Source organism: Janthinobacterium sp. BJB301, from assembly GCF_002735685.1.
Classification (GTDB): Bacteria; Pseudomonadota; Gammaproteobacteria; order Burkholderiales; family Burkholderiaceae_D; genus Janthinobacterium; species Janthinobacterium lividum.
Genome location: NZ_PDZJ01000001.1, coordinates 56208 through 112627, shown reverse-complemented (window position 1 = coordinate 112627; position 56420 = coordinate 56208). Strand labels below are relative to the sequence as shown.

The window sequence follows — 56420 nt, the reverse complement described above, 5'->3', positions numbered from 1 at the left end:
GCACGCACGGGGCGGGAAACGGCTGGCCACGCAAGGCCGTTTGCAGCGCGATGCCGGCCATCACCTTGCCCACGTCGCGCGCCTCGCCTTCCAGGCTGTCGCCCAATATATACGGCGTGACGCCGGCCGCGCGCGCCACGGCGGCTGCCGCTTCGAGCGCCATCTGCGGCGTGGCGATCAGGGTGGTGTGCGTGCGCGCCAGACGGGGATCGTCGGGCTTCACGGATTCGCCGCGCCCGCTTTCCAGCACTTTGCGTATGCTGTCCGGCAAGTCCATGCCATAGCGGCGCACGATGGCCAGCGCGTCCTCGCACGTGGTGGCGTCGCCCACCGTGGGGCCGGACGCGATATCGCCCAGCTTGTCGCCGGGCACGTCGGAAATCGCCAAAGTGATGACTTGCGCCGGATGGCAGGCGGCTGCCAGGCGCCCGCCCTTGATGGCGGACAAATGGCGGCGCACGCAATTCATTTCGCCGATGGTGGCGCCCGACGCCAGCAGCGCGCGGTTCAGCGCCTGCTTGTCTTCCAGGCTGATGCCCTCCAACGGCAAGGCCAGCAGGGACGAGCCGCCGCCCGAAATCAGACACAGCACCGTGTCGTCGGCCTGCAAGTTGGCAACCAGTTCGAGCATGCGCCGGGCAGCCTCCATGCCGGCCGCATCCGGCACGGGATGCGACGCTTCGACAATCTCGATGCGCTCACACGGCACGGCATAGCCATAGCGCGTGACGACGAGGCCCGACAGCGGCCCCGGCCAGTGCCGTTCCACGGCTTGCGCCATGGCGGCCGACGCCTTGCCGGCGCCAATGACGATCAGGCGGCCCTTGGGCGCGGGCGGCAGATGGGGCGGTATGCAGTGCGATGGCTGGGCCGCTTCGATGGCGGCCTGGAACATGGCTTGCAGCAAGGCGCGTGGCGCTGAGGTGGTCGTCATTTTGTTTCCTCCGGGATCCGGTCCCGATCATAGCAGGGCCGGCAGCCTGGCAGCTACAATGGCTGCTCGACGGTAAAAACAGGAATGCAATGAACGATGCAATTGAATGGACTGGACTGGCCCGCACCTTCGGGCTGTTTACCGTCACGGCCGTGGCCGAACTGCTGGGCTGCTACCTGCCCATGCTATGGCTGAGCAACAAGGGCAGCGCCTGGCTGCTATTGCCGGCCGCCATCAGCCTCTTGATCTTCGTCTGGCTGCTGACCTTGCACCCGGCCGCCAGCGGCAGGGTGTATGCCACGTATGGCGCCATCTATATCGCCACGGCGCTGGGATGGCTGTGGCTGGTGGACGGCGTCACGCCGGCCTGGACGGACATCGCCGGCGTGGGCCTGGCCCTGGCCGGCGCCGCCGTCATTGCGATGGGACACAAGACGGCTTGATGTGCATCAGGCGGCATGCGCGCGGAAGTTCGTTTCCGCTGACCATGCCGCGCTGGCGCGGGCCAGCAAGACGGCTTCGCCATCGGCCAGCCAATCGTCCGCATCGGCGATCTTCCACATGGCTTGCAACAGCTTGCGGCGCAAGTCCGGGTCATCGATTTCATCGAGCAAGCTGTCGATCACGCCATTGGCCAGCTGCACGGCGCCATGCACGGTCGACGTCAGCATGTCGTCGCACAAGTCTTGCAGCAGTTGCTGGAAGGCGGCCGGCGCCAGGTCGATATGCTCGAGGATCTTGCTGCGGTGCATGGCTTGCAGCTCGGCGCTGGCCAGGTTACCGTCGACCACCATCATCAGGGCCAGGATACGTCCCGCTGCCTGGGGACTGTTTACTTCATACGTACGCATAATCTCTTTTCCATTGTGAGTTTAAAAAGCGCGCCACCGCCGTGCGGGGCGCGCCGTACTGCTGTTTTACTGTTTGTCGCTGCGGGTGATGAACACGCTGGCCACGCAGCTCGACACGATCAGGACTGCCACCACCAGCAACGATGCTTCCACCGGCACGTGGTACCACGGCATGATCAGCATCTTTGCGCCGATGAACACCAGCACCATCGCCAGGCCATACTTGAGCATGTGGAAGCGATCAGCCACGTCCACCAGCAAGAAGTACAGGGCCCGCAATCCCATGATGGCGAACAGGTTCGACGTGAAGACGATGAACGGGTCCGTCGTGATGGCGAAAATCGCCGGGATCGAATCGACCGCGAATACCAGGTCCGTCACCTCGATCAGGATCAGCACCAGGAACAGCGGCGTGACATAACGCAAGCCACCCTTTGCCACGAAGAAACGCTCGCCATGGTCGCCATCGGCCACCCGCAAGTGGCGGCGGGCAAAGCGCAGCACCGGGTTGTTCGCCACGTCCGGTTCCGCATCGGCCGCCACCAGCATGCGCATGCCTGTAATCAACAGGAAGGCGCCGAACAGGTACAGCACCCAGCTGAACTCGCTCACCACCCATGCACCGGCCATGATCATCACGGCGCGCATGACGATCGCGCCCAGCACGCCATAGATCAGCACGCGGCGCTGGTACTGGATCGGCACCTGGAAGGCGCTGAAGATCAGCAGGAAGACGAACACGTTATCGACCGACAGCGCTTTCTCGATCAGGTAGCCGGAGAAAAATTCCAGCGCCTTCTGGTTGGCGATCTCGGGTCCGGCCGTGCCGTTCAGATACCACCACAGTCCGCCGTTGAACAGCAGGGCCAGGCTGACCCACACGAGCGACCATGTCGCCGCTTCCTTGACACTGACCTTGTGCGCCTTGTTGCCGCCAAAGACGAACAAGTCCAGCGCCAGCATCACCAGGACAAAGGCGATGAAGCCGGCCCACATGGGGGCCGTCGCAATACTTTCCAGGCCGTTCATCGGCGGCCTCCGCAATGCTCTGTTTGTATCCTGAAGTCCATGGCACTCTCCTTGCATGAATTGAGCAGCCATCATAGTCCGAATATAAACATCGAACAAATCGAATATAATTTAAGAATACATCGAAAAACTCGATGCATTAATCTACCGGAAAATACCATGTCGACACTCAACTTCAAGCACTTGCGCTATTTCTGGATGGTGGCCAAGACGGGCAGCATCGCCCGCGCGGCCGAGCAGCTGCACCTGACGCCGCAATCGATTTCCGGCCAGCTCAGCGAATTTGCCGACACCCTGGGCGTGGAACTGTTCCGCCGCAGCGGGCGCCAGCTGGAATTGACGGACACGGGCAGGCGCATCCTCAGCCATGCCGAAAGCATCTTCAGCACGGGCGATGAATTGCTGGAAATCGTGCGCGACCAGTCGCGCACCACGACGACGACCTTCCGCGTCGGCTGCGCCGATTCCGTCTCAAAACTGATCGCCTGCCGCCTCGTCGCGCCGGCGCTGGGACTGGCCGAACCGCTGCGCATCATTTGCCGCGAAGGCCGGCTGGCCAGCCTGCTGGCGGACCTGGCCGTGCACCGGCTCGACCTGATCATGGCGGACCGTCCCATGCCGGCCCATCTGAGCGTGCGCGGCTTTAACCATTTGCTGGGCGAAAGCGGCATGACACTGTTCGGCACGCCAGCGCTGGCCGCCACCCTGACGGGGAGCTTCCCGCAATGCCTCGATGGCGCGCCGCTGCTGCTGCCCGGAGAAGACTTCGCCATCTACGGACGCTTGCTGCAATGGCTGGGCGACAACAAGCTGCACCCGCGCATCGTCGGCGAGTTCGACGACAGCGCCATGATGAAAGCCTTCGGCCAGTCCGGCGCCGGCCTGTTCTTTGCGCCCACCGTCATCGCGCCCCAGGTCTGCGAACAGTACGCCGTGGTGGCGCTGGGCCGGGTCGACAGCCTCGTCGAGCAAGTGTATGCGATCACCACGGAACGGCGCCTGAGCCACCCGGCCACCATCGCCATCAGCCAGAGCGCGCGGCACGAGCTGTTCGTGTAAGCCAGATTCAATCGCTGACGACGATTTTTCCCGGCTGCCCGCCCCGCTCCAGCAGGGCATGCGCGCGCAACACGGTGGCGGCATCCATCGGCGACAGGCGCTGTCCTCTTGATCTGCAACACCATACTTGCCTGCACTACCGCTTCCGCCACAACGGCAAGGTCGAACAATGGCAACTGCACCAGGAAGCCGAGGCGTCGCTACCGGACTTGCCTTTGTCGATGGTGTGCAACAACGTGGAAGCACGCCTGCACTTCGCCCGGCAAGGCCTGGGCATCGCCTGGCTGCCCGACTTTCATGTGCGCAGCGCGCTCGCCGACGGCAGCCTGGTCGAGGTGCTGAGGGACTACGCGATCGCCGACCATCCAGCCCACAGCTGCTGGCTGCTGTGGCCGTCCGGACCGCACCTGGCGCCGAAAGTACGGGCTCTCGTCGATTTCCTGGCCGAGGCGAAGCTGTTGTCGCCTCTTGCCCACAAATAAGGCACAGGAAATACATTTGAACAAATACATCTATATAATGGCAAGTCTCCCCGACGCCCTGCGCGCCCCTTCCTGGACTTGCCGCAATGAAGCACTTGCACGATATTCCCTCTGCCTTCAAGCATGAATTTGCCAACCCGCGCCTGTGGTGGTCGCGCGCCGTCGTCGTCGGCATGGCTGCCATCGCGGGCCTCGTCGTCGTGGGCTTTACGTGGCTGGCGGAAGAAGCGCTGGACTTGTTTCTGTTCTTTAACGGCAAGGCCTGGTGGTTCGCCCTGCTGTGGACGCCGGCCTGCGCCGCCGTGCTGGTCTGGCTGACGCGCCGCTACGCGATGGGTGCGGCCGGTTCCGGCATCCCGCAAGTGATGGCCACCCTGGACCCGGCCGTGGCGCCGGAACAGCGCTCCTTGTTTGTCTCGTTGAAACTCAGTGCCGCGAAAATCTGCCTGACGACCGGCGGCTTGCTGGGGGGATTGTCCCTGGGGCGCGAAGGGCCGTCCGTGCAGATCGCCGCCGGCGTGATGCTGGCCGCGCGCCGCTGGCTGCCCCGTCACTCGCAGGTGAGCGCCCATTCCCTGCTGGTGGCCGGTGGCGCGGCCGGCATCGCGGCCGCCTTCAACACGCCGCTGGCGGGCGTCATGTTTGCCATCGAGGAACTGTCACGCTCGCCGGAACAGCGCAACAGCGGCCTCATCGTCGCCGGCATCGTACTGGCCGGCATGATGGCCGTGTCGATCCACGGCAACGCCACCCACTTCGGCATCATCCACCCCGGCCCCATCGGCCTGGCGCTGGCCTTGCCGGGTTTACTCGTGACCCTGGTCGCGGGCGTGGCGGGCGGCCTGTTCGCCCGGCTGCTGCTGGCCTCCGCCCGGGGCAATCCACTGGGAAAATTGTCTGCGTGGAGAACAGGCCGGCCCGTGCTGTTCGCCGCCGTCTGCGGCGTGCTGGTGGCGGCCATCGGCATCGCCAGCCACGGCGCCACGTTCGGCAGCGGCACCGTGGCCACGCGCGCCATGCTGGAAGGCGCCAGTGACGCCTCCCCCGCCTTTGTTGCCTTCAAGTATGTGGCGACGTGGCTGACCGTCTGGTCGGGCGTGCCTGCGGGCATCTTCGCGCCGTCCCTGGCCATCGGCGCCGGCATTGGCCACGATATCGCCGTGCTGCTGCACTACCCGCACGCGCCGGCCCTGATCGCGCTGGGCATGGTGGGCTTCCTGGCCGCCGCCACGCAGGCGCCGCTGACAGCCTTCATCATTGTCATGGAAATGGTCGACGGCCACGGCATGGTGCTGAGCCTGATGGCCTGCGCCGTCGTCGCCAGCACGGTCTCGCGCGTACTCAGCGAACCGCTGTACGGAGCGCTGGCGCAGCTGCAATTGCAACGCTTGCCAGCGGCAGCAAGCTAGAAATTGCGGCAGGCACGCAGCAAGCGGCCATCCTGCCACTCGCAGATGGTGCGCGTGCCGTCGCCGGCCCAGGCCCGTTCCAGGCCCTGCTTGCGCCCGTGCACGTAATCCACGGCATGGCGGGGCGAGCCGTCCGCATGCCACTCCCGCCAGGCGCCATGCGGCACGTCATCATGGTAGGCAACGAGCCGGGCCAGCTTGCCGTTCGCATGCCATTGCCTGTCCTCGCCCTGCGCGCGGCCCTGCTCATCCTGCTGACGCTGGCGCAGCGGCGTGCCATCGTCGCGCCAGCTTTGCGTGCTCAGCATGACGCCATCCTCGAACAGGTTTTTCTGGTCCAGCTGGCCATTCGCGAAATACAGCAGCGACCAGCCCTGCGGCTTGCCATGCAGGAAATTGAGGCGCGACATTTCACGGCCGTCCGGCCACCAGGCCTGGTGCAGGCCGTTGCGCTGGCCGTCCAGATACGGTCCCCGCTCGGCCAGCCTGCCATTCGGATGAAACGCCGTCACTTCACCGGTCAGCACGCCATCGACGAAATGCGCGCGGTTGCTGACCTGGCCATGCTCGTCAAAGCTCAGGAATTCGCCATCGGCGGGCTGGCCCGCGTGATACAGCAATGCATGCCTCAGCTGGCCATTCGCATGATAGTGGCTATGCAAGCCTTCGTACTCGCCTGCGCGGTAAGCCTTGCGGCTTTTCACCGTGCCGTCCGCATAGTACGCGACGGTCACGCCATCGAAGTCTCCTTCCCCATTGCGCTCTTCCAGCAAGCCCAGCTGGCCATCGGCGAAATACACGCTGCGCTGGTAGACGTAACCGGGCGACGCCAGGTCCGTGCTGCGCAGCCAGGCATCCATGTGCAGCTTGCCTGGCGGCTGCGCGAAATGCAGCTGCCAATGCCAGGCCTGGCGGGCCGCATCGTGGTGCAACGGTGCGCGCTGCTCGTACATGGCCACAGCGGGCGCAGCGGGCTGGTAATCCGCGTCGAAATAGAGGGAGGCCGGCGACTGCCCGGAAGGCAAAGCCGGGATGGCCAACTCATTGGCCATGCAAATGGTGGAAGAACCGGCCAGGACGGTGGCCAGCAAAACGGAAGTAAATATCTTCAATGCGTGCTTTCATCAACGGTGCGACAGCGCCGATGATAATGGCAAGCGCGGCGGTCCAGCCGCACGCTTGCCAGGGATTACATGGTGAACGGAAATGGCTGCATGCCCGCCTGCCTGTCATCGGGAGCGACAACGGCCAGCAAGGCGCTCAAGCCCTGGTTCAGGTGCGCCAGGCTGTCGGCATCGAGCTGGCTCAGCGCGCTGGGCAGCAAGCCGCGCGCCGGCTGCGGCGCGCCGGCGATCACGGTCTGCCCTTCCGCCGTCAGGGTCAGGGTCACCACGCGCTGGTCGGGCTGGTCGCGCGCCTTACGCACATAGGCTTTTTTGACTAGCGCCTCAACCAGGTTGCTGGCCGTCGTCTGGTGGATCGACATCTTGCTGGCCAGCTCGCCCATGCGCAGGCCCGGCCGCTCCAGCAATTCCTGCATCACCCACAATTGCGCGCCCGATACGCCGCATTGCTTCTCGATCTGCGCCGAGTGGCGCTGCGCCGCGCGCATCACGACGCGCATGTTTTGCAAGGCCATGCCTTGCGCCCTGGCCATCGCCGATACTTCCGCTTCCACCACCATTGCCTCCAGTTATCCCGCCGGCTTCACGCCTGCTGGCGGGCCGGAATCCCTGCATGATACCTGCAAAGGCGGACGACTCCTAGCGCATGGAAACTGGCTCTCCGGCTTGCCACGCCTGTTCCAGCACCAGCTTGCCGGCCTTGTCCCAGTGGCGCTCGATGCCGTGCTTCTTGCCGTGTTCGTACGGCACGATCTGCCGCAGGCTGCCATCGTCGTACCAGGTCTGCAGCAAGCCGTGGCGCTGGCCTTCGACAAACGGGGTCACGCTGGCGCGCGCGCCGTTGGCATGCCAATCCGTCGTGTCGCCGTGGTCGCGCCCCTGCGCGTCTTTTTGCCAGGCAAACACGGGCCGGCCACTCGGGGCCCACGTTTGCAAGCTGAGCACGGCGCCTTTCTGGTACAGCGTCTTGTTCGACACGACGCCATTGCCATGGCTTTCAAACGACCAGCCGTCGGGTTGGCCGTGCACCCAGACGGTCCGGGCCAGCACCTTGCCATCCTGCGCGTACATGACGAACTCGCCCTCGCGCTGGCCATTGACGTACCGCCCCTTCCGGAACAGCTTGCCATCGGCATAAAACGATTCCTCCACACCATCCATCTGGCCATGGTGTCGATACGAGCGGTTGCTGACGGCCCCGTTCGCGCCATACGACACTTGCTCGCCATCGGCCATCTCGTCGCCGTGATACAGCGTGCGGCTCATCAGCTGGCCATTCTGGTGATACCTTTCCGATATGCTGTCGCGCCCATTCGGCAAGGCGGTCACCCGCTGCTGGACCTGCCCACTCTCGAAGTACACACTGCCGCCGAGCAGCTCCTCGCCCTGGGCATTGAAATAGGTTTCACGCAGCAGTTGGCCATTCTCGTAGTAGTACTTGCGAAACTTCACGAATTTGACCTGGCTCAGGTCCAGGTCCGTGGCATAGGTTTCAAAGGCCAGCACGCCCGGCGTGTCGGGAAATTCCAGCCGTACATGCCAGGCGCCCAGCGCCTCGTCGCGCATGGGCGGCGTGCGCAGCGCATACACGGCGCGACGCTCGTTGCTGGGCATGAAATTTTCATCCAGATACATGGTCCTGTCCTCTTCTTGCGCGTGATGGGAAGCCGTTGCCGACGACGGCGTATCTTCCTGTGCCGCCAGCGGCAAGGCCGTACTCATACCCAGCGCGGCGGCCAGCAGCCAGCGCATTGTCTGTTGATTCTTCATGTTGCTCCATTGTTCATGTTGCTTTGCGGCTGCCATCATAAAGGCAAGCGCCGGTCGCCACAGGCACGATTGACACCCCATGAAAAAAGGCCGGGACGGACCTGCTGGTCCGGCTCCGGCCTGGCGCATGGGCAGGCGCAGGATGGGCCAGGCGTCAGCCCAGGGCATCCTTGACGGGAGATAGCTGGCTCGCATGCAGGCGCGCATACGCGCCGCCCTGCTGCAGCAAGTCCGCATGGCTGCCCGATTCCACCAGGCGCCCGCCCTGCATGACGACGATGCGGTCGGCACTTTCGATGGTCGACAGCCTGTGGGCGATGACGATGGTGGTGCGGTTGCGCATCAGCACTTCCAGCGCGGCCTGCACGGAGCGCTCCGACTCCGTGTCCAGCGCGCTGGTCGCTTCGTCGAGCAGCAAAATCGGCGCATCCTTGTACAGGGCGCGGGCGATGGCCAGGCGCTGGCGTTGTCCGCCCGACAGGCGCGAACCGTTCTGCCCCGCCTGGGTGTCGTAGCCTTGCGGCAGTTGCATGATGAAGTCGTGGGCGTAGGCGGCGCGCGCCGATGCTTCGATGCGGTCCTGGTCCGGGGCCGGGTCGCCATACGCGATATTCGCCGCCATCGTGTCATTGAACAGGATCACATCCTGGCTGACGAGGGCGAACTGGCGCCGCAGGGCCAGCAAGGCGTAGTCGCGCACGTCGACGCCGTCGAGCAGGATCTGGCCGCCGCTGACGTCATAGAAGCGCGGCAGCAAGCCCAGCAAGGTTGTCTTGCCGCCGCCGGAGCCGCCCACCAGGGCCACCGTTTCGCCGGCGCGGATGTCGAGCGTGATATTGCTCAAGGCCGTGGGCGCATCGGGATCGTCGCTGTTGTAGCGGAAATGCACATTCTGCAAGGACAAATTGCCCTGCACCGCGGCCGGGGCCACTGTGCCCGGGTCCGGTTCCAGCGGCGTGTCGATCAAACCAAAAACGGACTCGGCCGCAGCCAGGCCCCGCTGCAGCGGCTCATTGATCTTCGTCAAATTCTTGATCGGCGACTGCATGGCCATCAGCGCGCCCATGAACGCGACGAAGGCGCCCGGCGTGATGGCGCCGCTTTGCGCGCGCAGCATGGCGAAATAGATCACGGATGACAGGGTAATACCGACAAGCATCATGATGAAGCCGGAATTCATGGCCGAGGTAGCCGCGTGCTTGACGGCCAGCTGGCGGTTGCGCTTGACCACGTCGACGAAGCGCGCCTGTTCATAATCTTGCCCGCCAAAGATTTTCACGACGCGCTGGCCGGCTATGCTTTCGTCCAGCACGGACGTCAGCTCGCCCACGGCTTGCTGCGAACTCTTGCTCAGATGGCGCATGCGGCGTCCCGCCAGGGTCACGACGATGGCCACGATGGGCATCGAGGCCATGCAGAACAGGGCCAGTTTCACGTCGATGCTGAATAGCAGGATCAGGTAGCCGACGGTGGCGACGGAGTCGCGCACCATCACGTTGAGCACGTTCAAGCCCGCCTGCGACACCTGGCTGGCGTCGAACGCCACGCGCGACTGCGTCAGGCTGGTGGTGGTGGTATCGAAAAAGCGGCTGGGCAGACGCATGATGGTGGCGAACATCTTTTCGCGCAGGTCGGCCTGCACCCGGCTCGATAGCCAGACGGAACCATAATCGCCGGCAAAGCTCGACACCATGCGCAGCACGGCCAGGCCCAGGATAGTGGCGGGAATCACCCACAGGTCCACCTGCCCTGCCTGTGCAGGCAAGAAACGGTCGACCCAGCCCTGCAGCATGCCCATCACGCCGGACACGGGCGCGACCTGCGTGCTGGCCGTCGCGCGCATGGCATCGACGACGTTTTGCAACTGGCGGATTAACAACACATCGGTGGCGGACGCCACGCCCACGGCCAGCAAGGTGGCGGCAACGATGGCGCCATAGCGGCGAAACTGGCCGGCCAGGCGGAAAAACAGGAGGCGACTTTGCTGCATGCAGGTGAGAAAAGTGAGGGTAAAGCGTGATTCTAACCGCTGCAACACTTACTTATGAGAAAGTCGCACCTTGCCGGTGCAGAACCGGCAAGGGAAATGCACGGGCAATCAGCTCTTCGCCACTTTCCACGCGGCCGTGCCGGCCTTGCAGACCTTCAGCTTGAGGGTCTGTTCCTGGCCCTTGGCGTTCAAGGCAACCTGCACCTTGCGGCATGTTTGCGCATCCGTCTTTTCCGTGTCGCTGGCCGTGATCTCGGCGGCGATGCGCACGGAATTGCGCAAGCCTTCATTGCTCCATTGCACGGTTTCGCCATCCTTCTTGTCATTGAGCACGTCGGTGACGGCCTTCACGAAGACGGGCTTGTCGTTCTTGTTCAGGTAAGCCATGGGCGTATCGGCCAGGAAACCCAGGCCGACGGCGGAGGCGGAAGCGCTGAAGACGACGCTGCCGAAGATCAGGGCGGACAGCAATGTGGCGGGACGAATACGCATGGAAAACTCCTTTAAAGTAAAAATAGGAACCGCCGGGACGGCCCTCAGCCGGGATCCGCCGGCGAAATACCCACGGCCAGCAAGGCATCGATGCTGGGCACAAAATAGATCGCCGACGACAGCGCCGTGGAAAAATCCAGCAGCCGGTCCGTCTTGGTGACGCCATCATAGCCTACGCCGTACATTTGCCGCAGCATGCCCATGGTCACCGTGATGTCCTTGCAGAAACCGACAAACATGACGCCCGCCTCGCTGGCATTGGCGTAATTGGCGTTGCGGCGCACGATATCGACTTCCTCGCCATCGCGGATGAACTGGTTACGGCCCACGTGGGAATCGACGGGCAGCGGCGACAATTCATGGCTGCCGGCCTTGGTGCGGCCCCACACCTGCTCCGCCGCGTGCACGGGCAAGGCGCGCAGGCGCTCCACATCCATACGCCATTTTTGCAGCAGCACGGTGGAGCCGCCCGCGCCCGCTTCACCGTCCGGAATGATGGCCACGCCGTTGGCGCGAAACGGATTCGGGTTGGCGACGCCGTCGGCAAAGCCGTCAAACGTCACGTTATTGTGATACGGAAAACACACCTGCTCGCTGGCCAGCTCGGCGAAAGGACTCAGCAAAGTGAGCGTCGTGCGCATGCTGTCGTACAGGGTGGCCGCGTTCGACTGCGTGATCCGGACCCAGAAATCGTGCTGGGCGGCCGGCGCCGTCTTGCCGTTGGCGCCCACCAGGTCTTGCCCGAACGACGCCATATTGTCCGGCACGCAACCCGGGCAAGCGGCGCGCCACAGCTCGGGCTTGAATCCCAGTACCACGTTGGCGGTACCGCCCGTCAACTGATGGTGGCGATTCAGGGTGGGGTCCAGGATGCCCGTGACCTCGGACTCCCACAGCTTGCCCAGCACCTTGAACAGCTGCTCCGGTTCAACGCCGGCCTTCACATTGAACTGCAAATGCACTTCGTCGCGCGCGACGACGGACAGCATGCTTTGTGGAATTGCCATGACCAATATTCCTTTTTTCGTTTTCTATGTGGATGGTAAACCAGAAGTACGGGATGACAGTTCCATTTCGACAACATGCGTTCATTGCAAGCATACCTCCCTCATGAATTGGAAGATAATGCAATGACGTAGAGCAAGAATCAAAGAATGGATACCATTGCATGAAATTGTATGAAAAGCTCGTCAGCGACATCGAGCAACTGGTGGCCAAGGGCGTGCTCTTGCCCGGCGAACGCATTCCCTCCGTGCGCCAGGCCAGCCAGCAACACAAGCTGAGCATCACCACGGTGCTGCGCGCCTACGTCAAGCTGGAAAGCATGGGCGTGATAGAAAGCCGCCCCCAGTCCGGCTACTTCGTGCGCCCGCGCGCCAGCGACACGGCCGCGCCCGCCATGTGCATGCAGGCGTCGCACCCCAGCCCCGTGCCGGCGGAAGTGCACGTCAGCCGCCTGGTGCTGTCGACCCTGCGCTCGATCGGCCTGCACGACGCCATCCCGCTGGGCTCGCCATACCCCGATCCGTCGCTGTTTCCCTGGGAACGCATCAACCAGTATGCGGGCGCCGTGGCGCGCCGCAACCGCGCGTGGAACGTGACGGACGACCTGCCGCCGGGTAACCCGCAGCTGATCCGCGAAATCGCCCGCCGCTACCTGGAAAACGGCCTGGCCGTCGATCCCGACGAAATCATCGTCACCGTGGGCGCCACGGAAGCGATCAACCTGTGCCTGCAAGCCGTGGCCAAGCCGGGCGACACCATCGCCGTCGAGTCGCCCACCTTCTATGCCATGCTGATGGCCGTCGAACGGCTGGGCATGAAGGTGGTGGAAGTATCCACCGATCCGTACGACGGCATCAGCATCAAGGCGCTGGCCGACATCATGGCCCGCCAGCCGATCGCCGCCGTCATGGTGATGCCGAACTTCCAGAATCCGCTGGGCTTTCAGATGTCCGACCAGCGCAAGCGGGCCCTGTACCAGCTGCTGGAGCAGCACGACGTGCCCGCCATCGAAAACGGCGTCTACAACGAACTGTATTACGGCGATGCCCATCCGTCCTCGCTCAAATCGTACGACCGCAAGGGCCTGGTGCTGCACTGCTCCTCGTTTTCCAAGAGCCTCAGTTCGGCGCAGCGCGTGGGCTGGGCTCTGGCCGGACGCTACCGGGGCAAGGTGGAAGAGCTCAAATTCCTCAATACCCTGGCCACGTCCTCGTTTCCGCAGCTGGCCATTGCCGAATACCTGCAAAACGACGGCTACGAACAGCATCTGCGCCGCACCCGCAAGGCTTATGCCCAGCAGGCGCGCATCATGGCGGCCGCCGTGCTGCGCTTCTTTCCTGCCGGCACGAAAATCTCGCACCCGCAGGGCGGCTACGTGCTGTGGGTGGAGCTGCCCGGCAATATAGATTCCATGCAGTTGTACCGGCGCGCGCTGGAATGCAAGATCACCGTGGGTCCGGGACGCATGTTTTCCGTCAGCCAGGCCTACAAGCATTGCATCCGCCTCAACTACAGCTATCCGTGGAGCGTGGGTGTGGAACAGGCAATCATCCTGCTCGGTAAGCTCATCACCGAATTCCTCTAATAACACCTATCAAAACCTACTGCGCGTCGTAATTTGCGGCCTGCGATGCTCACTGTACCTTCGTACAGTTGCGCTTCTTAGCCACAACTTACTTCCGCTCGCTACGGTTTTACTAGGCGTTGTAAACCAGTTATCCGCCCACCAGCGACATGCGCACGGTGGGATACTGCTTGCGCCCGCCAACCTGGGCCAGCGCGCCGCGCACTTCCGAGTAGCGGTCGCCACGGCGCTGCCAGTGCTGGCGCAACAGGCTTTCCAGACCTTGCGCGGAATCAAGCCGGGGCCGCAGGTCAAGGCCGTCGTGGGCAAACAGGCAGGTAAACAGTTTGCCGTCCGACGACACGCGCACGCGGCTGCAGTCGCCGCAGAACGGCTGCGACACGCTGGAAATGAAGCCCACTTCGCCGCCGCCATCGAGATAACGGTAGCGGCTGGCCGTTTCGTGCAGGACAGGCTTGCCTTCGCCCAGCGGCACGAGGGGGAATGCGGCGGCGATCAGCGCGCGCGCCGCCTCGGACGTGACGACATGCGTGCGCGACCAGGCGCCGATGCCGCCCACGTCCATGAATTCGATCAGGCGCAGGATCACGCCCGTGTGGCGGAAATGGCGCGCCAGCGGGACGATCTGGCTATCGTTGACACCTTTCTGCACCACCATGTTGACCTTCACTGGGTTCAAGCCCACGGCTTGCGCTACCTCGATACCGTGCAGCACTTTCTCGACAGGAAAATCGACGCCATTCATGCGCTGGAAAATACCGTTGTCAAGACTGTCGAGGCTGACGGTGACCCGCTCCAGGCCCGCATCCTTCAGCGAACGCGCCTTGGCCGCCAGCAAGCTACCATTCGTCGTCAGCGCGATGCTCACGGCGCGCCCGTCCGGCGTGGTGAGACGCGCCAGCATTTCGATCAGCCGTTCGAGGTTCTTGCGCAGCAGCGGCTCGCCGCCCGTGATGCGGATTTTATCGACGCCGAGGCGCACGAAGGCGCGCGCCATGGTTTCGATCTGCGCGAAGGACAGGCGCTCGCTGGAGGGAAGAAACGGGTAATCGCTGGGATACAGCTCGGCCGGCATGCAATAGGTGCAGCGGAAATTGCACTGGTCGATGACGGAAATGCGCAAGTCCGTCAGGGGGCGGCCCAGCATGTCCACGCATGGCTCACTATAGTCTGGCTGCCAGAGCGCTGGCTGCGGATACATGATGGTATTCATTGTGCTTCCCCCTTGATGTGCATTCGTCTGTGTCCAGCATAGGACGAATGGAAGCAGGCAAAGAGGTACAGTCCGGCGCCAGCCGATAGAGTACAGACGCGATCTATTCCGCTGGCGGTGCAGTAAAGACGCTGGCGCACAGTTCCGCGCCCGCCGCGCTGAGCAGTGCGCTGCCGCCGCCGCTCTCCGCCGTGGCGACCACCACCAGTCCCGCGCTGGACAGCGCATTGAGCTGGCGCAGCAAAGTGCTCATCTGTACCCCCGCCCGCTTGGCCAGCTTGGCCAGCGACCATGGTCTCACCGGCGCCTCCTGGCGCGCTTGCCACAGCAGCGCCAGCAGCGCGATCAGCGCCGCATCGATTCCTTCTTCCTTTTGCATATCTTTCTCCTTGTCCACATCATAAATCACGGCCGGCGCCGGCGCGACCGGCATCGTCATCTTGCCATCTGTACTCTGTTTTTTTGTCCGGAACTGTGCGCCTACGGGGCAGTCCGCCGCCCCTACCATGTGATTGTCCCATCGCATATCACCAGGAGAGTCATCATGAGCAAGCCAAAGTCCGACGCGCGCATCGCGCCCTACACCCATGCCGCGGCCGGTTGGGGTGCCCTCAAGTATGTGGCCATCAATCTGTTCAAGGAAAAAGTCAGCGCAGGCAATTACCGCTCCCTGTTCGAGCAAAACCAACCCGACGGTTTCGACTGTCCCGGCTGCGCCTGGCCCGACCGCGAACACGCGTCGACGTTTGAGTTCTGCGAAAACGGCGTGAAGGCCGTGGCCGCGGAATCGACGAGCAAGCGCGTGCGCCCGGAGTTTTTCCAGGAACACACTGTCACCGAACTGATGGAGCAATCGGACTATGATCTGGAACAACATGGCCGCTTGACGGACCCCATGGTGTACGACGCGGCCAGCGACAAATACCAGGCCATTTCCTGGGACGACGCCTTCGCCCTCGTGGCGCACCACCTGCACGCGCTGGACGACCCGAACCAGGCCGCCTTCTACACGTCGGGCCGCGCCAGCAACGAAGCGGCCTTCCTGTATCAACTGTTCGTGCGCGCCTACGGCACCAATAACTTCCCCGATTGCTCCAACCTGTGCCACGAAGCCACGAGCCGCGGCTTGCCGGAAACGGTCGGCATCGGCAAGGGCACGGTGCTGCTCGACGACTTCGAGCACGCGGACACCCTGTTGCTGTTCGGCCAGAATCCAGCCACCAACCACCCGCGCATGCTGGGCGAATTGCGCGAAGCGTCGCGCCGCGGCGCCACCATCGTTTCCATCAATCCGCTGCACGAACGGGGCCTGGAGCGCTTCACCAGCCCGCAGCATCCGCTGGAAATGCTGACGGGCGGCAGCACGAACATCTGTTCGCTGTTCATCTGCCCGACATTGGGCGGCGACTTCGCGCTGATCAAGGCCATGGCCAAGCGCGTCGTCGAACTCGATGACGAGGCCATCGCCCACGGCCAGGAACGCGTGCTCGACTGCGATTTCATCGCCGAACACACGACGGGCTTCGACGCTTTCGCGGCCGACCTGCGCGCGGAAAGCTGGGACTTGCTGCTGTCCGAATCGGGCGTGGCGCGCGACAAGATCGAGGAGCTCACGCAGATCTATGTGAAGGGCAAGGCCGTCATCGCCACCTGGGGCATGGGCGTGACCCAGCACAAGAATTCGCTGGCCACCGTGCAAATCCTGTCGAACTTGATGATGATGCGCGGCAATATCGGCAAACGGGGCGCGGGACTGTGCCCCGTGCGCGGCCACTCGAACGTGCAGGGCGACCGCACCATGGGCATCGAGGAACAGCCGACCAAGGAATTCCTCGACCGCCTGGGCCTGGTCTTCAACTTCGAGCCGCCGCGCCACCACGGCTACGACGCCGTCGGCACCATCGCCGCGATGCTGGAGAAAAAGGTCAAAGTGTTTGTCGCGCTCGGCGGCAATTTCTCGATGGCCACGCCGGACACGCCGCGCACGTGGGACGCGCTGCGCTCGTGCGACCTGACCGTGCATATCGCCACCAAGCTCAACCGCAGCCATCTGGTGCACGGCAAGGATGCGCTGATCCTGCCCACCCTGGGACGCACGGAAATCGACGTGCAGGCGGGCGTGGCGCAAGGCGTGACGGTGGAGGATTCCATGAGCATGGTGCACATCTCGTTCGGCATGAACCAGCCCGCCTCGCCCAACCTGCGCTCGGAAATCGCCATCGTGGCCGGCATGGCGCAAGCGACCCTGGGCAGCGAAAAGATCGACTGGCTGCGCTATGCCGGCAACTATGCGCTGCTGCGCGATTCCATCGAGCAAGTGTTCGACGACTTTTTCGACTACAACTTGCGCGTGGCCAAGCCGGGCGGCTTCCATCTGGAAATTGCCTCGCGCGAACGCGTGTGGAAGACGCAAAGCGGCAAGGCGCAATTCCTCGTCAACGCCATCGAACTCGATACGCCGATCCACCGTGCACGCCAGCAATATGGCGAGCGCCTGATGGTGCTGATGACCACGCGTTCGCACGACCAGTACAACACGACGATCTACGCCATGGACGACCGCTACCGTGGCGTGTTCGGCCAGCGCCGGGTCGTCTTCATCAACAAGGACGACCTGGCCATGCTGGGCTTTGCGGCCGGCGACTGGGTCGACCTGATCGGCGTGTGGGATGACGGCATAGCCCGCCGCGCCGACCGTTTCCTGCTGGTCGAGTACGACATTCCGCGCGGCTGCATCGGTGCCTACTACCCGGAAACCAATCCGCTGGTGCCGCTCGACAGCGTGGGCGAAGGCTCGCGCACACCGACCTTCAAATCCATCCCCGTGCTGCTGTCGCCTTCGGCCGCAGTCAGCTGAACAGGAGAACGCCATGTTCGGTTTCGATACCCTGGACCTGTCGCGCGCGCAATTTGCGATGACGGCCATCTTCCACATCCTGTGGCCCATATTGACGATCAGCCTGTCGCTGTTCCTGTTTGTTGTCGAGGCGCTGTGGCTGCGCACCAGCGACCCCGTCTACTACCGCCACGCGCGCTTCTGGAGCAAGCTGCTGGTACTGAACTTTGCCGTCGGCGTCGTCAGCGGGATTCCTCTGGAATTCCAGTTCGGCACCAACTGGGCGCCGTTTTCGCACCATTCCGGCCAGTTCATCGGCAACATCCTCGGCTTCGAGGGCGCCATGGCCTTCATGCTGGAAGCGGGCTTCATCGGCATCATGATGTTCGGCTGGGGCCGCGTACCGAAGGGCGTGCACCTGTTTGCCACCGGCATGGTGGCGCTCGGGTCCAGCATTTCCTCGTTCTGGATCATGGTCGCCAATTCCTGGATGCAGACGCCGGCCGGCGTGCGCGTGGTCGACGGCAAGATCATCGTCACCGATTACGTGGCTGCCATCTTCAATCCCGACATGGCCTGGGCCGTGGGCCACATGTGGGTGGCCGCCGTGGAAACGGGCTTGTTCGTCATCGCCGGCATTTCCGCCTGGTATATGTTCAAGCGCTGCGAACCAGCCTTCTTCGCCCGCTCGTTCAAGCTGGCGCTGATGTTGCTGCTGGTCATCGCACCCTTGCAAGTCTGGCTCGGCGATTCGAGCGGCGTCGACGTCTTCAAGACCCAGCCAGCCAAGGGCGCGGCCATCGAAGGCCACTGGCACACGAACCGCGATGGCGAAGGGGCGGCCTGGTCCCTGCTGGCCTGGCCCAACCAGGCGGAGCAAAAGAATGACTGGTCCATCGAAGTGCCCGGCATGCTCAGCGTGATTGCCACGCATAGCACCACGGGCAAGATCACGGGCCTGACCGACATCGCCCGCGCAGACCAGCCGCCCATGCTGCCGTTGCTGTACTACGCCTTCCGCGCCATGGCCGGCATCGGCATGTGGTTCGTGCTGCTGTCGTTCTGGACCTTCGTTGCCTGGCGCAAGGTGGGCGGGCGCGTGGAAGAGTTCGTGCGCAAGCGCACACTGCTGCTGGCCTGGGTGCTGACAATACCGCTGCCGTATATCGCCGTCGAGTGCGGCTGGATCGTGCGCGAAGTGGGACGCCAGCCGTGGGTCGTGTATGGCTTGCTGCGTACGCGCGACGCCGTCTCCGACGTGGCAGCCCACGCCGTGGCCGGCAGCATGCTGATGTTCTTCGTGTTTTACATCGTGCTGTTCGTCACCTTCTTTGTGTTTGCCAAGAAATGGCTGCAGCAAGGCCCGGACGTGGCGCTGCCGCTGCCGGACGCCGCCCATGCCGCGGGGTATTGAAATGCGCCGCTATCTGACGAGGAGTGTGTAATGGATATGAATTCGCATGCCATGCTGGGCAATGCCTGGTTCGGCCTGATCGGCCTGATGCTGATCTTTTACGTGGTCACGGACGGCTTCGATCTGGGCGTGGGCATCCTCAGCCTGTTCACCCGCCGCGAGCAGGAACGCAACCTGATCTTTCAATCGATCGCCCATGTGTGGGACGCCAACGAAACCTGGTTGGTAGTGGTGGGCGGCGCCCTGTTCGGCGCCTTTCCCAGCGCCTATGCCACCTTGCTGGAGCAGTTGTACATTCCCATCATGCTGCTGATCGCCAGTCTGATCATGCGCGGCGCGTCGATCGAGTTCCGCCATGCGGCCGGCAACAAGCGCCTGTGGGATGTGATCTTCGGCGTGGGCAGCCTGCTGGCCGCCGTGGCGCAAGGCGTGGTGCTGGGCGAGGTCATCACGGGCTTGCAGCCGGGCTGGCTGAGCGGTATTTTCACGGCCTGCACGGCGCTGGGCGTGGTGGCCGGTTATTGCCTCTTGGGCAGCACTTACCTGATCAAGAAGACGGGCGGCCAGCTGGAAGCGGCGGCGCGCCGCTATGCCACGGCCAGCGTGCTGGCGACTGTCGCGGCCGCCATCGTGCTGTCGGCCGGCACCATGGTCTTCAGCGCCATCGGCCACGACCGCTGGGCGCAGCCGGGCGTGTTCGGCGTGCTGCTGGCCCTGGCCGCCATCGCCGCCAGCGCCTTCATCTACATCCTGTGGGCCGTGCATGTAAACGGCGTGCGCGGACCGTTCCGCGGTGCCATCGTGCTGTTCCTGGCCTCGTTCGCGGGCCTGGCCATCAGCTTTTTCCCCGACCTCGTGCCGGGCAAGCTGAGCATCGCGGCGGCCGCATCCGATGAGCCGACCTTGATCTTCATGCTGATCGGCATGGGTTCCATGCTGCCGATCATGATCGGCTACAACCTGTTCCAATACTACGTCTTCGAGGGCAAAGTCGTGCCCCGGAAACATTAACCGGCATCACGGCATGCGCATTCCATCATGATTATCCGCCCCACCACCAACTGGTTTCGCATGCTGTTCGTCTGGGATGGCTCGGTGCTGCAAGCCATCATCCCGCAATTGCTGCTGATGCTGGTCGTCAGTTCGCTGGCCCTGCTGACGGATGGCCGTATCTTCGGCGTCAAGATTCCGCTCGATACGGCGCCGTTTCCCATGGTCGGCATCAGCCTGGCGATCTTTCTCGGCTTTCGCAATAACGCCAGCTATGCGCGCTTTGTCGAGGCGCGGCATATCTGGGGGCAATTGCTGATCGCCGCGCGGGCCCTGGCTTCGCAAGCGATCACGTATCTGCCACGGGAGACGAGCGGCCTGGACCATGAGTTGCTGATGAACCGGCTGATCGCCTTCGTCTACGCGCTCAAGCACCAGTTGCGCCAGACGGACCCGCAGGAAGACCTGGCGCGCTACCTGCCGGCCGAAGAAGTGCAGCGCTTGCAGGGCATCGCCTTCAAGCCCGTCGCCGTGCTGCACACGGTGCGGGCCATGCTGCACGACGCCGTGCAGCGCCAGCCGGGCCAGGCGCAGCTGCTGTGGATGCTCGACACCCAGCTCAACGACCTGGCCGCCACCGTGGCCGGTTGCGAGCGCATCAAGAACACGCCGATACCGTATCCGTACGGCGTGCTGGTGCACCGCACCGTCTACATGTACTGTTTTTTATTGCCGCTGGGCCTGGTGGACGCCATCGGCGTGGCCACGCCCCTCATTTCCGTCTTTGTCGCCTACACCCTGTTTGCGCTGGAAGCCATCGCGCAGCAGATCGCCGAACCGTTCGGCCTGGCGCCCAACTGCCTGGCCCTGAACGCCATGACGCGGGAAACGGAACGCTCGCTGCTGGAATTGCATGGCGACCCGCTGCCGCCCTCGATACGGCCCTGCCCGCGCTATCAGATCGATTAACCGGAGGAAAAAATCATGGAATGCGATATCGACATCACCACCATCGAACGCGACGGTTACCTGGACGTTCCCATGGTGCGCCACCAGGGGGACGTGGCCACGGCGGGCCGCGACATGGTGGCCGAGGAGTATCCGGTAGCTCTCGTCTACAACGGCATCGCCCACGCGGTGATGATGGCCACGCCGCGCGACCTGGAGGAATTCGCCGTCGGCTTTACCTTGACCGAAGGCATCGTCGGCAGCGTGCGCGACATCTACGACCTCGATGTGTGTTGCGGCGAGGATAGCGCGGAAGTGCGGCTGACCATCGCGCAGCCGGATTTGATCAAGCTCAAGGCCCGCCGCCGCGCGCTGACCGGGCGCACCGGTTGCGGCGTGTGTGGCATCGAAAGCCTGGCCCTGCTGGACCTGGTGCCGGAAAAGATCACGCGCCCCCTGCCGCCGCTGGTCGCCAGCAGCGCCATCCTCGGCCGCGCCGCGCGCGAACTGCTGCCCTACCAAGAGCTGATGCACAAGACGGGCGGCGTGCACGCGGCCGCCTGGTGCACGGCCGAAGGCGCCATCGTGAAAGTGTTCGAGGATGTGGGCCGGCATAACGGCCTGGACAAGCTGATCGGCTACCTGGCCCTGCACCGCATCGCCATGCACGACGGCTTCGTCTTCCTGTCCAGCCGCGCCAGCTATGAACTGGTGCGCAAGTCGGCGCGCATGCATATCGGGCTCGTCGCCACCATCTCGGCGCCCACCTCGCTGGCCATCCGCATCGCGCGCCAGGCCGGCATGCAGCTGGCCAGCTTTTGCCGCCGCGACGGCTTTGTCGACTACACGGCCGACGACGGGGAAGATAGCGGCCAGCATGCACCTTAGCATGTACCTTTAACGGCAGATGCTACATTCTTTGCTGTAAAGCAAGTGCACGCTTGACTTGCCGACGCTGCGGGCTTTCAATGGGAATAGTTTCCTATTGTTAACTTTGCCTGCGGCCACTCTCCTGGCGCGGCAGCGATGAAAGGATGGCGTCGATGGCCCAGGCACAAGAGCAGCATCTGATCGATACGTGGCAAACGGGCGGCTTGAAGCCGCGCGCCTGCGACTGCGGCGGCACCGTCTTCACCATCCTGCACCAGCGGGTGATGGCCGACATGCGGCGCCGGCAATTTCTCGGCGGCGCGGCCGCCATGCTGGCACCCTTCGTCGGCCTCGGCCTGTCCACCGGCAACGCCATCGCCCAGCAGCCGCAAACGCCCCAGCGCCCCCTGCTGTTGACCAATCTGCGCCTGTTCGACGGCACGGGCAAGGCGCCCCGCTCCGGCATCCACGTGCTGGTGACGGGCCCGACCATTACAGCCCTGCTGCCGGCCGGCGAAAAGGTGGACGGCGCGCAAGTGATCGATTGCCAGGGCAAGCTGGTGATGCCGGGCCTGATCGACGCCCACTGGCACACCATGCTCGCCGCCATCAACCAGGTGACGGCCATGACGTCCGACGTTGGCTATCTTTACCTGGTGGCGGCGCAGGAAGCGCAGCGCACCCTGCTGCGGGGCTTTACATCCGTGCGCGATCCAGGCGGTCCCGCCTTTGCATTGAAACGCGCCATCGATGAAGGCATCGTCGACGGCCCCCGCATATTTCCTTCGGGCGCCATGATTTCGCAAACCTCGGGCCATGGCGACTTCCGTTTGCGCTCGGACATCCCGCGCGCTGCCAATGCACCGCTGGGCATGGTGGAAACGGCAGGCATGGCCATGATCGCCGATGGCGAGGCGGAAGTGCTGCGCCGCGTGCGCGAACAATTGATGCTGGGCGCGACGCAAATCAAGATGATGGCTGGCGGCGGCGTCGCTTCGATGTATGACCCGCTCGACAGCACGCAATATTCGGAACGCGAACTGCGCGCCGGCGTGGAAGCGGCCGCCGACTGGGGCACGTATGTGATGACCCACGTCTACACGCCGAAAGGCATACAGCGGGCCATCCGCGCAGGCGTGCGCAGCATCGAGCATGGCCAGCTGGCCGACGACGAATCCGTGCGCATGATGCGCGACACGGGCACATGGTGGAGCCTGCAGCCTTTTCTGCAAGACGCGGATGCGAATGTCTACCCCGATGCGGCGCGCAAGGCCAGCCAGGCCATTGTCTCGGAGGGCACGGTGAAGGCGTATGCGCTGGCGCAAAAGTACGGCATCAGGACGGGCTGGGGCACGGATATCCTGTTCAACGCGAAAAACACGCCCACGCAGGGCCGCCAGCTGGCCAAGCTCACGCGCCTTTACGATTCATTGACCTTGCTGGCGCAGGCGACGGGGCAAAATGGCGAACTGCTGGCCCTGTCCGGCCAGCGCTCGCCCTACCCGGGCACTTTGGGCCGCCTGGCCGCGGGCGCGCTGGCCGACTTGCTGGTGGCCGATGGCGACCCTGCGAAAAACCTCGATTTCCTCGCCCGGCCGGAAGAAAGCCTGCTGCTGATCATGAAGAACGGCCGCATCTACAAGGACAAATTGAGCGCGCCATTGGCAGGCTGAAGGCGGGTGCGTTGGCAACAGCGGTGGCTTGCCGCATAATGCGCCCATGTTCAAACTGACTTTTCTCGGCACGTCTTCCGGCGTGCCCACGCGCCACCGCAACGTCACGTCGCTGGCCCTGCAAACCACGCACAACCGCGACTGGTGGATGATCGATTGCGGCGAAGCCACGCAGCACCGGCTGCAGCGCCTGCCCCTGTCCGTGCACGACCTGGTGGGCATTTGCATCACCCACGTACATGGCGACCACAGCTACGGGCTGCCGGGCTTGCTGGCCAGCGCCTCGATGACGGGGCGCAAGAAGCCCCTGCTGCTGATCGCCCCGGCCGCCATCAAGGCCTGGATCGACGCGACACTGCTGCACACGGAACTGTTCCTGACGTATCCGCTGATCCACATCGACGTGGACAGCGCGCCAGTGGTGTACGAGGAAGCGGGCTTGACCGTTTCGCGCCATGCACTGTCGCACCGCGCACCGAGCGTCGGTTATCGTTTCGCGCTGGAAACGAGCAGGTGGAAGCTGGACAAGGCGGCCCTGCAGGCAGCGGGCGTGGCGCCTGGCCCCGCCTGGGGACTCTTGCAAGCTGGCCAGGATGCGCTGCTCGACGATGGCACGGTATTGAACGCCTCCGCTTTCCGCCAAGTGGAAACGCAGCGCGCCACGGTGGTGATCGGCGGCGACAACGACACGCCGGCCTTGCTGGCGGAGGCTTGCACGGGCGCGCAATTGCTCGTGCATGAAGCCACCTACACGGAAGCCATGCTGCAGAAAGTGGGGCCCGGCCCCACGCACAGTTCCGTGCAGCGCGTGGCGCAGTTTGCCGAAGCGGTGCGCCTGCCGAACCTGATCCTCACCCACTTCAGCGCCCGCTATCACAATGCGGACGGCATGGCCGAGCTGGAAGCGGAAGCCCGGCTGCATTATTCGGGTGAACTGTTCCTGGCGCGCGATTTCGACAGCTATGAACTCGACGCGGCGGGCGTGCTGAGCAAACTACCTGGGAAATCCCAATAACAACGCCTAACAAAACCGTAGCGAGCGGAAGTAAGTTGTGGTTGAGAAGCGCAACTGTACGAAGGTACAGTGAGCATCACAGACCGCAAATTACGACGCGCAGTAGGTTTTGTTAGGTGTTACTTTAGTGGGGATTGACGCCATATTGCGCCGCATACTCGGCAGCCAGCCCGCGCGCCGCCTGCTGCTGTGACGGAGTGAGGATTTCCAGCAACTGGTCGCGGTTCTTGATCGATTGCACGCTGCCTGCCTCGGCCGGCATGGCGATCCACGCATACGCCTGCACGTAGTCGAGCTCCACGCCCTGCCCTTGCGCGTACAGCAAGCCATATTCATTCTGCGCCGACAGGGAACCGGCTTCGGCCGCCTGCTTGTACCAGAACGCCGCTTCGGCAAAGTCTTGCGGTACGCCATCGCCCTTGCGGTAAGCCTGCGCCAGGTTGAATTGCGACTGGCCATCGCCCGCCTCGGCCGCCTGGCGGCCATACGCGAGCGATTGCGCCATGTCTTGCGCGACGCCATCGCCGCTCGCATACATCAGGGCCAGATTGGCCAGCGATGGCGGAAAACCCGCCTGCGCGGCCGCCGTAAACAATTCCACCGCTTTCGGCAAGTCTTGCGTCACGCCATGGCCCTGGTAATACAGGCTGGCCAATAAATGCTGGCCGGCCGGATCGCCGGTGCGCGCGGCCGCATCGAATTGCTTGAATGCCTCGGCGTAATTGCCGTCGTTATAAGCGAGGATGCCCGCTTCATTCAAAGACTCAGGAGAGGATGTCATAAGAATTCCTTGTTCGGGGATTTTCGGGCATTGTACACAGCACCGTTACGCGCAGAATGCACGATAGGGAATGGTGTGGCGCACTGCCCAAATCCTGCAGTATGATCACTCTCCGCCTGATGCAATCGGGGCATTTGCCCCAACGCCCGTCCACGAATATCGCCATGAAATTGATTGCTCTGCTTTTATCCCTGATTTCCACCTCGGTTTATGCTGGCACCTTGCACCTGGAGAAAGCCGCGACAGGCAAAGTGCGGCAAGCGGCCGATATCCGTTATGCGAATCACGATGAAAAACAGACGTATCAGCTGAAAATCGGGAAGCAGTGGCTCAATGGCCGTTGCAGCAGCAGCGGCACGGGCAATTTGCACGCGCTGCTGCTGGACATGAATTTCGACGGCCATGCCGACCTGTGGGTCACCGGCTATACGGATAGCCAGGGGCGCATCCGCTGTTCCGATGTATGGCTATGGGATGCTCCGGCGAAGCAATATAGTTTCAACAAGCCATTATCAGCCATTCCAAATCTGGATATCGGCATGAACGATCAAAGAATCGAAGGCGGCATCGCCAATTGCGGCTGCGCGGCGCAATGCTTTTATGAAGACAGCTATGCGTGGCGGGCCAGCAAATTAATCGCCACCGCGCGGCGCGAACAGGATTGCGAGCGTTATCGGGAATATCGCTTGAATGACAAAAACGACTTGATCATCGTCAAGGATGAAATCATCGATAGCAGCAACCCCGGCCAACAGGCCATCGACAATACCAAAGTAGTTGACTGGCAGCGCCACGCGCAAATCATGCGCAAACCCTGGGAATGATATTTATCCTGCCCTGCCCGCCATTCATCCCACACCATCGAGCAAATACATGACGACACACCCAACATCGATTACTTTCCACCCCGCCAAGGCGGAAGACACCCCCGCCTTCATCGACTTGCGCGGCAAGACGCGGCAAAATGCCATTCCCGCGGAACGCCTGGCGGAAGTGGGCATCACGGCCGACTCCTGGGCCGAAATGATGCGCTCGGGCAGCCTGCCTGGCCAGGTCTGCCATCACGACGGCCAGCTGGTCGGCTACTGCTTTGGCGAGCGCGACACGGGCGAAATCATCGTCCTGGCCCTGCTGCCGGAATTCGAAGGCTTAGGTATCGGCAAGACCTTGCTGGAATTGGTGATGACGGAACTGCGCGCGCAAGGCCACCAACGGCTGTTCCTCGGCTGCTCCAACGACCCCGCCTCGCGCTCCTACGGTTTTTACCGCTACCTGGGCTGGACCGCGACGGGCGAGACGGACAAGTATGGCGACGATGTGCTGGAGTTCCGCTTTACGGCCTAGGCTGCCAAGCGGTTGGCATCCCACACGCGCATGATTTGCGTGATGGCAGAGTCAAACACGGCGTAGCCTACGCCATCGCGGGCCTGGATAGCCACGCCCGACAGAAAGCTGTCGAAGACGGACGCCAGCGCCACGGCATCCATATCACCAGGCAGGTCGCCGCTGGCCATGCCCCGCTCGACGCAGCGCACGAAGCCGGCGCGCGTGCGGGCGCGCGATTGCGTGAGGGGCGCGGCCACGGCCGCGTGTTCGGCCGTCGGCGCGCTCATGCAGCCGAGCGCCACCATGCAGCCGGGCGGATGTCCCGGCTCGGACTGCATGCTGGCCGACTGGCGCAAGGCCAGCTCGATGGCCGCGCGCGGCGCCAGGCTATCATCCCACAGGCACTCCGTCACGCGGGCAAACGTGTCCAGATAGCATTGTGCCGCTTCGCGGAACAGCGCTTCCTTCGAACCGAACGCCGCATAAAAACTGGGCGCGGAAATGCCGCCGCCCAGGCTCGCCTTGAGCTGGCTCAAGGACGTCGATTCATACCCCTGCTGCCAGAATAAAAACATGGCCTGCTCGACCGCTGCCTGCCGGTCGAACGTGCGCGGCCGTCCCATTTGCGCCATCCTTCGCTCCTCCTCATTTACTTACATACTACTCGATACAGAAGTCATTGACAACGCGGCACGTCATCACCTATATTTATACCGATCGATACATATGTACCGCAACGACGGTCAGGGGCGCTCCTGCGCCTGATCTATTTACAAGGATGTTTGCCGTGAATCTCGCCACTATCACCACCGGAGCCAGCCCCGCGCTGGCCGACCGCCTCCCCGTCGCCGGCCTGCTGGCCCTTGCCATGACGGGTTTTATCTGCATCGTCACGGAAACCTTGCCCGCCGGCTTGCTGCCGCAGATCAGCTCTGGACTCGGCATCAGCGCCGCGCTGGCCGGACAAATGGTCACGGCCTATGCCCTCGGCTCCCTGCTGGCAGCCATTCCGCTCACCATCGCCACGCGCGGCTGGCGCCGCCGCAACGTGCTGTTGCTGACCATCATCGGCTTTCTCGTGTTCAATACCGTCACGGCCCTGTCGTCGCACTACTGGCTGACCCTGGCGGCCCGCTTCTTTGCCGGCATGGCGGCCGGACTGGCGTGGAGCTTGCTGGCCGGCTATGCGCGGCGCATGGTGGCGCCACACCAGCAAGGCCGCGCCCTGGCGCTGGCCATGGTGGGCGCACCCGTCGCCCTGTCCCTGGGCGTGCCGCTGGGCACATTGCTCGGTTCGCTCGTCGGCTGGCGCGCCGCGTTCTGGATCATTTCCGCACTGACATTGATCCTCATCGCCTGGGTGCTGGCCAAGGTGCCGGACTACCCGGGCCAGTCCGTCCATGAGCGCCTGCCCTTGCGCCGCGTCTTCACGACGCCGGGCGTGCGCCCCGTGCTGGCCGTCGTCATCGCCTGGATGTTGGCACACAATATTCTCTACACCTACATCGCCCCATTCGTGGCGCCGGCCGGATTGACGGAGCGGGTCGACCTGGTGCTGCTCGTCTTCGGCGCCGCCGCCATGGCTGGCATCTGGATCACGGGCAAGCTGGTCGAGCGCCACTTGCGCGCCACCGTGCTGGCCAGCCTGGCCGTGTTCGCCGCGACGTCCCTCGTGCTGGGCGTCGCATCGCACATTCCCGCTGTCATCTACCTGGGCATGGCTGTCTGGGGCTTGTCCTTTGGCGGCGCGGCAACGCTGTTGCAGACGGCGCTGGCCGACACGGCAGGCAGTGGCGCCGACGTGGCCTTGTCGATGAACGTCGTGGCGTGGAATGGCGCGATTGCGGCCGCGGGCGTGGTGGGCGGCACCCTTCTGGAAACGTGGGGCGCGGACGCCTTCCCGTGGGCCATGGTCAGCTTGCTGGTACTGGCGCTCCTCGTCGCCTGGTCGGCCCGCGCGCACGGCTTCCGGCCAGGACGGCGCAGCGGCGGCGCGTCCGTGGCCGGGCATTGATACAACGCGTTTAATCAGCTGCCGGCACGCTCAGAATGCGGGGTACGTGTCCAGTATGGGCGAGGAAATCGACCAGGGTGGCATGCGACAGCGCCACCGTGGCCGTATTGCGCAAGGGATGGGCTTGCACAGAACCGGCTTCCCATACGGCCTGGTCCAGCACCAGTTCCACCGCCTGCGCGCTGTCGTGGATCAGCGCAAACAGGCTGACGGAGCCAGGCGTGATGCCCAGATGCTGGAGCAAGCGTTCAGGCGAAGCCATGCTCAGCTTACTGGCCGGCAACAGCCGCCCCAGCGCCGCCAGGTCGATGCGCTTGTCGAAAGGCACGATGACGAGAAAATGCCGCCGGCCCTTTTCATCGCGTACGAACAGATTCTTCACCATCAGGCCGGGCATGGCTGGCACGTGGATCAGCGCCTCGGCTATGGTGTGGACGGCCGGGTGTTCGGCCAGGGTGTAATCGCCGGCGCTGCTTGCCAGCCAGCGGGACAGGGTTTCTTGCATGGAGACTCCTCAGCTCGGACGCGATGAAGAGATTGTAGCGGCGCGCCGCGTGCTGCGCTGCCGTCAGGGCGGGTTCTCGTCCTTGTCGGCCTTGTCGACCTTGTCGGCCGCCGCCAGCCCCCAGTCATTCCAGCCTTCGCCAAACAGCTCGATCGGATGCTGCGTGCGCTCGGAACCATTGCCGCAGCGCATGGCGTCCGGCGGACAATACTTGTCGCAGCCCCAGCAGATGCGTTCGGGGTTCTTGGGGTTCAAGGGAAAAGGCTTGGCCATGGTGTGGGCGCCGGGGTCGGTTGGGTCTTGTTGATGACTCTAGACCTGGCGCGGTGGGCGGTCAAACCAATTTCAGCTAAAAACTTGTCCAATATCAAGCTTATGCAGATAGTGGAGCATCTGCATGGCGCGGCCCCTACTCTGTATCTTTTCTGACGGAGATGGCCACTTCCAGCACGATACGCGCCACATTGACACCGCCGTCGGCGGCTGGCTGTGCCTTGAGCTCATCGAGCGCGTAGACCATCGTCACCATGGCGCCAGGCACGAACAGCTTGATGTCCTGTTTGTCGTTCATGTAGATGCTCTCGTCCACTGCCGAGCCATCCGCCTGGCGCAAGGTAACGCTGTTGACTTGATCGCCACGGCGGCTGTCCTGCCCCGCGAAATACGTTCGTTCGATGATGCCCGTCAAGGTTTGCGTCGGGAGGCGCTTGGCCTCGATGCTTTTCCACCATGCTTCGGAAGCGAACAGGCCATGGCTGCCTTTCAGGCCCATGTAGGGCCTGGTACTGTCGAGGGTGAGGGCCTGGGTTTTGGCGACGCGGCTGGGGTCTTTTGCCAGGGCTTCGGCGAGGGTATAGACGGGTTTCATCAGGTGCGGGAATTGTTAAAAACGGTCGCTCAATGTTTGCGCCGGATGACGTAGGCATTGCCGGCAAGCTCAAAACCGAGCGTCGGATAATAGGACATCGCATCCGGCGCGGAGAGCAGTATCAACGACACTTCCTCGCCGATGATGGCCTGGGTGCGCTTGACAAGTTCCTTGCCGATTCCCAGGCCTTGGTAATCCTTGTTGACTGCCAGATCCGACAGATAGCAGCAATAGGCATAGTCGGTCAACGACCGGGCCAATCCTACCAGCTCGCCATCCACCCAAGCCGACAGCAAGAGGCAAGGCGCGGCGAACATGCGCGCGATTCTCGGGAGATTGTCGGTGGGGCGCTTGATTCCGGACTGATCGAAAACACGGACGACATCGACCGGATCAAGGGGAAAATTGTGACGATATTCTACGGTGATGTTGTTCATAGTTTCAAAGGTGGAGGTAAGCGCGCTTGGGCGTGCCGTACCCATGATATGGCCGCAGCCTGTTTCGACAAGTATCGCTCATGTCGGCGTATTCATAGTATGGCAGTTGCGGGAGATGAGGGCTGTTTCCGTCCCCGCCACGCACCAGTAACTCAATCAATTGCCCGGAACTTTAAAAAACATTGTCCTTCATACTCTACTTCGCAATCCAATGCGAAGCCGATTCTTGCAAGCCCCCTGACGCGAGTGCGGCTGGGCGGCAGCAGGATACTGACCGGGCCAATACCCAGTTCCAGCCGGAGGTGCATGAACCGGCGAACCAGCGCAGGACCATGTCCCCAGAACGCGGGGAGCAATACCAGTGCCAGGTCAGCTTCGCGCCCTTCCTTCTGAAAACCGCCCCAGCCGGCAAACGCGCCATCACTCCGGATAGCCCACGGCCCATAGCCATTTGTTTGCCACTGCGCGTCCTTGCCTCTCGCCCATTCCATCACAGCGTGCTCATCCCAGCTTTCGGTGGCGAGCGGCATGTGGCGGATGACGTCCGGGTGATTCAACAGAACGAGCCATTCTTCATTGGCAATATCGGAGAGCGGGTGAAAAGTAAAAGCCATGTGCGTCTTGTCAGTTTAATGAGAACCCGATGAACCTCTCATCGTGCCACGAAAACTACACACTCACCAGTGGAGAACAAAAACGCTGGAGCCGGGATTGTTGACTGTAGACGGGGCAGTTCCATCCTTCCTGCATTCGCAACGGTGTGACGGCAGAGTCAACATGCGTGAGGCAATCCTGCCAGCAAACGAACAGGCTGTCGGCAGCTTGTGTGACAATGCACACACTGGAAATATGGAAGCTTCCATATCTCTATCTGATATCGAACAGACTTGGCAAGGATTGTAAATATGTTGGCACCGTTACGTTTGAATAGACGCATGTACGCTTCCTTTGTCGCCGCCGTTTTTCTTGTTGCTGGCGTCTCATCGGCGCGCGCGACCACGCTTGACGAGGACAGGACACGCGGTGATATACATGGCTTATTTGAGATCAGGGATGCTGCAGTAAAGTTCATGGCAGCAGAGAATTCCAAAAACGGCACACGGTGGCGGGTCTCGGAGCCGAACCGGAAGATTCTGGTGACGAAATGCGCGGTATTGTTGCGTGTGGAATGGGTTCCGAAGAGCCGTGGCCTGTCTGGATCAAATGTTGCGGTGAGCTGCGCCAAGACTGTAAAGCCCACGATACAACATAAATGGGAAGTGTTTGTGCCAATCGCCAAGGATCCACAACACGTCACAGTTATTCCAGGAAACTCCTGAGTGACACCGCTTATTTTGAGCCGCGGACGTAAAAAATGACCAAAGAATAATCATTGACACAAATATTTCATTTGGGTAGTATCGATTTGCATTTCTGAAAAGTCATACACTTATCAGGACTTCGTTTCACACTAGAACATTGACCGCATCAAGTTAAAAGGGTTTACAATGCCATTTAAAAAGTCGATTTTTGCAACGTTTTCCGTAGGATTATTAGCTTTTTCAGCCTATGCTTATGCGGCAGCTGCGTACTCCATTTCATACGCATACTATTCCGATGCCAGCTACAGCGAGCAAGTGGGCGAAGGACAATTCAATTGCAATGGAAGAACCATTGTCCTGTGGGGGCAGTCGACCTCTTACAAATTGGAGCAAACACGCGAATCTTGCCGCTCAGGCGATCCGTATACTGATCCGTGGGGAAACTAAATCAATTCCTTGCATAGCCAAGAAACTGCATCTTCTTAATTCATTGCCCAACATTTTGTGCGATAAAAAAGCCAGTCAAGTGACTGGCTTTTTTATTATGCAGGACTTTCTTGAAACTGTTTTGCATTATCACAAATTTCATACCATGCGGGCTTGGAGCCGACATAAACATGAAATTGCATGCTGACCTCAGGGTCATCATCCAGGCAGTTAACTGATATCGGAAACGAATCATTTTCTGAGCCAATTTCCCCCAAAGAAGTCCCGCAGTTTTTACAAAAAGTTCTTGCATATTTAAAGGGAGTCTCTGGCTCATATCGCTGAATAAATTCTCGCCCCTCCAGCAAGGTAAATGAATTCTTATCAACGAAGGCCAAGGCACTCGCGCCGGCCTTCCGACAACGAGAACAGTGACACATGCCCATCATGCCCGGGGGCGACGCCAGTTCAAACTTTACTGAGCCACAGCAGCAACTGCCTCTGATCATGAGATGTCCTTTTTGAAAGTTGACACTGTATTTTTACACAGTACTTTTGGAGAGGCAAGTTACATATGGTGGAATTTTTCAGAACCGAAGCGAGGAAGGGGCAACTCTGCCATTCAGGCACAGACTGATGCGTTGAGTGCCGTGAAAGCTTGCTCAGTCTTAAACTGATTAGAGCTCTGTGTAGAGTTTGCGAACGGTAGCAGTGGATCTATCCTGCTGTTGGAACAGGCAGGGAGATCGTGCTTGTGTTGATGATGAGCGTGCACTGGAGTCAAAAAAGCAAGGGAAGGATTCTGGGCGGGCTGGGCCCGCAGGCCCAGCCTGTAGCCCAAGCTTTATTCTTCACCAATGTACACGGAGTTCAACTGGAATATTTATCAATGGTTTCACTGAATAATCTGGCTTGCGATCCAGGAAACAAGCAACGTCGGGAATGGGAAGGATCTGTGCAAATATTCCTAGCTTTGTCTTGTATTCGATTTTATTGAGCAACACGGCATTCGCATGGGATAGAGCATGGATGTCCTCGCAAGCAAGATCGAGTGTCTCGTATCGCGCATAGTGATCGCCCGGCTGATTGGCCCAATAGATGCACAACGCTGTAGCAAATTCACACTTTTCTTGCGCTATGATCTGCGTTAGAAGCCATATGCCACTATCATAATTATGATGCTGGACGATGGCATGAAGCTGACATCCAGACAGAGTCGAGAGATCGTTTTCTACTTCTTTTTTGAACGCTTGAATACCTATCGTTCTCTGCCGAACATAGAAGTGATAAAAATCTTCCTCCTCGTTACCTTCCATAGCGCTGTCAAAAACCGACTGATCCATGTTGTGGTAATAAGTGTCGCCGGCACATTTTCCTTTCAGGGCCAGGATTAGGATATCTTGCTCGGCATCCGAGCCGTTCGGCTGTTTAAGTCCCAGCGCTTTTTCCAGTTTTGTTAAAATTTGCATTCCTTGGAGTAGACGGTTTGACAAAACTTCAGGATGAGTGAATGCGACAAATGGAAAAGAAATGTCGTTCCTCATGCAGCCTGCACAATATTGTCGTAACTATTTAGCTGGCGCGACCCGCACCGCAACGTACCAGCAATATGAAAGAGTTAATGGAAAACATCAATTGTAAAGGCATGCCACACATCCGCGTACTGGCAGACGAAGACACCGACGGCCCAACGTACGAAACTCTGCCGGCGCACCAGATTGACGAGCACGTCTTAGAACTGCTGGCGTCACCCGGTTTGGCCCTGAACCTGGCACGCGGCGACATCGTAAACATCGCCGACCCGCTCTCCCCTGCACAAGTATTGAAGCGCGGCGGCAACTTCTGCATCCAGATCTACGACGCCGACGCCGTGAGCCAGTCCGCAGTCGACCAGCTCGAGTACGACGTGCAAAAGCAGCTTGGCGGCACCATGGACGGCCAATATGAGGGCAATCTGACCTTCAGCGTGCCAGGCCACCACGGCATTTACAACATCAACGGTCCCTTCGACGCCTTCCGCGAAGCAACGGGCGTGGAATGGTACTTCGCCAATATCTACGCCAACCTCGATGACGACAATGATGAAACCCTACTCAACTGGTGGGTGGATATATAAAGTTTACTGACTACCTTGACGAGGCGCCGCAAGCCTTGGTCCAGCACGTCATCAAAGGCTACCTCATACCAACACCAAAACCGTAGAAAAGGTTTATAGCGCCTGGGCCACTTGGCGAGGCAAGTTCGGTCCCAGATGTTTCCACCACTGAATTTTAGAATCAACTAGGCAGCTAGAAGAAGGCTGTCATTCTTTGGGTGTTTTTGGGGTGTTTTAGCCTGGGAATGACAACAAAATGACAGCTTTTTTTCGTACGTTAACGACTCAACAACAATAGCCATTCCCTCATTTCCTAGCCTTGCGATGGGTTTGCGTCAAGACCCGGAGCGCTATGTGCATAGGAACGTTGTTTTTCGCCAAGTAGGCGGCCGCAGTCGCTGTGCCTAGCATTTCTTGAAAAATGACTCCGACATCGACTTTTTGCGCTGTTAGACCGTCATGCCTTAAACAGTCATAATTTTGGTTGGCTGCAATAGCAAATATGGGTTCATCAAGGTTGTTAACGTGCATTTTTGCCTCATCAATAAAAGAGAAAAATGTCTCCTTTTTTTGCCTTAAAGATAACTTAAATTTCCATTTTTGAGTAAATATTTTCTTTAATCAAGTTGTTAAAAAAGTAAAAAAATAACTATTAACAAGCAAAAATCATGCTGACAAGAACGTAAGGAAGCAGGGGGCAAAAAACCTATTATTGTAAGGGAGCCCTCTCCCGCTTCCCCTGTAAATTCCTTGAGCAGTACACACCACGCGCACTGACGCGAGGGTCAGGTTTGGCGTTCAGACACGGACTGAGGCGTGGGGTTCTGTGACAGTTGGCTCAGTCGAAAAACTGATTGGAACCCCGAACGCGCGCCCACGGCGCGCGGGGCTGCCGCGCAGCGGCAGCTGTTGGAGGATTCGGGACGGGCTGGGCCGGTAGGCCAGCCCTTCGAATCTCACACGCAGGGCACCGCCCTGCGTGTGAGATTCGAACTCACGAACAGTTTAACCCGTCGCTAGTTTTCAAGTCTCCAAAATCCTTATTTAATATCAATAACTTAGGGTAATTTCCATTCCGCATCCAGGATTTTTCTGCTGCCTTACAACGTCCTGCTCTCGCGGCCACATGCAGACGATGCGGAAACGATTTTTTCTATGCAAATGCAGACTAAAATCCTATCGAGCTAACTACTTAGCTGCTGAAAAATTACCATTTATTTTGGTATAGGTCCCAGCGATTTCCGTAAATATCCTCAAATACCACGACCGTTCCGTACTCTTCCTTCCGTGGTTCCTCACAAAAGTGAACGCCTGCGGCCTTCATGGCACCATAATCTCGCCAAAAATCGTCTGTGTGAAGGAAAAGGAAAACCCGCCCGCCACACTGATTGCCAACAAATGCCTCCTGCCTGTCGTTTGAGGCACGAGCCAACAAAAGATTACAGTCGCTTTCTGGGTTCGGCGTTACAACCACTCAGCGTTTCCCCGCTTGTGGAGTATCTTCGACCACAGTAAATCCGAGTTTTTCTGTGTAGTACTCGATCGCCCGATCGTAATCGTCGACGACGATGGCAACATACCCCAAGCATCTTTTCTGTGTTCTCAAAATCCATTCCTTCCATGTTGGGATGAACATCCCAGTCACTCAAATTTACCATAACACCTGCTACAGACACCGGCCTCAAGCCACTAACCATCCATACGGACTTGCGCTCCATATCCGATCAAAAATGCAATAAATGGCATATTTTTGAGCATTCAAGATTCCTCCTGAAGCAATGAATATTTTAACAACATACCGCATATTCGCACATCTCGTTATGATGTACGGACGGCATTATTAATTGAAAATTAAATTTCCATGAGGAAATTAAAACATGTTAAGATTCTGCCATTTTTTGCGGAGTTCCTCATCCCTGATCGTTATATCCCTGCATCAGTGAAGTCCGCAAGTATTTTAGATACAACTAAAACGTTAGCAGGAATAAATGAAAACAATTCAATCGCGTGTCTTGGCTGCTGCAGTTGCAACTTTGTTGATCGCTTGCGGTGGTGGTGGTGGTGGTGGTGATACAGAGAAAAATACTGAAATTGGAGTAACTCCGCCAATTACCCCACCAGTCACTCCTCCAGTCACCCCACCAATCAACCCACCAGTTACTCCTCCGGTCATCCCGCCGGCAGTGGACTCAACAATTCAGACTGAAGTACTTCTCGCAACTTACGCAGTAGGAACTGAGCAGCGGTACGCATACGATTATCTGAATGCCCAACGTTTGGCATGCGGGTTTGGATTATTGCAACAAGATTCGAAGCTCGATGTTGCCGCGCAAGGACATGCGAGCTATTTATCAGTGAATCATTTGGTGAGTCACTACCAGAATCAGGTAGGGTACCCTAATGGTTTTACAGGTACAACGTTAAATGATCGGCTTACAAATGCTGGATATGTAGCGACATCGGGCGCGGAAGTGCTAACTGAACTATTTCCGTATTCTGCATACCAATCGTACGGCTCATCTTATGGCCAATCCGCCGTAATGGACTTTTTTACAGCCCCCTACCACGGAAATGGCATACTACAGGGCCAGCGTGATGTAGGCATCGGCTTTGGCGTTACGGATACATATTGGAGGCGCGTTGTCATCAATATCGGATCGACAGCAAGCCGTACTCTCCAACAAATTAACGCAGATAATGTTCTGACGTACCCATGCGAAGGTACCACTGGTGTTCTTTCAAAATCATATACAGATGAAATCCCTTCACCTATTGCCGGCCGTCGTCTATTAGATAATCCAATCGGCCATCCAATCTATGTGAAAGTACGAGATGGAAATATTTTGGTGTTGAGTGGCTATGTATTGCGCAAAACAGGAACCAATCTCGATATCCCATTGCAATTACTCAACAAAGAGAACGACCCAAACCGGCTTATTACTGATAGCTCTGTTGCGATTCTGATGCCTTTATTTCCATTGGAAAAAAATTCATCTTATGAATTCGCATCCACGGGGATGAATAGTGGAATTGCTATATCGGTGTCATTCACGTTCGCTACGGGAATGTATTAATAAAAAACAGCCCACCGCACGAACAGCGGTTGGTGCGGCGCCGGCGACCATCGTTAAACATGCACGGTAGGATTACGGCATAGTTCCGCCAGCGCACAATGACACCGTTTCAGGCCATTGCCATAGCAGCGACGCGAGGGTCAGGCCGGCGTTCAGACACGGACGGATGCGTTGGGTGCTGCAAAAGCTGGCTCAGTCGAAAACCTAATTAGAACCACAAACGCGCGCCCACGGCGCGCGGGGCTCCCGCGCAGCGGCAGCAAGTGGAGGATTCGGGGCGGGCTGGGCCGGTAGGCCCAGCCCTTCGAATCTCACACGCAGGGCGCGAAGGCGCCCTGCTCGCTTTCGCTAGGCAATAAAAAACCGCCCGAAGGCGGTTTCTTTATTTCTTGGCGGAAGCGGTGAGATTCGAACTCACGAACAGTTTAACCCGTCGCTAGTTTTCAAGACTAGTGCCTTCAACCACTCGGCCACGCTTCCAGATGGCAGCATTATACATAAAGGTCCGTGGCTTACCAATGGCGAGTAGTCAGTGGCGCGTATTTAAACCTCACAGCAACCTCCGGGGTCAGACCCGGCGTGTCTGACCCCGGCCCTTCGCCTATGGGTTCCATATTTGCGCCGGTACGCCAACGGGAAGCCTAAACGCCCCAGTTTTTCCGCAGCGCCTTCTCGAACTCCCCCGCCGGCAACGGCCGCGAGAACAGGTAGCCCTGCACTTCGTCGCAGCCAGAACTCTTCAGGAAGGCCAGCTGCTCCGCCGTTTCCACGCCTTCCGCGATGACTTTATGGTGCAGCTGCTGGGCGATGCTGATGATGGTGCTGGCGATGGCGCAGTCGCTGGCATCTGTCGGAATGCCGGTGGTGAACGAGCGGTCGATCTTTAATGTGTCGATGGGGAAACGCTTGAGGTAGGACAAACTTGAGTAACCAGTGCCGAAATCGTCCAGCGACAGGGCCACGCCCAGCGCCGTGATGCGGTCCATGATGCCGATGACCCTCTCGATGTTGTGCATCAGGGTGCTTTCCGTGATTTCCAGCTCCAGCCAGGCCGCCTCCAGGCCGTAGCGGGCCAGGGTCGCGGCCACCCTGGCGGGCAGGGCTGCCGTGAATTCGCGGGCGGACACGTTGACGGCCAGGCGGATCGGCGGCAGGCCGGCCAGTTTCCACGCTTGCGCCTGGGCGCAGGCCGCTTCCAGCACCCATTCGCCCACTTGCACCACCAGCCCCGTCGATTCGGCCAAAGGAATAAACTCGGCGGGCGGGATCATGCCGTGCTGCGGGTGGTGCCAGCGCACCAGGGCTTCGGCGCCGATGATGCGCCCGCTGGCCAAGGCATACTTTGGCTGGTAATGCAGCAGCAGTTGCTGCTCAGACAGGGCCTGGCGCAAGCCTGTTTCCAGGCGCATGCGCGCCTGCATGCCCAGGTTCATGTCCTGGCTGTAGAAGGCCACGCTTTCCGCTTCGCCGCCGCTGTCCTGCTTGGCCCGGTACATGGCGATATCGGCCAGGCGCAGCAGGGTTTCCGCGTCCTGCCCGTCTTGCGGATACACGCTGATGCCGATGCTGGCGCCCACGCGCAAGTCGTGGCCTTCGATCAAAAACGGTTCCACCAGCGAGGCCAGCAGCTTTTGCGCCACCATGCTGGCCTCGAAATGCTGGCCGATGTCGAACAGGCCGACGGCGAACTCGTCGCCGCCCAGGCGCGCCACCAGGTCCTGGTCGCGCAAGGCGTGGCGGAAACGCAGCGAGACTTGCCGCAGCAATTCGTCGCCGATGCGCCGGCCCAGGGTATCGTTGATCAGTTTAAAACGGTTCAAGTCGATGAACAGCACGCAGCCGAGCATCTTGCTGCGCTGCGCCACGCTGAGGGCCTGGTCGACCAGCTTGGCCAGCAAGGTACGGTTAGGCAGGCTGGTCAGGGGGTCGTAATAGGCCAAGTGGTGCAGGCGCTCTTCGGCCAGCTTGCGCTCCGTGATGTCCGTCAGATAGGCGATGAGTCCGATGGGCTTGTCGTCCAGGTCTTGCAGCGGCGACAAGGACAGGCTGGCCCAGAAGATCTCGCCCGACTTCTTCCGGCGGCGCACCTCCATCAGGCGCCCTCCCTGCTCCAGGAAGGCGTCGTGGAAACCCGTGTCTTCGTCGTCGTACAGGAACAGGATGTTGCGCCCCACGGCTTCCACCGAGGTGTAGCCGAACAGGCGCTCGGCGCCCTTGTTCCAGCTGGTGATGTAGCCCGTCAAGTCCATCGTCAGCACGGATTCGTGCAACTGGTCGAGGATTTGCGTCTGCTGCGCCAGCAAGGCTTCGACTTGCGCGTAAGCATGGGTCGAACGTTGCGCCAGCGAATGCACTTGCAAGACGCCGGCCGTCAACGATGCCAAGCTGGCCAGGTGGCGGCGGTCAGCGTCGTTATACAGCGGGCGCCCCGCCACGCTGTAATGGCCGAAGCAGTGGCCGTCGAAACTGATTTCCTGCAGCAAGGCGGGCGTATCGTCGGGAAACAGCGCGGCCGGCGCAACGGCGTCCATGTTGGCCGCAGGCAGGAACCGGCCATGCGGGCTGGCCATCACGGCGCTGGCGATACGGCCCAGCTCGGCCACCAGCGCAGGGCCGCGCAAACGCACGACGGCGTCGCACAGGGCGGCGCTGTCACCGAGGAAATCCGACACCGGAAACAGGGTCATGCTAGAGATTCCGGCTGACCTGGATGGCCCATTGGTAGGCCTGCAGCAGGCTGCGCCAATAGGTTTCTCCATCGATGCCGGCGCGGCGCAAGCCCTCGGGCGGCGGCGCGGCGCTTTCGACCAGCGCCAGCAAGGTGCCCAGTTCGCCATTGCGTTCGAGCAAGGCGGTGCTCACTTCCGGCGCCAGATTCAGAGTGGCGATGATCTCCTGCATCGGCATGCCCAGCAGGACGTCGAGCAGCGAAAACACGCCCGCCATGAAGGCCAGGTCCTGCGCGTCGCGGTCGCCGCCGCGCAGCTGGCACAGCGCTTCCATCTGCGCCGCGCGCACGGCCGCCAGCGGCAGCAGCGCGTGGATCTTGCCATCGTCCTGTTGCCGCGCATACAGCAGCAGTTGCAGCCAGCGCTGCAGCTGGCGCCGGCCCAGCAGGGTGATGGCCTGGCTGAAGCTGGTAATCGGCGCCGTGAAGCCGAAGGCAGCTGAGTTGACCAGTTTCAATAAATGATAGCTGAGCGACGGATCTTGCTTGAGCGGCACTTCCAGCTCGTGCGCGTCGGCATCGCGGGCCAGCAAGCCCAGCAGCGCCAGCAGGCGGCGCCGCGACGTGGCGTCTTCCGGCTCGCTTTGCTGGCGCGCATGATGCAGGGCGTAGTCGCCGGCAAACCAGCTCACGCCGAGTTCTTGCAAGGCAGCAAACTGCCCCGCGTCGGCGATGTTGTAGGCCAGGTGCGGCCCCGCCAAGGGCAGCAACTGGTGCAGGGCCGGGCGCGCGCCGGACGCGTCAAAGCTCAGCGCGCGCGCGTCGACTTGCGCCGCCGCCACGGGACCGGCATCGGCGCCATCGAGGATGAGGCGGTAGCCGGCGTCGCGCCATTGCTGGCATTTTTTCTGGATCTGCTTATCGCCGGCAAGATGGGCCGGCAAACGGAAGATGGTGCGTTGCGGCGCCAGTTGCGCCAACACGGCCTCGTCCACGCCATGCGGATCGGCCAGGGGAATGATGCAGTCGAGCGGCGCCAGGAAGGCATACGCATCGGCAGCGGCCAGCGCCGCCAGCAGCGGCGCCGTCGAGGCCTGCGGTACATGCAAGGTGACAGCGACCCACTCGTTATGAGCATTGGCAACTGCTTGTAATCCCACCAACGGAAACAGGTTTGATTCAGACGCTGACATCGGTATCTCAGTGTGGGTAGGGCGCCATAGTAAATAAACTGACCAGCATTGGCAACCCTGGCCCGACAGGGATGCCATTTCGACAGCGAGAATCATTCTATCCGAATCTCACCCATGAAACAGTTTAATTTTGGCAATAAATATTCAAAAAGAGCATTCCCCCGCGAGACCCGCCTGCCATGCGGGTTTGACAAAAACACGGCACGGCGCGCGCATTCTCAGGCGCTGCCGCCATGCGCGTGCTCGACCGCATATTTGATCAATTCGGCCTGCCCTTCGATGCCCAGCTTGCGCTTGATGTTCAGCCGGTGCGTCTCCACCGTGCGCACGCTCAGGTCCAGGTCGCGGGCGATCTGCTTGTTCGACTGGCCCGCCGCGATGTGCTGCAGCACTTGCTGCTCGCGCGTGGTGAGGAAGGAATCGTGCACTTGCGGGCGCGACAGTTGCCGCGCCAGGGCCGCGCTGTAATAGATGCCGCCGGACATCACCGTCTCGATGGCGAAGACGATATCTTTCCCAGGAGCATCTTTGAGTACATAGCCTCGCGCCCCGGCGGCGATGGCTTGCGACACATATTCGAGCTTGTCGTGCATGGACAGGATCAGCACGGCAATCTGCGGAAACGCCTGCTTGAACAGCGCCGTCGCTTCGATGCCGTTGATGCCGCGCATATTGATATCCATCAACACGAGATCCACCTGATGTGCGCGCGCCTGAAGCAACGCCTCGTCGGCGCCGCCCGCCTCGGCCACCACGTCGAAATGCGCAACCGCTTCCAGGCGCGCGCGCAAGCCGTCGCGTACGAGGGGGTGGTCGTCCACCAGCAGGATGTTGATCTTCTCGGTCATGTGTATTTATCAGTGTGAGGGTGGGAGGGCGAGCCGCGCCAGCACCAGGGTACCGGCCGCAGACGAGGTGATGTGCAGGCTGCCGCCGATGGCTTCCATACGTTCCGTCATATTGCGCAGGCCGATGCCGCGCTGCGGATGCAGGGCGATGCCGTCGAAGTCGAAGCCGCCGCCATTATCCTGGATGCGCAATTCCACGGCCTTGCCCGCCTCGTGCAAGCTCACTTCCACGCCGCGGGCGTGGGCATGGCGCTCGCAATTGGTCAGCGCTTCCTGGGCGATGCGGAACAATACGGTATTGACCATGTCGGGCAAGCCCTCGCCCGCCGCCGCCGGGCTGGCCGTGAAACTGGCTTGCGCGCTGCTGCTGTCGTTAAATTCATGCACGAGGTGGTCGAGCGCGGCGGCCAGGCCCAGGTCGTCGAGGATGGCCGGGCGCAGGTTGTGCGAAATGCGCCGCACTTCGCCCAGCACCTTGTTGAGTTGCTCGGCGGCCCGCTCGAAGGTGGCGGGCGCCTTTTCTTTCTGTTCTGGATTGCCGGCCAGGCGCGCGATGCCCGCCTCGATCTGCAGCTTGATGGACACCAGCCACTGGCTGATGCCGTCATGCAAGTCGCGCGACAGCCGCGCCCGCTCTTCTTCCTGCGATTCCACCACGCGCTGCGCCAGCACTTTCAGCTTGGCGTCGGCCACCCGCAATTCGCGCAGGTTCAGCACGAGGCCGCAGGCGGCCACCAGCAGGGAGCCGAGGATGGCGATGGCGGCGATCAGTTCCATGGTGGAGCGGATATTGCGCGACTGCTGGGCGTCAACCTTGGCCAGCGCCTGGTCCACGTCATCCATATAAATGCCGGTGCCCATCATCCAGCCCCATTCCGGCATCAAGATCACATAGCCGAGCTTGGGGGCGGACTTGTTCGTCGACGGCTTGATCCAGTTGTAGCGCTCGAAACCGCCGCCGCTCTTCGCCCGCTGCATCAGGCGCTGGATGGTCAGATTGCCCTCGGCGTCGCGCAATTGCCACAGATTCTGCCCCACCAGTTCGGGCTGGCGCGGATGCATCAGCGACTTGCCCTGCAAATCATAGATGAAGAAATAGCCGTCGTCGCCATAGCTGAGGGCGGACAGGATGCGCTTGGCCTCCTCTTGCGTGGCCTCATCCTTGCGCCCCGACTGGTACAGGGAAGCGATGGAATGGCTGGCCAGGGTCACGTAATGCTTGAGTTCAGCTTCCTTGCTGGCCAAATACGCCTGCTGGATGGTGGCGCGCTGCTGCTCGGCCAGGGTGATGGCCTGGTGCCGCACGGCAAATGCGATGGCGCACAGGGCGAGGATCAGCGGCGTGATGGCCAGGAAGATGACTTTCTGTCTGAGTTTCATGGCCTGGCGCTCCGGCGGCGTCGATGCTGGTGGGAATGCGTGATTTTACGTCGCGGCACGGCGATCGGTCTGCGTAGTAATACTGAGCGTTACTGCGTAGTCGTGCGCTTGCGGCAATTATACGATTCCTGAATACTCGCCATAAGCTGCAAACACCCAATTCACACCCAAACTGGCGACGACCAGGCTCGGCAGCACACATCATCGCACGGCACAGCGCCCGTCAATCTCTGGAGGAAGCATGAACCGCATTTTCAAACAACTGGGCTGGGCAGCGCTTGCGCTGGCAGGCGCCGGGTCCCTGGGCGTCGTCGCCCTGCAACGTGGCGAACCGATCAGCGCGATCTGGATCGTCATCGCCGCCGTCTGCGTGTATCTGATCGCCTACCGTTTCTACAGCCTGTTCATCGCCGACAAGGTGCTGGGCCTGGACGCGCGCCGCATGACGCCGGCCTTCAAGCACAACGATGGCCTCGATCACGTGCCGACGAATAAATATGTGTTGTTCGGCCACCATTTCGCGGCGATCGCCGGCGCCGGCCCCCTGGTCGGCCCCGTGCTGGCCGCGCAGATGGGCTATCTGCCCGGCATGCTGTGGATCTTGGCGGGCGTGGTGTTTGCGGGCGCCGTGCAGGATTTCATCGTGCTGTTCATTTCCATGCGCCGCGATGGCCGCTCGCTGGGCGACCTGATCAAGGCTGAACTGGGCGAAATTCCCGGCATGATTGCACTCCTGGGCTGCTTCATGATCATGGTCATCATCCTGGCCGTACTGGCATTGATCGTCGTCAAGGCGCTGACCGGTTCCCCATGGGGCAGCTTCACCGTGATGGCAACGATCCCCATCGCGCTGTTCATGGGCGTGTATTCGCGCTTCATCCGCGTGGGCCGCATCGGAGAAATTTCCATCATCGGTTTTGTCTTGCTGATGCTGGCCATCATCGGCGGCCAGTACGTGCAGGAACACGCCGTGCTGGGCCCGATGTTCACGTTCACGGGCACGGAACTGACGTGGATGCTGATCGGCTACGGCTTCATCGCTTCCGTGCTGCCCGTGTGGCTGCTGCTGGCGCCGCGCGACTACCTGTCTACTTTTCTCAAAATCGGCACCATCCTGGGCCTGGCCATCGGCATCATCGTCGTCGCGCCTTACCTGAAAATGCCGGCCATGACCAAGTTCATCGACGGCTCCGGCCCTGTCTGGTCGGGCAATCTGTTCCCCTTCCTGTTCATCACGATCGCCTGCGGCGCCGTCTCCGGCTTCCACGCGCTGATTTCCTCGGGCACCACGCCGAAGATGATTGAAAACGAAAGCCACGCCCGCTTCATCGGCTATGGCGCCATGCTGATGGAATCGTTTGTGGCCATCATGGCCCTGGTGGCAGCATCGACCATCGAGCCGGGCATCTATTTCGCCATGAACAGCCCGGCCGCCCTGATCGGTACAACAGCCGAGTCCGCCGCACAGGCGATCTCGCAGTGGGGCTTCTATGTGACGCCGGAAATGCTGACGCAGACGGCCAAGGACGTTGGCGAGCACAGCATCATTTCGCGCGCCGGCGGCGCACCGACCCTGGCCGTCGGCATGGCGCAGATTCTGTCCGGCGCCATCGGCGGCAAGGCCATGATGGCCTTCTGGTACCACTTCGCCATCCTGTTCGAAGCGCTGTTCATCCTGACGGCCGTCGATGCAGGCACGCGTGCCGGCCGCTTCATGCTGCAAGACTTGCTGGGCAGCTTCGTGCCAGCTTTGAAACAGACGGAAAACGTCATCGCCAACCTGCTGGCCACGGGCCTGTGCGTGGCGGCCTGGGGCTACTTCCTGTACCAGGGCGTGGTCGATCCGCTGGGCGGCATCAATACCCTGTGGCCGTTGTTCGGCATCGCCAACCAGATGCTGGCGGCCATCGCGCTGATCCTCGGCACTTGCGTGCTGTTCAAGATGAAGCGTGGCCAGTATGCTTGGGTCACCATCACGCCGACGATCTGGCTGCTGCTGTGCACCCTGACGGCGGGCTGGCAAAAGATTTTCGACGCCAACCCGCGCGTCGGCTTCCTCGCGCATGCCAAGAAATATTCGGCGGCACTCGATGAAGGCACCCTGCTGGCGCCGGCCAAGTCGGTGGCGCAGATGCAACAGATCATCTTCAACGATTACCTGGACGCCGGCCTGGCCGCCTTCTTCGTCATCGTCGTCGTCAGCGTGCTGTTCTTCGGCATCCGCACCATCATGAAGGCGCGCGCCGACAGCCGTCCGAGCACCAAGGAAACGCCGTTCCAGGCCATGCCCACGGTGCAATGATGATAGACGAAATCATCAAGGCTGGACGGTATCTGGGGCAAAGCATGCGGCTGATGTGCGGCTTGCCCGAGTACGACACCTACGTGGCCCACCGGGAAGTCACCCATCCCGACGAGCCGATGATGACGTATGAAGAGTTCTTCCGCGAACGGCAGGAAGCCCGCTACGGCGGCGCCGGCAAACGCGGAGGTTGTTGTTAGTAGCGGGGTCAGACCCTTCGGGTCTGACCCCAGCTTTTCACCGGGTTTGATTTCATAAGCCCCAAAAGCAAATACTGGGGTCAGACCCACAGGGTCCGACCCCACCCTCCGTTGTTTCATCTTCAGTAAGTTCCCCTCCCCTCTCTTCCCTTAGACCCACATCAACATCTGGGTGTGTCTTCGCGTCTATATTTTTCCAATAGGAATTAAATAACAGTCAACGGGCGACCGGGGAAGCAGCGACTCATGTTCAATTTCCAACGCTCCAGCATCAGCCAGAAGCTGACCATGATTTCGGTACTGTCATCGGGCTGCGCGCTGCTGCTGGTGTTCGTGGCGTTTGCGCTGACGTCCGTGCTCAGCCACAAGAACGATGAAGGCAAGCAATTGCTGTCGCTGGCGGGCGTGATCGGTGCGGCCGGCGCGGTGCCTTTGCTGGTGGGTAAATCGGCGCAGGGGCAGGCGGAACAGGTGCTGGCGGCCTTGTCCGCGCGCGACGAGGTAGCCCAGGCGGCCCTGTTCGACAAGGGCGGGCGTTTGTTCGCCCTGTACCGCGCGCCGCAGCATGCGGACGGCCTGCCGGCGCCGGAAGACATGGACCCGGCCTTGCTGGCCGACATGGCCGTGCAGCCCGTCACGCAAGGCTCGGGCACGACCCTGGCGCCCGGCATGCGCCTGTACCGTCCCGTCTACCGGCCAGGCGAGCCGCAACAGATCATCGGCGCCGTGCTGATCGAGGCGGACCTGAACCACATGTGGCGCGACATCGGCCGCCACGTGAGCGCCATCGGCGGCGCCACCGTGCTGTCCTTCCTGATCGCCGTGTTCCTCGCGCGGCGCTTCAAGAGCGTGATCGCCGAACCCATCACCAAACTGATCGATACAGCGCAAAAAGTGTCGAGCAGCCAGACCTACAGTCACCGCATCGCGCACCAGCGCAGCGACGAGCTGGGCGTGCTGATCGACAGTTTCAACGACATGCTGGCGCAGATCGACAGCCGCGACAGCACCCTGGCCAATTACCGCGACCAGCTCGAACGCCAGGTGGGCGTGCGCACGGCGCAGCTGGAAAAGGCCAAGGATGCGGCCGAGGCGGCCAGTCACGCGAAAAGCGCCTTCCTCGCCACCATGAGCCATGAAATCCGCACGCCGATGAATGGCGTGCTGGGCATGACGGAACTGCTGCTGGCCAGCCCTTTGAGCCCGCAGCAGCGCCACTACACGAGCATGGTGCAGCGCTCGGGACAGAATTTGCTGGTGATCATCAACGACATCCTCGACTTTTCCAAGATCGAGGCGGGCAAGCTGAGCGTGGAATACATCCGCTTCAATTTCCGCGAATTGCTCGACGACATAGAACACGTGTTCGCGCCGCAGGCGGAAGCGAAAAACATCAGCCTGGAATTCGATATCGCCTACGACATCCCCATCGCCATCTGCGGCGACCCGAACCGTTTGCGCCAGATCATCGTCAATCTGCTGGGCAACGCCATCAAGTTCACGGAAACGGGCAAGGTCACGGTGAAAGTGACCGTGTGCAGCGAAGACGCGCCCAGCGTGGGCTTGCGTTTCGAGGTGCACGACACGGGCATCGGCGTGTCGAACGAGGCGCAGACGCGCATCTTCGAATCGTTCTCGCAGGCGGACGGTTCGACCACGCGCAAGCACGGCGGCACGGGCCTGGGGCTGACGATCTCGAAACAGCTGGTGGAGCTGATGGGCGGCACTATCGGCGTTGATAATGCTTTAACGCAAGGCTCGATCTTCTGGTTCGAAGTAAATTTCGATAAGCGGCGGGTCGACAGCGAGGACCCGTCCTTCAACCTGAAAACCACGCGAGGGTTACGCGCCTTGATCGTCGACCACACACCCGCCACGCGCGCCGTGCTGGAGCGGCAACTGGCCAGCTGGCACATCGTCAGCGACAGCGCCGGCACGGCCAGCGACTGCCTGGGCAAGCTGCGCGCGGCGGCCCAGGCGGGCACGCCGTATGCCGTGGCCTTGCTGGACATGGAATTGCCGCGCACCAGCGGCCTGGCCCTGGCCGCCAACATCAAGAGCGATCCGCTGCTGGCCGACCTCAAATTACTGCTGCTGAGCACGGAACAGGCGGCGGCCGATCCCGTGCAGCGGCGCGAGGCGGGCGTGGCCTTCCAGCTGATCAAGCCGGCCCGCGAATGCGACCTGTTCGACTGCATCGTCACGCCGCCACGCGCCAACGACAGCCTGCGCATCCATCCGCCGCACACAGCGCGCCAGGTGGGCCGGCGCCAGCGCCGCCGCGTGCTGCTGGCCGAGGACAATGCCGTCAACGTGGAAGTGGCGCTGGCCATGCTCGACAGCCTGGGCCTGGACGTCGTCTGCGCGCGCAACGGCGAAGAAGCCTTGCAGGCGGCGCAGGCCGAGGATTTCGATTTGATCTTGATGGATTGCCAGATGCCGGTGATGGATGGCTTTGCCGCCACGGCGGAAATCCGCCGCCACGAACAGCAGTGCGGCCACGCGCGCGTGCTGCCCATCGTCGCCATCACGGCCAATGCGCTGCAGGGCGACCGCGAAGCATGCCTAGCGGCCGGCATGGACGATTACCTGAGCAAACCGTTCACGCAGCAAGACCTGGGCCACACGATCGCCCGCTGGATCACCCTGCCGCGCGCGGCCACCGTGCACCACAGCGAAGCGCCGCAGGCACACACGCCGCAGGAGGCGCCGCCCGAAGTGCCGCCGCCTGCGCCTGCCTCCGCGACATCGGCCCAGCCGCTGAACCGGCAGGCGCTGGAAAACATCCGCGCCCTGTCCGGCACGGATGGCGATGCGCTGCTCGAACGGGTCATCCTCGCCTTTACCAGCGAGACGCCGCGCCAATTGAGCGCCATGCGCGAAGCGATTGCCGGCGCGGATGCGGAAGCGCTGCGCAAGGTGGCGCACAGCCTCAAGTCGGGCAGCGCCAACGTGGGCGCCGACGGCCTGGCGCAGCTGTGCAAGGAAATGGAAAAACTGGGCCGCGCCGGCAGCACCGAGGGCGCAGCTCCCCTGCTGCAAGAAATGCAGCAGGCCTTCCTGGCCGTACGCGAATCGCTGAAAGCCATCCTCGTGAAGGAACACTGACATGACAGCGCCCCTCTCCCCTCCCCGCGGCCTGGTGCTGGTGGCCGACGACGATCCCGTGATGCGCTTGCTGATGCGGCAAATGCTCACGCAGGTGGGCCTGGACGTGATCGAGGCCGAAGACGGCGTGCAGGCCCTGGCCAGCTACAAGCACAGCGGGCCGGACCTGGTCATGCTCGACGTCGACATGCCGGCCATGGACGGCTTTGCCGTATGCCGCGAAATCCGCCACCAGGAAGTGGGCGGCACGGTGCCCATCATCATGGTCACGGGCGGCGACGAACTGGAAGCCGTCACGCGCGCCTACGAGGTGGGCGCCACGGATTTCATTTCCAAGCCCATCAACTGGCCCATCCTCGGCCACCGCGTGCTGTACGTGCTGCGCGCCAGCGACGCCATCGCCCGCCTGCGCATCGCCGACGCGCACAACCGCGCCGTGCTGGCCGCCATCCCCGACACCTTCTTCCGCCTGAACCGCGAAGGCTTTTATCTCGACTACGAACAGGGGCACGACGCCAGCGCCGGCTTTTCCCTCAGCGACTGCGTGGGCAGCCATATCCGCGACGTGCTGCCGCCCGAAATCGCCGCGCGCCTGCTGGACCAGGCGCACGCCGTGCTGGCCACGCAGCATATCGGCTCGGTCGACTACACGCTCACGCACGAAGACAGCACGCGCCATTTCGAGGCGCGCCTGGTGGCGACGGGGGCCGATGAAGTGCTGGGCCTGGTGCGCGACATCAGCGAGCGCAAGCGCACGGAGGAGCAGATCCGCCGCCTCGCCTATTGCGACAGCCTGACGGGCATCCCCAACCGCCAAGCGTTCCTGGAAACGCTGGAGCGCGAACTGGTGCGCTCGAAGGAACACGACAAGAAATTCGCCGTGCTGTTCATGGACCTCGACGCTTTCAAGCGCATCAACGACACCCTGGGACACGACGTGGGCGACCATTTGCTCAAGGTGGTGTCCGAACGCCTGCGCGAAACCATCCGCCCCAGCGACCTGGTGCTGCGCGCAGAGTATGAACTCGACGGCATCTCCGGCGGCAGCAACCTGGCGCGCCTGGGCGGCGACGAATTCACGATCCTGATTCCCGACCTGGAGCGGGTGGAGGACGCGCTCAACGTGGCGCATCGCGTGAAAGAAGCCATGCGCCGGCCCTTCATGATCGAAGGACACGAGATTTTCGTCACGGCCAGCATCGGCATCTCGCTGTATCCGGAAGATGGCGAGGACTGCAACTCGCTGCTCAAATATGCGGACACGGCCATGTACCACGCGAAGAACTGCGGCAAGAACAACGCCAAGCTGTACAGCTCTTCGCTGACGATGGAAATCATGAGCCACGTCAAGATGGAAGTGGGCCTGCGCAAAGCCTTGCAGAACAACGAGCTGTATCTGCTGTACCAGCCGCAGATCGACGTGCCGAGCACGCAGATCGTCGGCGTGGAAGCGCTGGTGCGCTGGCGCCATCCCGAACGGGGCATCATCTCGCCCACGGAATTCATCCCGCTGGCCGAAGAGACGGGGTTGATCGTGCCGATCGGCGAATGGGTGCTGCGCACGGCGTGCAACCAGGCCAAGGCGTGGCAAAGCGACGGCGGACGCGCCATCCGCATGGCCGTGAACCTGTCGGCCAAGCAATTCAAGGATGAAAACCTGATGCAGATCGTGCTCTCGGCCCTGGCCGACACGGGCCTCGACGCGCGCCTGCTGGAACTGGAATTGACGGAAGGGACGTTGATGGACGATGCGCGCGCCACCATGGTAACCCTGGAGCAATTGCGCGGCATCGGCGTGTACCTGTCGATCGACGACTTCGGCACGGGATATTCTTCAATGAATTACCTGAAACGCTTCGACGTGCGGGCCTTGAAGATCGACAAGAGTTTTATTGCCGGCTTGCCGCAGGATACGGAAAACGCGGCCATCACGCGCGCCATCATCGCCATGGCGCATGGCTTGAAGATGGTGGTGGTGGCCGAGGGCGTGGAAACGGACGAGCAACTGCTGATGCTGGAAGAATACGGCTGCGACATGGCGCAGGGATACTTCCTGGGCCACCCGTCGCCGCACGACACGATCACGGCCATGCTGGCCAGGCAGAGGGGCCAGCTGGCCAGCGTGGAAACTAGAGCACTTCGAAGGCAAGGATTTGCGTGACTTGCTGGGCGTTGAAATTATCGTCGGAAATCATCACCAGGCTGCGGCGGCCGTTTTCCAGACGCAGCCCCCAGCTGATGCCTTCGATATTGTCGACTCTTTCAAGGCCGGTCTTTTCCAGGTCCAGCAGCAATCGCTTGCGCGCCGGCACATAGCTGGCGCCCGCCAGCGCCGGGATGGCCTGGATATCGGTGGCACCCTGCGTTTCCATCTCGTAGATGCGCACGTGATTCGTGTAGAGGCCGTCGGCGTGTTCCACGCCGGCCCGCTCCACCACCAGCAGTTGGTGATCGTTGACGGCGAGGATTTCCGACACGCCATTGTCCGCTTCCTTCCCCGGCGCGGGCCGCGACGCCACGGGCTCAATCGGATACGCGTACTGGCCCAGCACGGTGCCGGCGCGGTCCAGGCGCGTGATGCGCACGACGGAGCCGTGGTCCGGCGTGGCCAGCGGAGCATCCTGGTACAGGGCCGCTTCCATGCCCAGCCACAGGCTCTTGCCATCCGACGAAAACGACAGCGCTTCAAAGCTCATGTTATTGCGCGAACCGATTTCATCCTTCGCAACCTTGAACATGGCCGGCGTGGGCAAGGTGGCCAGGTAGTGGCCACCACTATCGGCATGCCGCACGAAGGGGTCCAAGCCCACCTTGCGGTTGCCTTCGCTGCCGTACCACAGGCTGCCGTCCTGGGGATCGACGCGGATGGTTTCGATGTCGGGCACCTGGTCGCCCTGCTCCAGCTTTGCATGCGCCAGGTTCGGATAGCGGCTGCCGTCGGGCTGCGTGAAGAAATGCACGCTGGCCAGGGTCACGCCCGTAAACGCCTTGCTGTCATAGGCCAAGGTGGCGCGGTAGAAGCGGGCCGGATTGATTGCCGAGCGGTCATCGCTTTCCATCACCCAGCTGTTATTGGCCGCATCGTAATCGAGGCCGGACAAGCCGCCCACCGTCGTGCCCTCGAACGGGTATTTCAAGGCGATGCGCTGTTCGCCGATCAGGCGCAAGCCCGTGACCGGCGCATCGTGGGGGAAGCTGGCGCAGGCGGAGAGGAGGATGGAGATGGCCAGCGCGGGGATCAGACGCGCACGGGGGGCGCGGAGGGACGACTGCTTCACGATATTCCTTAATAAAACCCAAAGGACACAATCCGGGGTCGGACCCTGAGGGTCCGACCCCAGCCCTTGCCTGGGGTCAAGATGATTTACCAAGCTAAACCTACACCACCCCATCCGCCTTGAGCCGCGCGATGGCGGCCGCGTCAAACCCCAGCGACGCCAGCACCTCGTCGTTGTGCTGGCCCAGGGTCGGCCCCAGCCATTGCGTCTTGCCCGGCGTGGCGGACAGTTTCGGGCTGATCGCGGGCAATTTCACGGGCGTGCCGTCGGCGAAATGGTGTTGTTCAAACATGTCGCGGGCGAGAAATTGCGGGTCGCTCAGCATGTCGCGCACCGAGTAGATTTTACCGGCCGGTACGTCGGCTGCCTTCAGCACGGCCAGCGCGCTGTCTATCGTGTGCGTGGCGCACCAGGCGCCGATGGCGTCGTCGATTTCCTGCGTGCGCGCCACCCGGCCGTCGTTGCGCGCCAGTTGCGGGTCGCCCGCCATGTCGATGCGGCCCATGGCCAGCATCAAGCGCTTGAAGATGGCGTCGCCATTGCCCGCGATGACGATGTTTTCGCCGTCGCCCGTCGTGTAGGTATTCGAGGGTACGATGCCGGGCAGGGAGCCGCCCGTTCGCTCGCGCACCACGCCCGCCTGGTCGTATTCGGGCACCAAGGACTCCATCAGGTTGAACACGGATTCGTACAGGGCCACGTCGACCATCTGCCCTTCCCCGTGCTCGCGCCCACCCGTCACGTCGCGGTGGCGCAGGGCCATCATGGCGCCGATCACGCCGTGCAGGGCCGCCACGGAGTCGCCGATCGACACGCCCACGCGCACGGGCGGGCGGTCGGCAAAGCCGGACACGTAGCGCAAGCCGCCCATGGATTCGCCGATGGCGCCGAAACCGGGCAAGTCCTTCATCGGTCCCGTCTGGCCAAAACCGGACAGGCGCACCATGATGAGCGACGGTTTCTCTTTCTTGAGCTGCTCGTAGCCGAGATCCCACTTTTCCAGCACGCCGGGGCGGTAGTTCTCGATGATGATGTCCGCTTCCAGGGCCAGCTGGCGCGCGATGGCGCGGCCCTCGGGCGACTTCAGGTTCAAGGTGATGCTTTTCTTGTTGCGTGCCTGCACCGACCACCACAGCGAGGTGCCGTCTTTCAGCACGCGCCAGGTACGGATGGGGTCGCCGCCATCGGGCGACTCGATCTTGATCACGTCGGCGCCGAATTCGGCCAGCATGCGGGCACAGAACGGCCCCGCGATCAGGGTGCCCAGTTCCAGCACTTTAATGCCTTGCAGTGGACCAGTGGTCGCGGAGGATGTTGTCATGTTGTGCTCAGGTTGCCCTGCGGTCGAGCATCGCGCGGGCAATCGTGCCCGCGTCGACGTATTCCAGTTCGCCGCCCACGGGCACGCCGCGGGCCAGGCGGCTCACGCGCAAGCCCCGCGCCTTCAGCATTTCGCTGATGTAGTGGGCCGTCGCTTCGCCTTCATTCGTGAAATTGGTGGCCAGCACCACTTCGCCGACCACGCCATCGTTGGCGCGGTTCAGCAATTTTTCGAGGTGGATATCTTTCGGGCCGATGCCGTCCAGCGGAGAGAGTCGCCCCATGAGGACGAAATACAGGCCCTTGTAGGTGAGCGTCTGCTCGATCATCAGCTGGTCGGCGGGCGTTTCCACCACGCACAGCAAGCGCTTGTCGCGCTCTTCGTCGAGACAGGTCTCGCATACTTCGTGTTCGGTAAACGTATTGCACAGGCCGCAGTGATGCACGGCATCGACGGCCTGGAACAGGGCGCGCGACAGCATGGCCGCGCCTTCCCTATCGTGCTGCAACAAATGAAACGCCATCCGCTGCGCCGACTTGGGGCCGACGCCGGGCAGGCGCCGCAGCGCCTCGGTCAGGAATTCAAGCGACTTGGACATGGATCAACCTTGCCCCGTGCCATAGATCGAGCGCATGCGGTCTTGCATCAGAATGGCATTTTGAAGCCGGCTGGCAAGTTCATGCCGCCAGTCAAGCCCGCCATTTTTTCCGCAGACGTCGCTTCCGCCTTGCGCACGGCGTCGTTGAAGGCGGCGGCCACCAGGTCTTCCAGCATGTCCTTGTCGTCAGCCAGCAGCGACGGGTCGATGGACACGCGCTTGACGTCGTTCTTGCACGTCATGACGATTTTGACGAGGCCGGCACCGGACTGGCCTTCCACTTCCACCAGCGCCAGTTGTTCCTGGGCCTTTTTCATGTTGTCTTGCATTGCTTGCGCCTGTTTCATCAGGCCAGCCAGTTGATTTTTCATCATGAGAATGCTCCGTTCAATTCAGTTTGTGAGTGTGTTAATCATCAATGCAGGGTCGGCGCGGCGGAGCCGGCCGGTGCAGGGGTAATCGTTCCCGGCACAACAAAAGCGTCGAATGCACGCTTCATGTCGAGCACGAAGGGATCGCTGGCGATGGTTTCTTCCGCTTGCAGCTGGCACGCCTCGCGGTGGGCCTGCGCTTCCGCGCTGGCCGTATACCAGACAGCGCCCAGTTCCGTATCGACATTGACCTTGCGGCCGAAGCGCTCGCTCAGCACGGCAGCCAGTTTTTCCACGTTGGCCGGACTGCGCCACGTGTCGATCGGCACGCGCAGGCGGAACGTGGTGCTGTGACCGTCGTGCAGGCACTCGATCAGCTCGGCCTGCACGGCCAATTGCTGGGCTATGCCGCGCAGGGGCAGCACGGCGGCGACGGCCGGCCAGTTGCCATCCCAGTCCAGGCCAGGCACGGGCGTGATCACATACGGTCCGCTGGGGGCGGCTTGCTTGGCGGCACGCTGCGGCATGATGACGGCCGGCTGCTCGCTGCTCTGCGCGGCGGGCGCCGACACGGCCGCGGAGGCGCTGTCGTCGGAAAATTCGGTGACCCACGGCGGCAAGTCGTCGTCGGCGGGCGCCTGCTGCTGTGGCGGCGCCTGGCGTACCGGTGCCGCCGCCGGTACGGATACCGGTGCTTCCATCACGGCCACGGGTGGCGCGTCGTCCCACGGCGCCGGCGCTTTCGCGGCGGCGGGCGGTGGCGGCGGAGCTGCTTGGACTGGCGCGGCCGGGGCAGCGGCGACAGGCGCCACTGCTGGTACCGGTGCGGCTGGCTTGGGCGCCGACGATGGCGCCGACGGCGCGCTACCCGGACGGCCCTTCGAGGCGGCGCGAGCCGCTTCCAGCGCCGCATTGATGGCGGCGCGCGCGGAACTGATCGGGGCGCCCGATGCTGCCGGGGCAGCCGCAGCAGGAGCAGCCGCTGGCGGCGTAGCGGGCGGCGGCGCCGTTGGTGCCGGCGCCGGTGCAGCGGCTGGCGGCGGCGGCGCTTCGCTGCGCGCCATGCTGGCGGCTGCGGCGGCGACCACGGCGGGCGGTGTCACGGCGGCGTGGCTGGCCACGCTGTTCGTGGCGGCGCGGGCGGCGGGAGCCGAAGCCCCAGCCGCGGCGCGCGCGGCGACCACGGCGGCCGGACGGTTGCCCGTGGCAGCGGCCGGTGCAGCCGGCACGCCATCGGCGCCGCCTATGCCGGGCCGAAAGGCCAGCATGCGCAGCAAGGTCATGGTAAAGCCCGCGTATTCATCGGGCGCCAGGCCCAGCTCATTGCGGCCATGCACGGCGATCTGGTAAAACAGCTGCACTTCTTCCGCGTCAAACGCGCCAGCCAGGCGCACGATGTCCGCGTATTCGGGCAAGTCCTGCGGCAAGGCGGCGGGCACGGTTTGCGCCAGCGCAATGCGATGCAACAAGGTGCCCAGGTCCTGCAGGGCGCCGTTGTAGGACAGGCTGCGCGAGGCCATCTCGTCGGCCACGGCCAGGAGATCGGCGCCATCCTGCTGCGCCAGCGCGTCGAGCAGGCGCACCAGATACGACTGGTCGAGCGCACCCAGCATGCCTTGCACGGCGTCCAGCGTGAC

The 56420-nt window shown here is 61.8% G+C and carries 51 protein-coding genes, 1 tRNA gene and 1 pseudogene (2 of these 53 cut by a window edge); 22 read left to right on the top strand and 31 right to left on the bottom strand.

What is annotated here, in order from left to right; translation table 11 throughout:
* Positions 1–934, bottom strand: partial view of a glycerate kinase type-2 family protein gene (locus tag CSQ91_RS00540; RefSeq protein WP_099387099.1) — the 5' portion only. The gene continues 335 nt to the left of window position 1, outside the view; only the first 934 of its 1269 coding nucleotides appear in the window; its start codon is at positions 932–934; its stop codon lies beyond the left edge, outside the window.
* An 89-nt stretch (positions 935–1023) separates the two neighbouring features.
* On the opposite strand from CSQ91_RS00540, the gene CSQ91_RS00535 reads away from it, so the two are divergent.
* Positions 1024–1377 (top strand): YnfA family protein, encoded by a 354-nt coding sequence (locus CSQ91_RS00535; protein WP_099387098.1) that lies wholly within the window; start codon positions 1024–1026, stop codon positions 1375–1377.
* A gap of 6 nt (positions 1378–1383) precedes the next feature.
* Here CSQ91_RS00535 and CSQ91_RS00530 read toward each other — a convergent pair whose 3' ends face one another.
* On the bottom strand, positions 1384–1785 hold the full coding sequence (locus CSQ91_RS00530; RefSeq protein ID WP_034786369.1) for a TerB family tellurite resistance protein: 402 nt from the start codon (positions 1783–1785) through the stop codon (positions 1384–1386).
* A 66-nt stretch (positions 1786–1851) separates the two neighbouring features.
* Entirely contained in the window at positions 1852–2814 is a 963-nt protein-coding gene (locus CSQ91_RS00525) for a TerC family protein (RefSeq protein WP_034786370.1), read from the bottom strand.
* 159 nt (positions 2815–2973) lie between these two features.
* On the opposite strand from CSQ91_RS00525, the gene nhaR reads away from it, so the two are divergent.
* From nhaR to CSQ91_RS00510, 3 genes are all read left to right on the top strand, one after another.
* Entirely contained in the window at positions 2974–3873 is a 900-nt protein-coding gene (gene nhaR, locus CSQ91_RS00520) for a transcriptional activator NhaR (RefSeq protein WP_099387097.1), read from the top strand.
* Between the two features lie 74 nt (positions 3874–3947).
* Positions 3948–4355, top strand: a complete 408-nt coding sequence (locus tag CSQ91_RS28825) for a LysR substrate-binding domain-containing protein (protein ID WP_180278308.1) — start codon at positions 3948–3950, stop codon at positions 4353–4355.
* An 86-nt stretch (positions 4356–4441) separates the two neighbouring features.
* Positions 4442–5764 (top strand): chloride channel protein, encoded by a 1323-nt coding sequence (locus tag CSQ91_RS00510; RefSeq protein WP_099387096.1) that lies wholly within the window; start codon positions 4442–4444, stop codon positions 5762–5764.
* On the opposite strand, the gene CSQ91_RS00505 is transcribed toward CSQ91_RS00510, so the two are convergent.
* From CSQ91_RS00505 to CSQ91_RS00480, 6 genes are all read right to left on the bottom strand, one after another.
* Positions 5761–6876, bottom strand: a complete 1116-nt coding sequence (locus CSQ91_RS00505; RefSeq protein WP_143450911.1) for a toxin-antitoxin system YwqK family antitoxin — start codon at positions 6874–6876, stop codon at positions 5761–5763. The genes CSQ91_RS00510 and CSQ91_RS00505 overlap by 4 nt on opposite strands.
* Positions 6877–6953: 77 nt before the next feature.
* Positions 6954–7448, bottom strand: coding sequence for a MarR family winged helix-turn-helix transcriptional regulator (locus tag CSQ91_RS00500; RefSeq protein WP_099387094.1), 495 nt, complete (start codon positions 7446–7448; stop codon positions 6954–6956).
* Between the two features lie 79 nt (positions 7449–7527).
* On the bottom strand, positions 7528–8658 hold the full coding sequence (locus CSQ91_RS00495; RefSeq protein ID WP_180278307.1) for a toxin-antitoxin system YwqK family antitoxin: 1131 nt from the start codon (positions 8656–8658) through the stop codon (positions 7528–7530).
* 154 nt (positions 8659–8812) lie between these two features.
* Positions 8813–10648: a lipid A export permease/ATP-binding protein MsbA gene (gene msbA, locus CSQ91_RS00490; protein WP_034786660.1), complete on the bottom strand. Its 1836-nt coding sequence runs from the start codon at positions 10646–10648 to the stop codon at positions 8813–8815.
* Positions 10649–10756: 108 nt separating this feature from the next.
* Positions 10757–11140 carry a hypothetical protein gene (locus tag CSQ91_RS00485; protein WP_070255181.1) on the bottom strand — a complete coding sequence of 128 codons (384 nt, stop codon included), beginning with the start codon at positions 11138–11140 and terminating at the stop codon, positions 10757–10759.
* A 44-nt stretch (positions 11141–11184) separates the two neighbouring features.
* Positions 11185–12147 (bottom strand): Dyp-type peroxidase, encoded by a 963-nt coding sequence (locus CSQ91_RS00480; protein WP_099387092.1) that lies wholly within the window; start codon positions 12145–12147, stop codon positions 11185–11187.
* A 161-nt stretch (positions 12148–12308) separates the two neighbouring features.
* Here CSQ91_RS00480 and CSQ91_RS00475 point away from each other — a divergent pair, with 161 nt between their 5' ends.
* A complete protein-coding gene (locus tag CSQ91_RS00475) occupies positions 12309–13730 on the top strand; it encodes an aminotransferase-like domain-containing protein (protein ID WP_099387091.1) in 1422 nt (473 codons plus the stop codon).
* Between the two features lie 130 nt (positions 13731–13860).
* On the opposite strand, the gene moaA is transcribed toward CSQ91_RS00475, so the two are convergent.
* Together moaA and CSQ91_RS00465 are read right to left on the bottom strand one after the other, a co-directional pair.
* A complete protein-coding gene (gene moaA, locus CSQ91_RS00470) occupies positions 13861–14931 on the bottom strand; it encodes a GTP 3',8-cyclase MoaA (RefSeq protein ID WP_257217314.1) in 1071 nt (356 codons plus the stop codon).
* Positions 14932–15046: 115 nt separating this feature from the next.
* The gene (locus tag CSQ91_RS00465; protein ID WP_099388509.1) at positions 15047–15322 is read right to left on the bottom strand and encodes a helix-turn-helix domain-containing protein; all 276 of its coding nucleotides are present in this window, start codon (positions 15320–15322) and stop codon (positions 15047–15049) included.
* 165 nt (positions 15323–15487) lie between these two features.
* On the opposite strand from CSQ91_RS00465, the gene CSQ91_RS00460 reads away from it, so the two are divergent.
* From CSQ91_RS00460 to CSQ91_RS00430, 7 genes are all read left to right on the top strand, one after another.
* The gene (locus CSQ91_RS00460; RefSeq protein WP_099387089.1) at positions 15488–17800 is read left to right on the top strand and encodes an FdhF/YdeP family oxidoreductase; all 2313 of its coding nucleotides are present in this window, start codon (positions 15488–15490) and stop codon (positions 17798–17800) included.
* Positions 17801–17813: 13 nt separating this feature from the next.
* On the top strand, positions 17814–19193 hold the full coding sequence (locus CSQ91_RS00455) for a cytochrome ubiquinol oxidase subunit I (RefSeq protein WP_099387088.1): 1380 nt from the start codon (positions 17814–17816) through the stop codon (positions 19191–19193).
* Positions 19194–19223: 30 nt separating this feature from the next.
* Entirely contained in the window at positions 19224–20204 is a 981-nt protein-coding gene (locus CSQ91_RS00450) for a cytochrome d ubiquinol oxidase subunit II (RefSeq protein WP_034786652.1), read from the top strand.
* Positions 20205–20231: 27 nt separating this feature from the next.
* Positions 20232–21152: a bestrophin family protein gene (locus tag CSQ91_RS00445; RefSeq protein WP_099387087.1), complete on the top strand. Its 921-nt coding sequence runs from the start codon at positions 20232–20234 to the stop codon at positions 21150–21152.
* 15 nt (positions 21153–21167) lie between these two features.
* Entirely contained in the window at positions 21168–22019 is an 852-nt protein-coding gene (gene fdhD / locus CSQ91_RS00440; RefSeq protein ID WP_373630397.1) for a formate dehydrogenase accessory sulfurtransferase FdhD, read from the top strand.
* A gap of 155 nt (positions 22020–22174) precedes the next feature.
* The gene (locus CSQ91_RS00435) at positions 22175–23674 is read left to right on the top strand and encodes a metal-dependent hydrolase family protein (RefSeq protein WP_218963708.1); all 1500 of its coding nucleotides are present in this window, start codon (positions 22175–22177) and stop codon (positions 23672–23674) included.
* Positions 23675–23720: 46 nt separating this feature from the next.
* On the top strand, positions 23721–24689 hold the full coding sequence (locus CSQ91_RS00430; RefSeq protein WP_099387086.1) for a ribonuclease Z: 969 nt from the start codon (positions 23721–23723) through the stop codon (positions 24687–24689).
* A 124-nt stretch (positions 24690–24813) separates the two neighbouring features.
* Here CSQ91_RS00430 and CSQ91_RS00425 read toward each other — a convergent pair whose 3' ends face one another.
* Positions 24814–25470, bottom strand: a complete 657-nt coding sequence (locus CSQ91_RS00425) for a tetratricopeptide repeat protein (RefSeq protein ID WP_099387085.1) — start codon at positions 25468–25470, stop codon at positions 24814–24816.
* 164 nt (positions 25471–25634) lie between these two features.
* Between CSQ91_RS00425 and CSQ91_RS00420 the strand changes: the two genes are divergently transcribed.
* Both CSQ91_RS00420 and CSQ91_RS00415 read left to right on the top strand, forming a co-directional pair.
* Positions 25635–26294 carry an XAC2610-related protein gene (locus CSQ91_RS00420; RefSeq protein ID WP_143450909.1) on the top strand — a complete coding sequence of 220 codons (660 nt, stop codon included), beginning with the start codon at positions 25635–25637 and terminating at the stop codon, positions 26292–26294.
* Between the two features lie 49 nt (positions 26295–26343).
* A complete protein-coding gene (locus tag CSQ91_RS00415) occupies positions 26344–26814 on the top strand; it encodes a GNAT family N-acetyltransferase (protein ID WP_099387083.1) in 471 nt (156 codons plus the stop codon).
* Here the strand turns inward: CSQ91_RS00415 and CSQ91_RS00410 are convergent.
* The gene (locus tag CSQ91_RS00410) at positions 26811–27419 is read right to left on the bottom strand and encodes a TetR/AcrR family transcriptional regulator (protein ID WP_306508422.1); all 609 of its coding nucleotides are present in this window, start codon (positions 27417–27419) and stop codon (positions 26811–26813) included. The two genes, CSQ91_RS00415 and CSQ91_RS00410, sit on opposite strands and share 4 nt — an antisense overlap.
* Before the next feature lie 245 nt (positions 27420–27664).
* Between CSQ91_RS00410 and CSQ91_RS00405 the strand changes: the two genes are divergently transcribed.
* Positions 27665–28810, top strand: a complete 1146-nt coding sequence (locus CSQ91_RS00405) for an MFS transporter (protein ID WP_218963731.1) — start codon at positions 27665–27667, stop codon at positions 28808–28810.
* 10 nt (positions 28811–28820) lie between these two features.
* On the opposite strand, the gene CSQ91_RS00400 is transcribed toward CSQ91_RS00405, so the two are convergent.
* The 5 genes from CSQ91_RS00400 to CSQ91_RS00380 form a co-directional block, all read right to left on the bottom strand.
* Positions 28821–29315 carry a prolyl-tRNA synthetase associated domain-containing protein gene (locus CSQ91_RS00400; RefSeq protein WP_099387081.1) on the bottom strand — a complete coding sequence of 165 codons (495 nt, stop codon included), beginning with the start codon at positions 29313–29315 and terminating at the stop codon, positions 28821–28823.
* A gap of 63 nt (positions 29316–29378) precedes the next feature.
* Positions 29379–29588 carry a DUF3079 domain-containing protein gene (locus tag CSQ91_RS00395; RefSeq protein WP_092612368.1) on the bottom strand — a complete coding sequence of 70 codons (210 nt, stop codon included), beginning with the start codon at positions 29586–29588 and terminating at the stop codon, positions 29379–29381.
* Between the two features lie 136 nt (positions 29589–29724).
* Positions 29725–30183 (bottom strand): hypothetical protein, encoded by a 459-nt coding sequence (locus CSQ91_RS00390; protein WP_099387080.1) that lies wholly within the window; start codon positions 30181–30183, stop codon positions 29725–29727.
* Between the two features lie 29 nt (positions 30184–30212).
* Positions 30213–30620 carry a GNAT family N-acetyltransferase gene (locus tag CSQ91_RS00385; protein WP_099387079.1) on the bottom strand — a complete coding sequence of 136 codons (408 nt, stop codon included), beginning with the start codon at positions 30618–30620 and terminating at the stop codon, positions 30213–30215.
* Positions 30621–30772: 152 nt separating this feature from the next.
* Positions 30773–31234 (bottom strand): GNAT family N-acetyltransferase, encoded by a 462-nt coding sequence (locus CSQ91_RS00380; RefSeq protein ID WP_099387078.1) that lies wholly within the window; start codon positions 31232–31234, stop codon positions 30773–30775.
* Between the two features lie 291 nt (positions 31235–31525).
* On the opposite strand from CSQ91_RS00380, the gene CSQ91_RS28455 reads away from it, so the two are divergent.
* The gene (locus CSQ91_RS28455; RefSeq protein ID WP_180278306.1) at positions 31526–31939 is read left to right on the top strand and encodes a hypothetical protein; all 414 of its coding nucleotides are present in this window, start codon (positions 31526–31528) and stop codon (positions 31937–31939) included.
* A 524-nt stretch (positions 31940–32463) separates the two neighbouring features.
* Here the strand turns inward: CSQ91_RS28455 and CSQ91_RS00375 are convergent.
* Both CSQ91_RS00375 and CSQ91_RS00370 read right to left on the bottom strand, forming a co-directional pair.
* Positions 32464–32856, bottom strand: coding sequence for a GFA family protein (locus CSQ91_RS00375; protein ID WP_071653664.1), 393 nt, complete (start codon positions 32854–32856; stop codon positions 32464–32466).
* 342 nt (positions 32857–33198) lie between these two features.
* Complete coding sequence (locus CSQ91_RS00370; protein WP_099387077.1) at positions 33199–33891, bottom strand: DUF4274 domain-containing protein; 693 nt, start codon at positions 33889–33891, stop codon at positions 33199–33201.
* 77 nt (positions 33892–33968) lie between these two features.
* Between CSQ91_RS00370 and CSQ91_RS00365 the strand changes: the two genes are divergently transcribed.
* A complete protein-coding gene (locus CSQ91_RS00365) occupies positions 33969–34463 on the top strand; it encodes a DUF4265 domain-containing protein (RefSeq protein ID WP_099387076.1) in 495 nt (164 codons plus the stop codon).
* Positions 34464–35649: 1186 nt separating this feature from the next.
* Here CSQ91_RS00365 and CSQ91_RS29390 read toward each other — a convergent pair.
* Positions 35650–36078 (bottom strand): annotated as a pseudogene (locus CSQ91_RS29390) (VOC family protein).
* Between the two features lie 352 nt (positions 36079–36430).
* On the opposite strand from CSQ91_RS29390, the gene CSQ91_RS28450 reads away from it, so the two are divergent.
* The gene (locus CSQ91_RS28450) at positions 36431–37516 is read left to right on the top strand and encodes a CAP domain-containing protein (RefSeq protein WP_143450907.1); all 1086 of its coding nucleotides are present in this window, start codon (positions 36431–36433) and stop codon (positions 37514–37516) included.
* A gap of 390 nt (positions 37517–37906) precedes the next feature.
* Here CSQ91_RS28450 and CSQ91_RS00355 read toward each other — a convergent pair.
* The 5 genes from CSQ91_RS00355 to CSQ91_RS00335 form a co-directional block, all read right to left on the bottom strand.
* Positions 37907–37996, bottom strand: a tRNA-Ser gene (locus CSQ91_RS00355).
* A 161-nt stretch (positions 37997–38157) separates the two neighbouring features.
* Positions 38158–40203: a putative bifunctional diguanylate cyclase/phosphodiesterase gene (locus CSQ91_RS00350; RefSeq protein WP_099387075.1), complete on the bottom strand. Its 2046-nt coding sequence runs from the start codon at positions 40201–40203 to the stop codon at positions 38158–38160.
* A gap of 1 nt (position 40204) precedes the next feature.
* Positions 40205–41293, bottom strand: coding sequence for an EAL and HDOD domain-containing protein (locus CSQ91_RS00345; RefSeq protein ID WP_306508421.1), 1089 nt, complete (start codon positions 41291–41293; stop codon positions 40205–40207).
* Between the two features lie 302 nt (positions 41294–41595).
* Positions 41596–42225: a response regulator transcription factor gene (locus CSQ91_RS00340; RefSeq protein WP_070278050.1), complete on the bottom strand. Its 630-nt coding sequence runs from the start codon at positions 42223–42225 to the stop codon at positions 41596–41598.
* Between the two features lie 9 nt (positions 42226–42234).
* Positions 42235–43605 carry a cache domain-containing protein gene (locus CSQ91_RS00335; RefSeq protein WP_099387073.1) on the bottom strand — a complete coding sequence of 457 codons (1371 nt, stop codon included), beginning with the start codon at positions 43603–43605 and terminating at the stop codon, positions 42235–42237.
* A gap of 241 nt (positions 43606–43846) precedes the next feature.
* Here CSQ91_RS00335 and CSQ91_RS00330 point away from each other — a divergent pair, with 241 nt between their 5' ends.
* The 4 genes from CSQ91_RS00330 (at position 43847) to CSQ91_RS00315 (ending at position 51376) form a co-directional block, all read left to right on the top strand.
* On the top strand, positions 43847–45907 hold the full coding sequence (locus CSQ91_RS00330) for a carbon starvation CstA family protein (RefSeq protein ID WP_070255258.1): 2061 nt from the start codon (positions 43847–43849) through the stop codon (positions 45905–45907).
* Positions 45907–46107, top strand: a complete 201-nt coding sequence (locus CSQ91_RS00325; RefSeq protein WP_099388506.1) for a YbdD/YjiX family protein — start codon at positions 45907–45909, stop codon at positions 46105–46107. Before CSQ91_RS00330 ends, CSQ91_RS00325 begins: the two co-directional genes overlap by 1 nt.
* Positions 46108–46353: 246 nt before the next feature.
* Entirely contained in the window at positions 46354–49215 is a 2862-nt protein-coding gene (locus CSQ91_RS00320; protein ID WP_099387072.1) for a hybrid sensor histidine kinase/response regulator, read from the top strand.
* 1 nt (position 49216) lies between these two features.
* Positions 49217–51376, top strand: coding sequence for a putative bifunctional diguanylate cyclase/phosphodiesterase (locus CSQ91_RS00315; RefSeq protein WP_034786602.1), 2160 nt, complete (start codon positions 49217–49219; stop codon positions 51374–51376).
* On the opposite strand, the gene CSQ91_RS00310 is transcribed toward CSQ91_RS00315, so the two are convergent.
* From CSQ91_RS00310 to dnaX, 5 genes are all read right to left on the bottom strand, one after another.
* Positions 51345–52493 (bottom strand): esterase-like activity of phytase family protein, encoded by a 1149-nt coding sequence (locus CSQ91_RS00310; protein WP_099387071.1) that lies wholly within the window; start codon positions 52491–52493, stop codon positions 51345–51347. The two genes, CSQ91_RS00315 and CSQ91_RS00310, sit on opposite strands and share 32 nt — an antisense overlap.
* 100 nt (positions 52494–52593) lie before the next feature.
* On the bottom strand, positions 52594–53814 hold the full coding sequence (locus CSQ91_RS00305) for a CaiB/BaiF CoA transferase family protein (protein WP_099387070.1): 1221 nt from the start codon (positions 53812–53814) through the stop codon (positions 52594–52596).
* A 7-nt stretch (positions 53815–53821) separates the two neighbouring features.
* Positions 53822–54412 (bottom strand): recombination mediator RecR, encoded by a 591-nt coding sequence (recR, locus tag CSQ91_RS00300; RefSeq protein WP_034786598.1) that lies wholly within the window; start codon positions 54410–54412, stop codon positions 53822–53824.
* A gap of 47 nt (positions 54413–54459) precedes the next feature.
* Positions 54460–54786 carry a YbaB/EbfC family nucleoid-associated protein gene (locus tag CSQ91_RS00295; RefSeq protein WP_034759121.1) on the bottom strand — a complete coding sequence of 109 codons (327 nt, stop codon included), beginning with the start codon at positions 54784–54786 and terminating at the stop codon, positions 54460–54462.
* Positions 54787–54827: 41 nt separating this feature from the next.
* Positions 54828–56420: the 3' portion of a DNA polymerase III subunit gamma/tau gene (gene dnaX / locus CSQ91_RS00290; protein WP_099387069.1), read on the bottom strand. Its footprint extends 708 nt past the window's final position; 1593 of the gene's 2301 nt are visible here — the last part of the coding sequence; its start codon lies beyond the right edge, outside the window; its stop codon occupies positions 54828–54830.

What these genes read in the sequence shown, in the direction of transcription:
- CSQ91_RS00535 (WP_099387098.1), top strand. Translation starts at nt 1,024, where the DNA reads ATGAACGATGCAATTGAATGGACTGGACTGGCCCGCACCTTCGGGCTG.
- CSQ91_RS00530 (WP_034786369.1), bottom strand. Translation starts at nt 1,785, where the DNA reads ATGCGTACGTATGAAGTAAACAGTCCCCAGGCAGCGGGACGTATCCTG.
- CSQ91_RS00525 (WP_034786370.1), bottom strand. Translation starts at nt 2,814, where the DNA reads ATGAACGGCCTGGAAAGTATTGCGACGGCCCCCATGTGGGCCGGCTTC.
- nhaR (WP_099387097.1), top strand. Translation starts at nt 2,974, where the DNA reads ATGTCGACACTCAACTTCAAGCACTTGCGCTATTTCTGGATGGTGGCC.
- CSQ91_RS00510 (WP_099387096.1), top strand. Translation starts at nt 4,442, where the DNA reads ATGAAGCACTTGCACGATATTCCCTCTGCCTTCAAGCATGAATTTGCC.
- CSQ91_RS00500 (WP_099387094.1), bottom strand. Translation starts at nt 7,448, where the DNA reads ATGGTGGTGGAAGCGGAAGTATCGGCGATGGCCAGGGCGCAAGGCATG.
- CSQ91_RS00495 (WP_180278307.1), bottom strand. Translation starts at nt 8,658, where the DNA reads ATGAAGAATCAACAGACAATGCGCTGGCTGCTGGCCGCCGCGCTGGGT.
- msbA (WP_034786660.1), bottom strand. Translation starts at nt 10,648, where the DNA reads ATGCAGCAAAGTCGCCTCCTGTTTTTCCGCCTGGCCGGCCAGTTTCGC.
- CSQ91_RS00485 (WP_070255181.1), bottom strand. Translation starts at nt 11,140, where the DNA reads ATGCGTATTCGTCCCGCCACATTGCTGTCCGCCCTGATCTTCGGCAGC.
- CSQ91_RS00480 (WP_099387092.1), bottom strand. Translation starts at nt 12,147, where the DNA reads ATGGCAATTCCACAAAGCATGCTGTCCGTCGTCGCGCGCGACGAAGTG.
- CSQ91_RS00475 (WP_099387091.1), top strand. Translation starts at nt 12,309, where the DNA reads ATGAAATTGTATGAAAAGCTCGTCAGCGACATCGAGCAACTGGTGGCC.
- moaA (WP_257217314.1), bottom strand. Translation starts at nt 14,931, where the DNA reads ATGTATCCGCAGCCAGCGCTCTGGCAGCCAGACTATAGTGAGCCATGC.
- CSQ91_RS00465 (WP_099388509.1), bottom strand. Translation starts at nt 15,322, where the DNA reads ATGCAAAAGGAAGAAGGAATCGATGCGGCGCTGATCGCGCTGCTGGCG.
- CSQ91_RS00460 (WP_099387089.1), top strand. Translation starts at nt 15,488, where the DNA reads ATGAGCAAGCCAAAGTCCGACGCGCGCATCGCGCCCTACACCCATGCC.
- CSQ91_RS00455 (WP_099387088.1), top strand. Translation starts at nt 17,814, where the DNA reads ATGTTCGGTTTCGATACCCTGGACCTGTCGCGCGCGCAATTTGCGATG.
- CSQ91_RS00450 (WP_034786652.1), top strand. Translation starts at nt 19,224, where the DNA reads ATGGATATGAATTCGCATGCCATGCTGGGCAATGCCTGGTTCGGCCTG.
- CSQ91_RS00445 (WP_099387087.1), top strand. Translation starts at nt 20,232, where the DNA reads ATGATTATCCGCCCCACCACCAACTGGTTTCGCATGCTGTTCGTCTGG.
- fdhD (WP_373630397.1), top strand. Translation starts at nt 21,168, where the DNA reads ATGGAATGCGATATCGACATCACCACCATCGAACGCGACGGTTACCTG.
- CSQ91_RS00435 (WP_218963708.1), top strand. Translation starts at nt 22,175, where the DNA reads ATGGCCCAGGCACAAGAGCAGCATCTGATCGATACGTGGCAAACGGGC.
- CSQ91_RS00430 (WP_099387086.1), top strand. Translation starts at nt 23,721, where the DNA reads ATGTTCAAACTGACTTTTCTCGGCACGTCTTCCGGCGTGCCCACGCGC.
- CSQ91_RS00425 (WP_099387085.1), bottom strand. Translation starts at nt 25,470, where the DNA reads ATGACATCCTCTCCTGAGTCTTTGAATGAAGCGGGCATCCTCGCTTAT.
- CSQ91_RS00420 (WP_143450909.1), top strand. Translation starts at nt 25,635, where the DNA reads ATGAAATTGATTGCTCTGCTTTTATCCCTGATTTCCACCTCGGTTTAT.
- CSQ91_RS00415 (WP_099387083.1), top strand. Translation starts at nt 26,344, where the DNA reads ATGACGACACACCCAACATCGATTACTTTCCACCCCGCCAAGGCGGAA.
- CSQ91_RS00410 (WP_306508422.1), bottom strand. Translation starts at nt 27,419, where the DNA reads ATGGGACGGCCGCGCACGTTCGACCGGCAGGCAGCGGTCGAGCAGGCC.
- CSQ91_RS00405 (WP_218963731.1), top strand. Translation starts at nt 27,665, where the DNA reads ATGACGGGTTTTATCTGCATCGTCACGGAAACCTTGCCCGCCGGCTTG.
- CSQ91_RS00400 (WP_099387081.1), bottom strand. Translation starts at nt 29,315, where the DNA reads ATGCAAGAAACCCTGTCCCGCTGGCTGGCAAGCAGCGCCGGCGATTAC.
- CSQ91_RS00395 (WP_092612368.1), bottom strand. Translation starts at nt 29,588, where the DNA reads ATGGCCAAGCCTTTTCCCTTGAACCCCAAGAACCCCGAACGCATCTGC.
- CSQ91_RS00390 (WP_099387080.1), bottom strand. Translation starts at nt 30,183, where the DNA reads ATGAAACCCGTCTATACCCTCGCCGAAGCCCTGGCAAAAGACCCCAGC.
- CSQ91_RS00385 (WP_099387079.1), bottom strand. Translation starts at nt 30,620, where the DNA reads ATGAACAACATCACCGTAGAATATCGTCACAATTTTCCCCTTGATCCG.
- CSQ91_RS00380 (WP_099387078.1), bottom strand. Translation starts at nt 31,234, where the DNA reads ATGGCTTTTACTTTTCACCCGCTCTCCGATATTGCCAATGAAGAATGG.
- CSQ91_RS28455 (WP_180278306.1), top strand. Translation starts at nt 31,526, where the DNA reads ATGTTGGCACCGTTACGTTTGAATAGACGCATGTACGCTTCCTTTGTC.
- CSQ91_RS00375 (WP_071653664.1), bottom strand. Translation starts at nt 32,856, where the DNA reads ATGATCAGAGGCAGTTGCTGCTGTGGCTCAGTAAAGTTTGAACTGGCG.
- CSQ91_RS00370 (WP_099387077.1), bottom strand. Translation starts at nt 33,891, where the DNA reads ATGAGGAACGACATTTCTTTTCCATTTGTCGCATTCACTCATCCTGAA.
- CSQ91_RS00365 (WP_099387076.1), top strand. Translation starts at nt 33,969, where the DNA reads ATGGAAAACATCAATTGTAAAGGCATGCCACACATCCGCGTACTGGCA.
- CSQ91_RS28450 (WP_143450907.1), top strand. Translation starts at nt 36,431, where the DNA reads ATGAAAACAATTCAATCGCGTGTCTTGGCTGCTGCAGTTGCAACTTTG.
- CSQ91_RS00350 (WP_099387075.1), bottom strand. Translation starts at nt 40,203, where the DNA reads ATGACCCTGTTTCCGGTGTCGGATTTCCTCGGTGACAGCGCCGCCCTG.
- CSQ91_RS00340 (WP_070278050.1), bottom strand. Translation starts at nt 42,225, where the DNA reads ATGACCGAGAAGATCAACATCCTGCTGGTGGACGACCACCCCCTCGTA.
- CSQ91_RS00335 (WP_099387073.1), bottom strand. Translation starts at nt 43,605, where the DNA reads ATGAAACTCAGACAGAAAGTCATCTTCCTGGCCATCACGCCGCTGATC.
- CSQ91_RS00330 (WP_070255258.1), top strand. Translation starts at nt 43,847, where the DNA reads ATGAACCGCATTTTCAAACAACTGGGCTGGGCAGCGCTTGCGCTGGCA.
- CSQ91_RS00325 (WP_099388506.1), top strand. Translation starts at nt 45,907, where the DNA reads ATGATAGACGAAATCATCAAGGCTGGACGGTATCTGGGGCAAAGCATG.
- CSQ91_RS00320 (WP_099387072.1), top strand. Translation starts at nt 46,354, where the DNA reads ATGTTCAATTTCCAACGCTCCAGCATCAGCCAGAAGCTGACCATGATT.
- CSQ91_RS00315 (WP_034786602.1), top strand. Translation starts at nt 49,217, where the DNA reads ATGACAGCGCCCCTCTCCCCTCCCCGCGGCCTGGTGCTGGTGGCCGAC.
- CSQ91_RS00305 (WP_099387070.1), bottom strand. Translation starts at nt 53,814, where the DNA reads ATGACAACATCCTCCGCGACCACTGGTCCACTGCAAGGCATTAAAGTG.
- recR (WP_034786598.1), bottom strand. Translation starts at nt 54,412, where the DNA reads ATGTCCAAGTCGCTTGAATTCCTGACCGAGGCGCTGCGGCGCCTGCCC.
- CSQ91_RS00295 (WP_034759121.1), bottom strand. Translation starts at nt 54,786, where the DNA reads ATGATGAAAAATCAACTGGCTGGCCTGATGAAACAGGCGCAAGCAATG.